The sequence below is a fragment of the Desulfosediminicola flagellatus genome (assembly GCF_005116655.2).
In the GTDB taxonomy this organism is placed as follows: domain Bacteria; phylum Desulfobacterota; class Desulfobulbia; order Desulfobulbales; family Desulfocapsaceae; genus Desulfopila; species Desulfopila flagellata.
Genome location: NZ_CP050698.1, coordinates 6681273 through 6738943 on the forward strand (window position 1 = coordinate 6681273; position 57671 = coordinate 6738943).

General features: G+C 45.1%; 49 protein-coding genes and 1 tRNA gene (2 of these 50 cut by a window edge). 34 read left to right on the forward strand and 16 right to left on the reverse strand.

Annotated features, from left to right (window positions below; translation table 11 throughout):
* From FCL46_RS27615 to FCL46_RS27630, 4 genes are all read left to right on the forward strand, one after another.
* A protein-coding gene (locus FCL46_RS27615) for an ATP-binding cassette domain-containing protein (RefSeq protein WP_136808137.1) crosses the window boundary here: on the forward strand, positions 1-152 show its final stretch. Its footprint begins 487 nt before the window's first position; only the last 152 of its 639 coding nucleotides appear in the window; its start codon lies off the left edge, out of view; it ends in the stop codon at positions 150-152.
* On the forward strand, positions 152-772 hold the full coding sequence (locus tag FCL46_RS27620) for a CDP-alcohol phosphatidyltransferase family protein (RefSeq protein WP_136808136.1): 621 nt from the start codon (positions 152-154) through the stop codon (positions 770-772). The genes FCL46_RS27615 and FCL46_RS27620 overlap by 1 nt, the downstream gene beginning before the upstream one ends.
* A 326-nt stretch (positions 773-1098) precedes the next feature.
* A complete protein-coding gene (locus FCL46_RS27625; RefSeq protein WP_136808135.1) occupies positions 1099-2094 on the forward strand; it encodes a TAXI family TRAP transporter solute-binding subunit in 996 nt (331 codons plus the stop codon).
* 112 nt (positions 2095-2206) lie between these two features.
* On the forward strand, positions 2207-4486 hold the full coding sequence (locus FCL46_RS27630) for an ExeA family protein (RefSeq protein WP_228723300.1): 2280 nt from the start codon (positions 2207-2209) through the stop codon (positions 4484-4486).
* 83 nt (positions 4487-4569) lie between these two features.
* Here FCL46_RS27630 and FCL46_RS27635 read toward each other — a convergent pair whose 3' ends face one another.
* On the reverse strand, positions 4570-5748 hold the full coding sequence (locus FCL46_RS27635; protein WP_136808134.1) for an iron-containing alcohol dehydrogenase: 1179 nt from the start codon (positions 5746-5748) through the stop codon (positions 4570-4572).
* Between the two features lie 62 nt (positions 5749-5810).
* Here FCL46_RS27635 and FCL46_RS27640 point away from each other — a divergent pair, with 62 nt between their 5' ends.
* From FCL46_RS27640 to lipA, 8 genes are all read left to right on the forward strand, one after another.
* A complete protein-coding gene (locus FCL46_RS27640) occupies positions 5811-5963 on the forward strand; it encodes a hypothetical protein (RefSeq protein ID WP_153307125.1) in 153 nt (50 codons plus the stop codon).
* 255 nt (positions 5964-6218) lie between these two features.
* Positions 6219-6665: an Lrp/AsnC family transcriptional regulator gene (locus FCL46_RS27645; protein WP_136808133.1), complete on the forward strand. Its 447-nt coding sequence runs from the start codon at positions 6219-6221 to the stop codon at positions 6663-6665.
* Positions 6666-6729: 64 nt separating this feature from the next.
* Positions 6730-8010, forward strand: coding sequence for an aminomethyl transferase family protein (locus tag FCL46_RS27650; protein WP_136808132.1), 1281 nt, complete (start codon positions 6730-6732; stop codon positions 8008-8010).
* A 26-nt stretch (positions 8011-8036) separates the two neighbouring features.
* Entirely contained in the window at positions 8037-8432 is a 396-nt protein-coding gene (gene gcvH / locus FCL46_RS27655) for a glycine cleavage system protein GcvH (RefSeq protein WP_136808131.1), read from the forward strand.
* A 4-nt stretch (positions 8433-8436) separates the two neighbouring features.
* Positions 8437-9771, forward strand: a complete 1335-nt coding sequence (gene gcvPA / locus FCL46_RS27660; RefSeq protein WP_136808130.1) for an aminomethyl-transferring glycine dehydrogenase subunit GcvPA — start codon at positions 8437-8439, stop codon at positions 9769-9771.
* Positions 9768-11225: an aminomethyl-transferring glycine dehydrogenase subunit GcvPB gene (gene gcvPB / locus FCL46_RS27665; protein ID WP_136808129.1), complete on the forward strand. Its 1458-nt coding sequence runs from the start codon at positions 9768-9770 to the stop codon at positions 11223-11225. Before gcvPA ends, gcvPB begins: the two co-directional genes overlap by 4 nt.
* Before the next feature lie 151 nt (positions 11226-11376).
* A complete protein-coding gene (gene lipB / locus FCL46_RS27670; RefSeq protein ID WP_136808128.1) occupies positions 11377-12048 on the forward strand; it encodes a lipoyl(octanoyl) transferase LipB in 672 nt (223 codons plus the stop codon).
* Between the two features lie 22 nt (positions 12049-12070).
* Complete coding sequence (gene lipA / locus FCL46_RS27675; protein ID WP_136808127.1) at positions 12071-12967, forward strand: lipoyl synthase; 897 nt, start codon at positions 12071-12073, stop codon at positions 12965-12967.
* A gap of 132 nt (positions 12968-13099) precedes the next feature.
* On the opposite strand, the gene FCL46_RS27680 is transcribed toward lipA, so the two are convergent.
* Positions 13100-15676: a DUF3857 domain-containing protein gene (locus tag FCL46_RS27680; protein ID WP_136808126.1), complete on the reverse strand. Its 2577-nt coding sequence runs from the start codon at positions 15674-15676 to the stop codon at positions 13100-13102.
* 503 nt (positions 15677-16179) lie between these two features.
* Here FCL46_RS27680 and FCL46_RS27685 point away from each other — a divergent pair.
* Positions 16180-18678 (forward strand): fatty acid cis/trans isomerase, encoded by a 2499-nt coding sequence (locus tag FCL46_RS27685; protein ID WP_167505907.1) that lies wholly within the window; start codon positions 16180-16182, stop codon positions 18676-18678.
* A 78-nt stretch (positions 18679-18756) separates the two neighbouring features.
* On the opposite strand, the gene FCL46_RS27690 is transcribed toward FCL46_RS27685, so the two are convergent.
* Both FCL46_RS27690 and FCL46_RS27695 read right to left on the reverse strand, forming a co-directional pair.
* Entirely contained in the window at positions 18757-18975 is a 219-nt protein-coding gene (locus FCL46_RS27690; RefSeq protein ID WP_136808124.1) for a hypothetical protein, read from the reverse strand.
* Positions 18972-19367: a bacteriohemerythrin gene (locus tag FCL46_RS27695; RefSeq protein WP_167505906.1), complete on the reverse strand. Its 396-nt coding sequence runs from the start codon at positions 19365-19367 to the stop codon at positions 18972-18974. The genes FCL46_RS27690 and FCL46_RS27695 overlap by 4 nt, the downstream gene beginning before the upstream one ends.
* A gap of 348 nt (positions 19368-19715) precedes the next feature.
* Here FCL46_RS27695 and FCL46_RS27700 point away from each other — a divergent pair, with 348 nt between their 5' ends.
* Positions 19716-20708 carry a VanZ family protein gene (locus FCL46_RS27700; protein WP_136808122.1) on the forward strand — a complete coding sequence of 331 codons (993 nt, stop codon included), beginning with the start codon at positions 19716-19718 and terminating at the stop codon, positions 20706-20708.
* A gap of 6 nt (positions 20709-20714) precedes the next feature.
* On the opposite strand, the gene FCL46_RS27705 is transcribed toward FCL46_RS27700, so the two are convergent.
* From FCL46_RS27705 to FCL46_RS27715, 3 genes are all read right to left on the reverse strand, one after another.
* Positions 20715-20791, reverse strand: a tRNA-Pro gene (locus tag FCL46_RS27705).
* Positions 20792-20948: 157 nt separating this feature from the next.
* Positions 20949-22154 carry an EAL and HDOD domain-containing protein gene (locus tag FCL46_RS27710; protein WP_136808121.1) on the reverse strand — a complete coding sequence of 402 codons (1206 nt, stop codon included), beginning with the start codon at positions 22152-22154 and terminating at the stop codon, positions 20949-20951.
* Between the two features lie 14 nt (positions 22155-22168).
* Complete coding sequence (locus tag FCL46_RS27715) at positions 22169-22528, reverse strand: PilZ domain-containing protein (protein WP_136808120.1); 360 nt, start codon at positions 22526-22528, stop codon at positions 22169-22171.
* A 308-nt stretch (positions 22529-22836) separates the two neighbouring features.
* Between FCL46_RS27715 and FCL46_RS27720 the strand changes: the two genes are divergently transcribed.
* From FCL46_RS27720 to FCL46_RS27745, 6 genes are all read left to right on the forward strand, one after another.
* Positions 22837-23682: an AAA family ATPase gene (locus tag FCL46_RS27720; RefSeq protein WP_136808119.1), complete on the forward strand. Its 846-nt coding sequence runs from the start codon at positions 22837-22839 to the stop codon at positions 23680-23682.
* Between the two features lie 11 nt (positions 23683-23693).
* On the forward strand, positions 23694-24884 hold the full coding sequence (locus FCL46_RS27725) for a vWA domain-containing protein (RefSeq protein ID WP_136808118.1): 1191 nt from the start codon (positions 23694-23696) through the stop codon (positions 24882-24884).
* Positions 24885-25044: 160 nt separating this feature from the next.
* Positions 25045-26223 (forward strand): M20 metallopeptidase family protein, encoded by a 1179-nt coding sequence (locus FCL46_RS27730; RefSeq protein ID WP_167505905.1) that lies wholly within the window; start codon positions 25045-25047, stop codon positions 26221-26223.
* 93 nt (positions 26224-26316) lie between these two features.
* Positions 26317-26712 (forward strand): OsmC family protein, encoded by a 396-nt coding sequence (locus FCL46_RS27735; protein ID WP_136808116.1) that lies wholly within the window; start codon positions 26317-26319, stop codon positions 26710-26712.
* Between the two features lie 103 nt (positions 26713-26815).
* Positions 26816-27706 carry a DMT family transporter gene (locus FCL46_RS27740; RefSeq protein ID WP_136808115.1) on the forward strand — a complete coding sequence of 297 codons (891 nt, stop codon included), beginning with the start codon at positions 26816-26818 and terminating at the stop codon, positions 27704-27706.
* Positions 27706-28686, forward strand: a complete 981-nt coding sequence (locus FCL46_RS27745; protein WP_136808114.1) for a YheT family hydrolase — start codon at positions 27706-27708, stop codon at positions 28684-28686. The genes FCL46_RS27740 and FCL46_RS27745 overlap by 1 nt, the downstream gene beginning before the upstream one ends.
* Positions 28687-28700: 14 nt before the next feature.
* On the opposite strand, the gene FCL46_RS27750 is transcribed toward FCL46_RS27745, so the two are convergent.
* Positions 28701-29333, reverse strand: a complete 633-nt coding sequence (locus FCL46_RS27750) for a PA14 domain-containing protein (RefSeq protein ID WP_136808113.1) — start codon at positions 29331-29333, stop codon at positions 28701-28703.
* 290 nt (positions 29334-29623) lie between these two features.
* Here FCL46_RS27750 and FCL46_RS27755 point away from each other — a divergent pair, with 290 nt between their 5' ends.
* Positions 29624-30934 carry an MFS transporter gene (locus tag FCL46_RS27755; RefSeq protein ID WP_136808112.1) on the forward strand — a complete coding sequence of 437 codons (1311 nt, stop codon included), beginning with the start codon at positions 29624-29626 and terminating at the stop codon, positions 30932-30934.
* Positions 30935-30981: 47 nt separating this feature from the next.
* Positions 30982-31923: an MBL fold metallo-hydrolase gene (locus tag FCL46_RS27760; protein WP_136808111.1), complete on the forward strand. Its 942-nt coding sequence runs from the start codon at positions 30982-30984 to the stop codon at positions 31921-31923.
* A gap of 95 nt (positions 31924-32018) precedes the next feature.
* On the opposite strand, the gene FCL46_RS27765 is transcribed toward FCL46_RS27760, so the two are convergent.
* Together FCL46_RS27765 and FCL46_RS27770 are read right to left on the reverse strand one after the other, a co-directional pair.
* Complete coding sequence (locus FCL46_RS27765; RefSeq protein WP_136808110.1) at positions 32019-32672, reverse strand: YceH family protein; 654 nt, start codon at positions 32670-32672, stop codon at positions 32019-32021.
* Between the two features lie 467 nt (positions 32673-33139).
* Positions 33140-34180 (reverse strand): sulfurtransferase, encoded by a 1041-nt coding sequence (locus FCL46_RS27770; protein WP_136808109.1) that lies wholly within the window; start codon positions 34178-34180, stop codon positions 33140-33142.
* Between the two features lie 471 nt (positions 34181-34651).
* Between FCL46_RS27770 and FCL46_RS27775 the strand changes: the two genes are divergently transcribed.
* Positions 34652-35365 carry a FadR/GntR family transcriptional regulator gene (locus FCL46_RS27775; RefSeq protein WP_136808108.1) on the forward strand — a complete coding sequence of 238 codons (714 nt, stop codon included), beginning with the start codon at positions 34652-34654 and terminating at the stop codon, positions 35363-35365.
* 114 nt (positions 35366-35479) lie between these two features.
* Here FCL46_RS27775 and FCL46_RS27780 read toward each other — a convergent pair whose 3' ends face one another.
* Complete coding sequence (locus tag FCL46_RS27780; protein WP_136808107.1) at positions 35480-35974, reverse strand: NUDIX hydrolase; 495 nt, start codon at positions 35972-35974, stop codon at positions 35480-35482.
* A 263-nt stretch (positions 35975-36237) separates the two neighbouring features.
* Here FCL46_RS27780 and FCL46_RS27785 point away from each other — a divergent pair, with 263 nt between their 5' ends.
* Both FCL46_RS27785 and FCL46_RS27790 read left to right on the forward strand, forming a co-directional pair.
* Positions 36238-36456, forward strand: a complete 219-nt coding sequence (locus FCL46_RS27785; protein WP_136808106.1) for a hypothetical protein — start codon at positions 36238-36240, stop codon at positions 36454-36456.
* 6 nt (positions 36457-36462) lie between these two features.
* Positions 36463-37281: an NRDE family protein gene (locus tag FCL46_RS27790; RefSeq protein ID WP_136808105.1), complete on the forward strand. Its 819-nt coding sequence runs from the start codon at positions 36463-36465 to the stop codon at positions 37279-37281.
* Here FCL46_RS27790 and FCL46_RS27795 read toward each other — a convergent pair.
* The 4 genes from FCL46_RS27795 to FCL46_RS27810 all read right to left on the reverse strand — a co-directional run bounded on the left by FCL46_RS27795 (position 37262) and on the right by FCL46_RS27810 (position 41292).
* Entirely contained in the window at positions 37262-37813 is a 552-nt protein-coding gene (locus FCL46_RS27795) for an NUDIX hydrolase (protein ID WP_136808104.1), read from the reverse strand. The two genes, FCL46_RS27790 and FCL46_RS27795, sit on opposite strands and share 20 nt — an antisense overlap.
* 47 nt (positions 37814-37860) lie before the next feature.
* The gene (locus tag FCL46_RS27800; protein WP_136808103.1) at positions 37861-38523 is read right to left on the reverse strand and encodes an HAD family hydrolase; all 663 of its coding nucleotides are present in this window, start codon (positions 38521-38523) and stop codon (positions 37861-37863) included.
* Between the two features lie 48 nt (positions 38524-38571).
* Positions 38572-39597 (reverse strand): PilZ domain-containing protein, encoded by a 1026-nt coding sequence (locus tag FCL46_RS27805; protein ID WP_167505904.1) that lies wholly within the window; start codon positions 39595-39597, stop codon positions 38572-38574.
* Positions 39598-39993: 396 nt separating this feature from the next.
* Complete coding sequence (locus FCL46_RS27810) at positions 39994-41292, reverse strand: pyridoxal phosphate-dependent aminotransferase (RefSeq protein WP_136808101.1); 1299 nt, start codon at positions 41290-41292, stop codon at positions 39994-39996.
* A 507-nt stretch (positions 41293-41799) separates the two neighbouring features.
* Here FCL46_RS27810 and FCL46_RS27815 point away from each other — a divergent pair.
* The 5 genes from FCL46_RS27815 to FCL46_RS27835 all read left to right on the forward strand — a co-directional run bounded on the left by FCL46_RS27815 (position 41800) and on the right by FCL46_RS27835 (position 50068).
* A complete protein-coding gene (locus FCL46_RS27815; RefSeq protein ID WP_217909535.1) occupies positions 41800-43068 on the forward strand; it encodes an MFS transporter in 1269 nt (422 codons plus the stop codon).
* 169 nt (positions 43069-43237) lie between these two features.
* Complete coding sequence (locus FCL46_RS27820) at positions 43238-46096, forward strand: AMP-binding protein (RefSeq protein WP_136808100.1); 2859 nt, start codon at positions 43238-43240, stop codon at positions 46094-46096.
* A gap of 33 nt (positions 46097-46129) precedes the next feature.
* Positions 46130-46753 (forward strand): O-methyltransferase, encoded by a 624-nt coding sequence (locus FCL46_RS27825; protein WP_136808099.1) that lies wholly within the window; start codon positions 46130-46132, stop codon positions 46751-46753.
* A 442-nt stretch (positions 46754-47195) separates the two neighbouring features.
* Positions 47196-48890 (forward strand): response regulator, encoded by a 1695-nt coding sequence (locus FCL46_RS27830; protein ID WP_136808098.1) that lies wholly within the window; start codon positions 47196-47198, stop codon positions 48888-48890.
* Between the two features lie 221 nt (positions 48891-49111).
* Entirely contained in the window at positions 49112-50068 is a 957-nt protein-coding gene (locus FCL46_RS27835) for a cyclic nucleotide-binding domain-containing protein (protein ID WP_136808097.1), read from the forward strand.
* Positions 50069-50140: 72 nt separating this feature from the next.
* Here the strand turns inward: FCL46_RS27835 and FCL46_RS27840 are convergent, their stop codons facing one another.
* Positions 50141-51037 (reverse strand): DMT family transporter, encoded by an 897-nt coding sequence (locus FCL46_RS27840; protein WP_136808096.1) that lies wholly within the window; start codon positions 51035-51037, stop codon positions 50141-50143.
* A gap of 417 nt (positions 51038-51454) precedes the next feature.
* Between FCL46_RS27840 and FCL46_RS27845 the strand changes: the two genes are divergently transcribed.
* The 4 genes in view from FCL46_RS27845 to FCL46_RS27860 are tightly spaced (at most 55 nt apart) and all read left to right on the forward strand, a layout consistent with a single transcriptional unit that may run on beyond the window.
* The gene (locus tag FCL46_RS27845; RefSeq protein WP_136808095.1) at positions 51455-51928 is read left to right on the forward strand and encodes a hypothetical protein; all 474 of its coding nucleotides are present in this window, start codon (positions 51455-51457) and stop codon (positions 51926-51928) included.
* 55 nt (positions 51929-51983) lie between these two features.
* Positions 51984-56210 (forward strand): acyl-CoA dehydratase activase, encoded by a 4227-nt coding sequence (locus tag FCL46_RS27850; RefSeq protein ID WP_136808094.1) that lies wholly within the window; start codon positions 51984-51986, stop codon positions 56208-56210.
* A 29-nt stretch (positions 56211-56239) separates the two neighbouring features.
* A complete protein-coding gene (locus tag FCL46_RS27855; RefSeq protein ID WP_136808093.1) occupies positions 56240-57097 on the forward strand; it encodes a VanZ family protein in 858 nt (285 codons plus the stop codon).
* On the forward strand, positions 57072-57671 hold the 5' portion of the coding sequence (locus tag FCL46_RS27860; protein WP_136808092.1) for a hypothetical protein. 87 nt of this gene lie beyond the right edge of the window; only the first 600 of its 687 coding nucleotides appear in the window; it begins with the start codon at positions 57072-57074; its stop codon lies beyond the right edge, outside the window. The genes FCL46_RS27855 and FCL46_RS27860 overlap by 26 nt, the downstream gene beginning before the upstream one ends.

Sequence of the window (57671 nt, forward strand, 5' to 3'; positions counted from 1 at the left end):
CAAGTCTTGATAAACCGCTTCGTTCCAGTTTTCGTAATTTTGTCCATGAGCAGATTATGCAACTCAATATTCCAGCACTGCTTGTGACCCATGATGAGGCGGATAGTTGCGGTGGTCGTATTATAGAACTTGAAGGTAGAGGACTCGGATAATGCTGGATCGCTGGACGATACAATGGCTCAGGCCTCCGCTTACATCCTGCGCAAAGTTTCTGAGCAGAAAGGGGGCTGGACCCGATCAGGTGACCATCTGCGGCTTTATTCTCGGTCTTTGTGCCATCCCTGCACTAGCTATGAACTGTTACATTATTGCGCTTATTTTCATTATTCTCAATAGAGTCGCAGATGGCATAGACGGCGCCCTGGCGCGCATCACGCAATCAACAGATGCCGGCGGTTTTTTAGACATTGTTCTTGATTTTATCTTTTACTCAGGTGTGATATTTGGATTTGCCTTAGCTGATATTGAAAGTAATGCCCTGGCCGCAGCCGCACTTATTTTTTCCTTTGTTGGAACAGGTTCAAGCTTTCTTGCTTATGCCATCATGGCTGAGAAACGGCGACTGGTGAGCATCACCTATCCGCATAAAGGTTTTTACTATCTTGGTGGTCTCGCTGAGGGAACTGAGACAGTAACATTTTTTGTTATTATTTGTCTCTGGCCTGTCTCATTCCCAACCCTTGCATGGTGTTTCGCTGCAATCTGTTGTTTGACTACATTGACCAGGATCTGGGGGGGATACCGGACTCTCAGAGATGATGAAAGCACGTAGTTTGTTTTCGACTGTAAACTCGTCTAGAGTTTACAGGTTTGGAATGTAGCCAATCCATCTGTAGTTTTCTTTCCCTTATACTGTAATTCTCATTCTCAATAACTTCTTGATATACAGTATTTTTTTAATTTGCGATGGGCGGGTAACATCTTTTCATGAAAGTCATCTATGCAAAAGGCATTGTTGCCGGTCCATAATTGAGTTAGGATTGTGCTTTGTTCAATCTGTGTTTTGTGCTTCCCTTGGGGGAGCCTGATATGTCTAAAGGGGATGCAGAGCCGTAATCTAATCTCCTGAAATTTTGATATCATCGTAGGGGGAGACTTATGAAAAGGGGCCAACTCTGTGTTGTGGTTGCTGTCGTGATTGCAGGTATGATGTCATTTATTCTGACAGGAATTTCGCAGGCAAAACAAACAAACACTGTGCAGATGGGAATGGTCACGGGAGGCACCAAGGGAACCTATTATCAGTTTGGTTTAAATCTTGAAAAACTCGTGAAACAGAATGGCATTAATCTGAAAGTCAATGAATCCAATGGGTCGGTAGAAAATATCTATGCAGTATTTAAACGACCGAATACCCAGTTGGGGATTGTGCAGTCTGATGTGCTTGCTTTCGTCTCAAAAGTTGAGACTGACCCTGTTCTGAAGAAGATTGCTAAAAAAATCAAGTTAGTATATCCACTGTATGATGAAGAGGTTCATCTACTTGGCCGTAATGATATAACTGATTTTGATGATCTTAAAGGTAAAATCGTTGCCATAGGCAAGGAAGGGAGCGGCAGTTACCTCACCGCTAAACTTCTCTTTGAAGTTTCTGAAATAACCCCCATAGAAATTGTGGCCATTGGTGGAGATCAGGCCCTTGAAAAATTGAAAGCTGGCAAAGTAGACGCTATGTTCTATGTTGCAGGCTACCCTGTAAAATTATTCACCGAGCAGGTTGCAGCTGGAGATGGGCTAGCACTTTTGCCGATTACCAACGACAAGGTAACTGAATTCTACGCTGAGACAGTGATACCTGAGAATACATACGCCTGGCAAGAAACTGAAGTCAATTCGGTTGCCGTGAAATCTGTTCTCGTATCGTATGATTTTCGTATGAGTAATTGTGAAAATGTTGGAAATTTTGCAAAGCTTATGGCTGGAAATATTGAATGGCTGAAAGAGAACGGACATCCCAAATGGGAATCTGTTGATCTTGATTACCCGTTAAAGGGCTGGGAACAGTACGATTGTGTACAGAAATACCAGGTTGGCGGAAAACAACGTTCAAAAGAGTCCAATCCGGTATTTGAGGCCATTAAAGATATGCTCTAATGGTGTATTTCACACCGTGTTCACCATCGCTTTTTGATATAACCGTAGATAGATTGTTACAGACAGATTTGACCGGGTAGGATTTAATCTGTTGTTTGCGGAGCAGAAATTGATGATTGGTGGTTGTGAGGCTCAAGGAGTGTATCGGAATGGAGGGTTCGGTATGTATCTTTCCTATTATAATCTGCAGAAAAAACCATTTCAGATCAGCACAGATCCTGAGTTTCTCTGGTTTGGCGAGAAACATAAGGAAGCACTGGCTACACTGAAATACGGCATACTTGATAATAAGGGGTTTCTGCTGCTTACCGGAGATGTAGGTACCGGCAAGACGACGCTGATTAATGCTCTTGTCAAAAGTCTGGGCGATGAGGTGGTTGTAGCCCGGGTTCCTGACCCCGGAATGGAGAGTATGGATCTCATGAACTTCATCTGCCATTCCTTCAGAATCGGCAAGGAGTTTGTCAGAAAAGATCTGTTCCTTGTCCATTTCAGCCATTTTCTGAATACCGCGTATACCCGGGAAAAGAAATCCCTTCTGATTATTGATGAAGCGCAACGCTTAAGTCAGGAAATGTTGGAAGAGGTGCGGCAACTGTCAAATATTGAGCGCGAAGAAAGTAAGCTCCTGAATATATTTCTCATTGGGCAGAATGAATTTACTGATATGCTTCAGGATGGTCAGAACGAACCCTTGTTGCAACGAATTACGCTTAATTACCATCTACAACCTATGGACCTGCATGAAACAGGTGCATTGATTAAACACAGATTACGCGTTGCTGGTGGAGATCCATCGATATTTAATCCTGAATCAATTCGAGAAATATTTGCTTGTACCAAGGGGATCCCTCGCAGGATAAATGTGTTGTGTGATCACTGCCTGATCTCAGGTTTTGTACGAAATAAGACGGTTATTGATGGTGAAACGGTATTGGTCGCTGCTGAAGAACTGAGACTGCCTCCACTCCAAAAAAATCCACCTACTGTGCTATCGGGACCTGATGATATTTCAGAAGATTCTGAGAATTCAAAATATTACAAGTATCAGGAGCTTCTTAGAGTTCTGGAACCTGAAGAATTGCTTGCAGGTAATGACGGGGAGGAGGAGCCAGTGCCAGTGCCAGTGCCAGCTAACGCTGGTTGGTCCTGGATGGGACGATCTGCTGTGGCTCTAGCTTTTGTCGGAATGATTAGCACGTATATCTACATGTCCACTGGTACTGGAGACCCGGCATATCAGATTAAACAGGTGGCATTACAGTTGATAGGTGTACCGGAAAGTCGAACGAAGATTTTTCCGGCAAAACAAAAAGTGTTTAAAGACACTGTTTCACCAGTAGTCCATGAGAGAGAGCCTCTTGCTGAAATAGAAAACAGCGGGATGAGTGATATGGCAATAGTGCTGCCTGTCACATTTAAGCCGACTGTTCAGGAAAAGGAGCAGGAGCCCCTTTCTGTTCCTGCTGCTGTTGAAGAACATGCGTTGATATCATCGTCGGTTGTAGCTTCTGAATCTGTTGAGAATGCAGAGGATAAAGGTGCTGTAGGTGATAGTGCAGAAGTCTTGCAGGTAAATGACGGACTGGTATTGAATGAGGAATTGCCTGCTTCAAAAACAGAAGACGAGTTGACTCAGGCAGCATCTATAGCTGAAACTGTTGAGATCAATAGTTATGTTGTTAGGAGCGATCCTGATATTACTGAAGAAAAAACGGTAGCAGAGTCTGTCGAAGTTATTGCCGAACATGTCGACAATGTTGTGATTGAAAGTGACAGAAGTGCTGAATATGTAAAAGCCGTAGACAGTTTAGAGCCGGATACTCATTCTATTGCAAAGGCAGATATTGTTGATATAGGTGTTGGAGATGCACAATCTGCAGAGGTTTTGCTGCAAGATGAAGATGTGGTGTCTGCAGAAGTGTATAGAATTATAGAGGGAAATTCTAAAATTATTGATGCAGCTGTAGAGCAAATTTCCGGCTTATCGTCACTTCAAGGTACTGATAGCGTTTCTGTTGCTGAAGTTGCACTTGAAGAAACAGAAATGCCTACGATAACTTCATTTGATGAGCAGGCTGAATCTGATATAAATCAACGAGAAGTGCAAGATTTATTCCTTGAAAAAATCTCCATCGCGACTGATTCCATCGATCGTGATTTTCAGGCTGAGGACAGATCTGAATTACTCGATAAGGCTACAGATTCTAGGGTCTTACATGAACAGGACTCGGGTGTAGTTGTAGAAGCAAAAAAGATGGAGGCAGACGATATTAAAACAGCCCGTGCCGGTCGGGATGAGTCTTCGTCTAAGAATAGGAATCGGCGGGAAAAACCGCTTGATTCCGGTAAGGTTATAGACTGGCTTTTAAAGAAGAAGAATAATAAGTAAAGACTGGATTGATTTAAAGCCAATGCAAGCAATAGAAATCGTGAGGTGTAGCCCCCTGTTCTGCAGGGAGCTACACCTTTTTTCTATTTATAGGCTTTGGTGATGATGGATATCGCATCATCAAGATTCATTGTATACCTGTCGAGAGTGAAGAGGAATCCCATGGTATCGAAGGCATTTTGTGCAAATTTAGGAATATCTTCTTTTTTAATTCCGTAATCGGACATCTTCAGATTATCAACACCGCATTTCTGTTGTAATTCGGCAAGAGCCTCAACAAAAAGATACGGCTGTTTTGCAGGTTCGACTCCATCAAGGGATTTACCCATCGCCTTGGCCATGAGTATCAACCGTTCCGGAGCCTTATCAGCAAAGAACGAGAAGTATGCCTGCGACAGCATGATCAGACCGGCACCATGGGGCAGCTCTGGATAGTAGGCACTGAGTGCGTGTTCCAGTGAATGTTCAGAGGTGCATGATGAGGTTGATTCAACAAAACCCGAGAGTGTGTTTGCGAGGGCTATATTGGTACGTGCTTCCAGGTTGCTGCCGTCTTTAAAGGCTATAGGCAGCCAGTTGTTAATCAGTTCTATGGATTTAAGTGCATAGATATCACTAACAGGGGTGGCAATGTTAGCAATAACACCTTCTGCAGCGTGGAAAAATGCATCGAATCCCTGATATGCTGTAAGCATCGGCGGCACGGTGAGCATGAGTTCCGGGTCGACAATAGAGAGTACAGGGAAGGTTTCAGCGATGCCGAATCCGATTTTTTCGTTTCGTTCTTCATGGGTGATGACCGTCCACGGATCAGCTTCCGTTCCGGTGCCTGCTGTTGTGGTAATCGCGACAATAGGAAGAACTCCTCCTGTTACGGGCTGCCCTTTGCCAGTACCCCCACCGATATAATCCCAATAATCCCCATCGTTTTTTGCCATTACAGCGATAGATTTTGCACTGTCAATGCTGCTGCCGCCGCCGAGGCCGATGATGAAATCGCACTGTTCTTTACGTGCCATTTCAGCGCCTTCCATAACATGCTGGCGAATGGGGTTGGGCAGAATTTTATCAAATACAACGGATTGAACATCTGCTGCGGCAAGTAATTTCTCAACGCGTTCAAGATAACCGTTGGCCTTCATTGATTTGCCGCCGGTAATAACTATCAGAGCCTTCTTCCCAGGAAGATTCTCTGTAGCGAGTTGATCAAGTTTGCCCGGGCCGAAAAGTATTCTGGTAGGAATATGGTAATCGAATTGCATTCTACGCTCCTTAATATAGATGGGTGGGATATCGATTGATTTCTCTGGATAAGGATAGGTCCATGATACTCAAATCACTGATAACAATGGTTCGGATGGTGTTGACTGTCAAGGCGTTCTTGAGTGGTCAGGACAATACTCATAGATTACGAAAAATTCTGGATACAATCTGCGAGTTGCATAGTCGGCTATGTGGTGAAAATGTATGGAAATAAAAGCTGGAGTGAAATAGGTTCACTGCATGACCTACGATGTAGGGGCTTTCCTAACGATTTTAAAGCACAAGGCATGTTTTGAGCAATGCTTGTCTATTTATAGGAAGATATTGATAAAAAATGTAGTACGCATGTGGAGGATGATAAAAAATACGATATAAAATACGAAAAGCGTAGAAAATAGCAGTATGAGTTGACAGTATCTGCAGTTTAACGTAAAGTTTTATGAAGAACATAGAACAGTGGGGGAGTACAATGATTATAGATGAAATCAATCTGGCCATTATTCGTCATTTAAAAGACGGCCGCGTGCCATTTAAGAAGATTGCTGACTCACTAGGTGTTTCTGAAGGTACCGTCCGCACCCGTGTCCGTAAATTGACGGACGAAGGGGTGTTGGATATTGCCGGTCTTGTTGATCCGGAGGCGATACCTGACCTTGGTGTCGTGTTGGTAGGAGTAAAGGTCAAAGATATGGACCTGGTGAAAAAAGGTGAGGAGTTCAGTAAGTTAAAGGGTGTCACATCTGTCTGCGTAGTGACCGGCAGATATGATCTGATTGTTACTATACTGCTTACCAAAGATTTCACCATGTTGCGGTTTTACACTGAAGAAGTTTCCACAATTGAAAATGTTCAATCTGTGGAGAGCTTTGTTGTGTACAAGAGTTTTAATCTGAAGCTGCCAATGCCTCTGTCGTAGCCTGTTGTCGGTTGTATGAATTGCCGCCATGGCATTGAGCACGATTGCAAGTGAGGATACCACCATGGAAGAGCTGAAAAGAACAGCGTTGTACTCCTGGCATGTTGAAAATGGCGCGAATATATCGCCATTCGGTCAATATGAAATGCCGCTCTGGTATACAGAAGGAGTCAAGGCCGAGCATCTCGCGGTAATTAACAATGCCGGAGTTTTTGATACCAGCCATATGGCGACGGTAACGGTGCGTGGCGAAGGCGCAAGAGGGTTGCTGCAGCATTGTTTCAGCAAAGATCTTGAGCATTGTACCGGATTGAAGAAAACACCTCTTTGTATAGGTAGATGTGTTTACGGTGTTTTCTTAAACGATGATGGTACTGTGCTCGACGACGCCATTGTCTATCAGACAGCTGATTCTGCATATATGGTTGTTGTTAATGCCGGAATGGGCGGTGACGTTGCGGCCCGTCTGGCTGAAAATAATGACGGGTTTGGTGCGGAAATTACTGATCTTACTGATCAGGTTGGCAAGATGGATATTCAGGGGCCGGCTGCTGCAAAAGTCTTGAAAAAAATTCTCGCAGAACCTGACAAGGTATTTGAGAAGATGGCGTACTTCTCCTTTAAGGGAGGATTCGGCAATCTTGAAGCTAACGAGCCGGTTACCCTTACTGATGGTACCCCCCTTATGCTGTCCCGTACCGGGTACACCGGTGAGTTCGGCTTTGAGCTTTTTATTGCCAAAGAACATTTCGTTGCTCTTTGGCAGGCAGTTATAGCTGCAGGCAGTGAGTTTGATGTGCTGCCATGTGGGCTTGCCGCTCGCGATTCACTTCGGGCAGGCGCGGTACTGCCACTTTCTCATCAGGATGTCGGTCCTTGGCTTTTTGCCAGAAACCCATGGCCTTTTGCACTTCCATGGAATGACGATCAGTCCGATTTTACCAAAACATTTATAGGCAGAGATGCTGTGGCGGCTGCGGAAACAAGCGCGTATACACTTGCCTTTGCCGGATATAATCCACGAAAAATAGTTGCAGGTGAGGGAACCTTTGTCACCGATGTCGATGGCAATGTAATCGGTAAAATCCTCACCTGTGCAACAGATATGGCTATCGACAGAGTAGATGGCACCATCTTTTCTCTCGCTAGCACTATTGAAGATGGCAGACCCGAGGAATTCAGCCCGAAAGGCTTAAGCTGTGGTTTTGTTCAGATACAGGAGAATCTGGCTCCGGGAACGGAAGTGATTCTCACCGATGGCAAGAGGAAGAAGATCAAGGTTGAGATCAGGACTGATGTGCGGCCGGGAAGAACTGCACGTCGACCAATGAAAGAGATGCTTTAACGGTACGAATACGAGGAGGATTACCAATGAAAGAGTTGAATGAATTGAAGTTGCCGGCAGATATCCGTTACACAGATGATCACGAATGGGCACAGAAGACAGGTGATACTATCAGAATTGGCGTGAGTGATTATGCTCAGGATCAGCTTGGCGATATCGTTTTTGTAGAATTCCCGGAAACAGGCGATTCGTTTGAAAAAGGGGATGAGTTCGGCTCGCTCGAGTCGGTTAAAGCGGTTTCAGAGCTTTACCTGCCGATTGCCGGTGAGGTTGTGGCTATCAACGAAGCCCTTGAAGATGAGCCCGAGCTGATCAATCAGGACCCCTACGCGAACTGGATCGTGGAAATCAAGCCTGCGGACAGCAGCGCTATTGAAGCGCTTATGACCGCTGAACAGTATCTTGAAATGCTCAAGGGATAGAACCATGCGATACTTACCCCACACGCAGGAAGAAATAGCTGAGATGCTGGCTGATGTCGGCAAAAAAAGTCTCGAGGATCTGTTTTGCACAATTCCCGCTGACTGCCGCATGGAGGGTGATATCGACCTGCCGCCTTCAATGACGGAGTGGGAACTGGATGCACACATCGCAGGGCTTGGTGCCCAGATGAAACAGACTCCATGTCATAAGGTGCTGGTTGGTGCCGGAAGTTATAAACACAATATTCCGGTTACCATCGGTGCACTGGCAAGCAGATCTGAATTTCTTACAGCCTACACCCCGTATCAGCCTGAGATGGCGCAGGGTACTCTGCAGGGTATTTATGAGTACCAGACTCTCACCGCCAGGTTGCTGGGGATGGATGTTGCCAACGCTTCCATCTATGATGGTGGTGCATCTCTTGCCGAAGCTTTACTTATGGGACTTCGGATCAAGAAGAAAAAGAAAACGGTTGCTGTATCAAAGGGGATTCATCCGCATCATCGTCAGGTGGTCCGGACGTATCTGCAGGCTACAGAGTTTACAATTATTGAGTTACCGGTTGGTGATGATGGTCGTACAGACCTCAGCAGCCTTGCGGGACAGGATGATCTTGCAGCTGTAGCTCTGCAATCCCCCAATTTCTTCGGCGTAATCGAAGATCTTGAAAAAGCAGCGGATGCCATTCATGGCGTCGATTCTGTTTTTGTCACCTCGTTTACCGAGCCACTTGCCTTTGGATTAATTAAAAATCCGGGTGAATGCGGAGCTGATATTGTCTGCGGCGAAGGCCAGAGTTTTGGTCTTGCTCAGTCGTTTGGCGGCCCGGGTCTCGGTATGTTTGCCTGTAAAGACAAATTTACCCGTAATATGCCGGGCAGACTGGTGGGTGAAACTGTCGATAGAGATGGCAAGCGTGGTTTTGTTCTGACACTTGCCACTCGCGAGCAGCATATCAGGCGTGAAAAAGCGACCTCAAACATCTGCTCAAACCAGGGTGTCTGTGCCATGATGGCCGGTATGTATATGGCCTCTCTTGGTGGAACCGGCCTGCGGGAACTTGCTCAACTTAACTTCAGCAAAGCTGAATATATGAAGAGTGAGCTACGCAAGGCAGGTGCAGAGATTGTCTTTGACAGCCCGACATTCAACGAGTTTTTAGTACGGTTCCCGTCTGATTTTGGACCTGCCTATAAGGCGCTGTTTGAAAGAGGGATCATTGCCGGTCTGAAAGTAGGTAAGTACTACCCGCAATATGATGATTGCTATCTCTTCTGTACCACTGAAACTGTGGCAAAAACAGATATTGATGCGGTTGTTCAGGAGGTGTCGCGATGAAAAATGCAGCTGGAACTTCCGGTTTGATAATGAATGAGCCGCTTCTCTGGGAGAGAGGTAAAAAGGGCCGAAAAGGGATGAGTATCCCGGAACATGACGTCCCAATGGTTCAAGTCGACAGTGCGGTTCAGGGAGCAGGTCCTGATTTTCCTGATTTGAGTGAAGTCGATGTAGTTCGCCATTACACCCGTCTTTCTCAATGGAACTTTGGTGTTGATACAGGTTTGTACCCGCTTGGTTCCTGTACCATGAAATACAATCCAAAGACCAACGAGCGTCAGGCTGCAACACCGGCAATTGCGGGAGCGCATCCGATGCTGGACGACGAATACGCTCAGGGAACGCTCAAAATCATGTATGACCTGCAGCAGTACCTGAAAAATATTACAGGTATGGCGGCAGCGACTCTGCAACCATCAGCAGGTGCCCAGGGCGAATTGACAGGTATGCTGATCTTTGATGCATATCATCGCAGCAAAGGCTCAAAAAGAAATAAGATCCTTATTCCTGATACAGCGCATGGAACAAACCCTGCCAGTGCAGCGCTCTGCGGCTACAAGCCAGTGCCGGTTGCTTCTAATGCTGATGGTGTCCTTGATGTTGAAACAATTAGACAACTGATGGATGAGGAAACCGCTGGAATTATGGTGACCAACCCCAATACACTCGGACTTTTTGAGACGAACATTCGCGAAGTAGCTGAAATTGTTCATGCCAAAGGCGGTTTGGTTTACGGTGACGGCGCTAACATGAATGCCATTATGGGTATTGTGGATCTTTCAAAATGTGGCGTTGATGTTATGCATCTTAACCTGCATAAGACATTTTCTACACCTCATGGCGGTGGTGGTCCCGGTGCCGGACCTGTTTGCGTGACCAAGGAACTTGAAAAATTCCTGCCTATACCACATGTCTTAAAAGATGATGACACCTATCGTCTTGATTGGGATAACCCGGATTCCATCGGTCGTGTTCACGGCTATCATGGTAATTACGGAGTATTGGTGAAGGCGTATAGCTACATCCTCACTATGGGTGCTGATGGTCTGAAAAAAGCGAGCCAGCTTGCTGTGTTGAATGCCAACTACATCAAGGAGAAATTAAAAACTGCACTCTACCTGCCATACGACAAACCATGTATGCATGAGTGTGTGTTCTCTGATGCCAAGCAGCATGAATTGAAGATTACTACCCTCGATATTGCCAAGAGGCTTATTGATTACGGTTTCCATCCGCCAACAGTATATTTCCCGCTGGTTGTTCAGGGGGCGATTATGATTGAGCCCACCGAAACTGAGTGCAAGGAAGATATCGATCAGTTTATTGAGACTATCCTGGTAATTCTCGAAGAAGCAAAAGAGAACCCGGAAATTCTTCACGAAGCTCCGACACGCACGAAGCTCAAACGGCTCGATGAGACGCTTGCGGCACGAAAACCTTGCCTCTGCGGCTGATACTTAAATCTTGCAATTAGGGTAGCAAATATCAGAAAAATAGTACTCATGGAAAGGTGAGCTTCCAAATTGGATATTATGAATGCAACATGTTGTTTTGTAATAATTTAATATTTTTCTGTATTTTGCGTATGCAAGATTTAGGTGATATATGGACGCATCAATCTGCAACCTGGGACTCATGGAGTACCAGGTTGCCTACGATCTACAAACCCGCCTGGTCGACGAGCGACGAACGCTTGAATCAGGAAACGATATTTTCCTGATTGTTGAGCACCCGAGTGTATATACACTCGGCCGTCGCGGCGGGCGTGAATTCCTGATGGTGTCAGAAGAGTTTCTGGCCGAAAAAGAAATTGCTATCGTCCCCATAGAACGTGGTGGGGTAATCACCTATCACGGGCCTGGTCAGCTGGTTATCTATCCTATTGTGCATCTTAAACAGGCGAAAATGTCTGTGGCTGAGTATGTTTCTAAGCTTGAAGAATTGATGATTCGTTTAGCCGCTGATGTTGGTGTAATAGCAGGGCGGGACGAACGAAATCACGGTGTCTGGGTTGGTAATAACAAGATGGGGAGTATCGGTATCGCCATTCGCCACGGTGTAAGCTTTCATGGCTTGGCATTGAATGTTAATCTTTCGCTTGATCCGTTTGGCTGGATAAATCCATGCGGCCTGACCGGTGTACAGATGACATCTCTGTCTGTTGCCGCGGGTGAAGAGATTACTATGGAAAGAGTGTTAAAAAACTTAATCAAACATCTTGAAGATGTTTTTCCATATACATTTACAGAAATATCGCGGGACCAGTTGCCCGCATAACGCGTAAATAGGTGAAGAACTGATGGGTGGGTGCAATCATGGTAATATCAAGGTAGGGAAGCCGCGCTGGCTGAGACGAAGTCTGCCGACCGGACCTGAATATGAAAAAATGCGGCAGCTCCTGAAAAACAATCATCTGACGACAGTGTGCCAGGAGGCTCAGTGTCCGAACCAGTTTGAATGTTATTCAGAAGGCACCGCAACCTTCATGATTCTTGGTGAGCGCTGCACACGTAACTGCCATTTCTGCGCTGTAGAGAATAAACCACTTTCTTTGCCTGATCCTGATGAGCCGGAGCGTGTTGCAGAGGCTGTTGATATCCTGCAGCTTCGCTATGCGGTTATCACTTCTGTGACCAGAGATGATCTTGAAGATGGTGGCGCAAGCCTCTTTGCCGAGACGATTAAGGCGGTAAGAAGGGTACGGCCAAAAACACTTATTGAGGTGCTTATCCCTGATCTGCAAGGCAATTGGGAAGCGTTAAAAACCATAGTTGATGCAGGCCCTGATGTACTCAATCATAATATGGAGACCGTTGCCGATCTCTATCCAAATGTTCGGCCTGAAGCAATATATCAGCGATCTCTTGACCTGATACAAAAAGTCAAAGAGATCAATCCTCAGATGGTAACCAAATCAGGCATTATGGTTGGTCTGGGTGAAACTCGTGAACAACTCGGGAAAGTTTGGGATGATCTGCTGGAATCCGGCTGCGATATTCTTACCCTGGGCCAATACCTGCAACCCTCAAAGAACCATCTAGAGGTTGTACGTTTTGTAGAGCCTGAAGAGTTTGCTGAGTATGAGCAGGATGCGCTCCAACGTGGCTTTGCCGGTGTTGCGGCCGGGCCTTTTGTCCGCAGCTCATATCAGGCGGAAAAGCTGTATAGGAAGGTGCGACGTAAAATCGAAAATTAGAGCATTGTTAATCCTGGTGTATACCTTCAACTCGAAAGTATGAAGTTCTTAATCATACGAAAGATCTTTCTCTTGTTTAACCCGGATTTTTCATCAAATGAGATATCCGGGTTCCCCTCCTCCGCAAATACCCTAAGCTGCACGACCAGAAACAAACGTTGCTTTCACTCTTCGGGATTTCAGGAAATAGCTGACCCAGATAATTGTATAGATGCTCTGGCGGACTATATCGGTGATTGATTCGTCGTTTATTTTTCTGCCATTATTTATGAGCAGTTCAGCCAGAATCGTATCTGCAGTAAGGATTACCAGCCCTGCTATCAGGTAAAGCACAAAAATTCTGGGAAAGGTATTTCGCCGTTTAAAAAAGAGATTGACCAGGAAAAGCGCAACGACAAACAATGCCACGTTGGCGATTATCTCTGAGCTGAGAAGAACCAACATAAGATTTCCAAAACTGTCCTGAATAATAGACCACTGAGTCGCCGAAAATGTTTCAAGAAGGTCTTTGGAATTATAGAGAATGCGAAATGGAGTAATAACGAGTGCGAATCCCGGGAGAATGAGCCAGCCTCCTAACCCCGCAAGTGAGGAATCAATATCTGTCGGGAGCGAATATGGAGGATCATACCTATAGATGAACTTCCATGAGAGTACAATCGAACCGAGTAAAGCAACAACGAAGACAGTAACTGTCAGCCAGTTGATATCAGATATGTCATTCCAGAAATTAGTACCGACTATCGCCGGATCAGGCTTTTGTATCTGATAATCAGCCAGCTCCAGAACTTTATCTATATTTTCGGAATAGCTCTGAATATCTTCAGGCAGAACATGATCTTTAATCGACTCGTAGCTGTATTGTATGATCAGACTGTTCGCTTTAAACGTTACGTTTTTGGTAAAGATAAAGGCTTTATCTTTGATCGTAATGTGTTCATCAGGAAAATCTGCCCCTTCTTCGACCTTGATCCGTGTGGTGTGTGTGAATAGTACCGGATGTGAAACCGAATAGGGCATTGTGCGTTTCAGTGAAGTGACGGCGGAGAGGTGATCATGGATGAGAAAGGGTGAAAATGAAGCATAGACATACTTGCGGTCGTCATATTTTTTCCATATTTTAGGGATTATGTAATCCTCTGTCAGTTCCATCCTGTTTTCGTTTTCTATATCAGTAACTCGCATTTCATCGGCGACCCTGACATCGGGGTAACTTGATGCTGTATAATTCAGATAGGATTTTTGTAATTCGCCAATATTTGATCGTGAGATATCTGATCGAATGGAGTCGGCGTAATAATTAAAATAGTTTGTCGTGATATGGTAGCTTGCTTCGCTACTCTCTTTTTCAGATATATCAAAATCCTCAACTACCGTTTTGCTGTGAACATCGTCTATATAATCCGCCATAGGTGTCAGCTGATGGTTCTGTTCTGAAATAACCAGAGCATAGCCGTAGTCAGGCCTGTAAAGAGTTCGAAGGGTTCCGCGTTGATAATTCAGGGTAGGGTCGAGCCAGTAGTTTTGACCATCCACAGAGACAAGCACAATCACATGATTAAAGGCCTTTGGCGTCGGTAAATTGTCGTTAAGGCGTTTGCCGCTATAGGTGTTAACGAGAGCAATATCGGCATGTGCGCCTGCCATGCGCAGAAGACTGACCAGTAATCTCGACTTATCTTTACAATCTCCGAAACGCTGCCGTATTACCAGGTCAGGATGATTGGGTTTATGAGAACGGATACCAAGCTCGATTCCTAGATAGCGGATGTCATCCTGAACGAATCGCAAAATTGCCAGAATACGCTCTTCAATTGAGGCGGATTCTGTAAGAAGTGTGTCGAGAAGATCCTGCTGGGCTGTTGAGGGTGTGTATTCACCATAAAGCGGTTTAGCCCATTCTATTACTTCCTGCCAGTTTGAGAAATCGCTCAGGTGGATGACCGGGTACGGATTAAACCATCCCGGGAGATTATCGTCTGCAATCAGCGGAGGAATCTGTTCGCTGTGCCAGACATATTCGATATAGTCTGCATGGTCGGTTGTGACTGCGTTAATTTCGGTTCGATGATTTTTTATATCAAGTGGTCGGGAATGCGGCCAGAGAAGGCGATAATGCAGGTGCTCAACAGGAACTCCCCATTGCATCTTGAGACGGGCTGTGAAATGATCTGAAAATACAGGATTCATGCCTTGAATCGAATAGCTGTACTCGACAGTGTCACCAACCCTGATATCTTCCAGAAATATGTTCAGGGTTTTGGCACCGTCATAAATCTGGTTCTCAAGATCTCGTTCGCGCTGGATAACATCCATCCTCGCACGATTAATTCTGTCCAGCCTGCTGCCGTTACGATGAAGAACTATTGAGTGCAGTATTACAGATTCATATGCCGGGTCAAAAGAGATTGTTATCTGTGAAATGTTATCAACACCTGATGTGTTAAGTGATTTGCTGATATAGTGGGCATAATATTCCTGATCATTCTCGGTAACATTCCATTGATTATCTACGAGAATATACGCGACTCCGTTGCTGGCGTTGTTGTGTGGAATGCTTTCCTGTGATGGGGGAGAAATCGGCTTGACCCAGGTCGGCGGTTGGGCGATACGATATTCTGCTGCGACTGTTGTTGAGCCGTTTAAAAATAATCCTACAAGTAAAAGAAGTGTAAGAACTCTAAAGCTTCCGCGGATTATTGTACTCACTCAGTTATCCCCCCGAAAATATAGCTCTCTCGAGCTTCTGCTACGAATTATTGACCAGAAAAAGAAAATGGCACCATTGCCAAGGACTAACCGTAAGGCGTTTATGGAGTTCTGGATGGTGAATGTCCGCTATGTCTGCCAGATAATACGATATATTGCAAATAATTGTTGCAAGTTACATGGATAATTGTTTGAGGGCTTACAGTTGAGGGTGCTCGGTGTAATGAACCTGAATAACGGTTTTCAAACAACAGCTTAATGATTTCAGGTAAAGACAAACTGTAGGCTTGAATAAGGTGTTTGTCGCGCAAGTATCTAAATTATATATGAAAAAAATTGCAAGTTGGGCTTTGTGGGGGTAGGGTTGGCCGGATAAGAAGGTTCCTGACAATATTTCATATAGTTGTGTCTTGTTGAACGTCTGCTGTTTTGCGAGGGTTCAGGTCGTAGACGTATCTGTACCCGTAGAGCAATAGTGCATGTGTAGCTTAAAAGGAGAAGAGATGAACAGAATCATTCTGGCTATAAGTGTCCTTATTACAATATCTTTAGTAGGCTGTGCTTCGCAGGCACCTCCCGAGAAAATCTACGAGTTTACGCCGCCTGACGGGCTGGTAAGCTATGAGCACGATGTTAAGCCGGTGCTCAAAAAACGCTGTGTTGTCTGTCACTCCTGCTACAACTCGCCCTGTCAGCTTAAGATGACATCCTGGGAAGGGATGGACAGAGGAGCGAGCAAGAAAGATATCTATAACGCGCAGCGCTTAAAAACTATGGACCCAACACGATTGTTTGTTGATGCAGAAAATACTGAAGAATGGCGGGAGAAAGGATTTTTCAGTGTAAAGCCGGAAGCGAATGCGAAAATACCGACGGAATATGAAGATTCCATCATGTTTATGCTGCTTGATCATAAACGTAAAAAGCCGGGGCTGATTTCGAAATGCCGGGACGAAGCAACCTTTAATTCTGAAGATGACCTTACCTGTTCCGAAACTACAGCTGAGGTTGATCATTATCTGAGCAAACACCCCAATCGGGGAATGCCTTTTGGTTTTCCTCAACTGAAGAAGAGTGAGTTTGATACCATCGTCGGCTGGTTGAGCCAGGGTGCTTCCGGTCCTGACGAAAAAGAAGAGAAAGCGTTAAAAGAAGTGCCTGAACCTGACCGGATATGGATAGATAAATGGGAGGAGCTACTTAATCTCCAATACGCCAAAAATGAGATGACAGCCCGGTATCTGTATGAACATCTCTACCTTGCTCATTTAACCTTCAAAACAGGTTCCGAAAATTTTTATGAGCTTGTGCGCTCAACAACCGAGCCCGGTGAACCAATAAAGATCATTGCAACGACACGACCATATGATTCTCCCGGTACTCCCCGGTTTTTTTACCGCTTTAGAAAAATACACTCGATCCTTGTTCATAAAACCCATATGGTCTTTCCAATGGATCAACGTCAGTATGACAGAGTGAATGAGCTCTTTATTGAAAAAGATTGGGGGCAAAGAGCGTACACCCAGAGCTATGAAAAGGAGTTGAGCGCTAATCCGTTTGAAGTGTTTGAACAGATCCCTGTTCATTCGCGCTATGAATGGTTGCTTGATAATGCCCGCTACACGCTTATGACCTTTATCAGGGGCCCTGTTTGTAAAGGACAGGTAGCGCTCAACGTGGTTAATGACCAGTTCTGGGTGCTTTTTATGGACCCTGATTACGATGTATCAGTTCAAGATCCTCAATTTCTAATAGACCAGTTTACCAATCTCAGAATGCCGGCAGAAGAAGGAAGCCAGTTTCTGCTCTTCAAATCACTGATGTTCTGGAAAAAGAAGTATAAACGGTGGTCGCATAATTACTATAAGGCACGCCAGAATGCGTATGCTTCAACCTATCCTGAGGGAATTGGGGTTGAGGCTATATGGAAAGGCAACACGTATGGTGATCGGCCATACGATGAGCCGGTACTGACTGTTTTTAGACATTTCGACAGTGCTTCTGTGCATCGAGGTGCACGTGGAAAACTGCCTAAAACAGCCTGGGTGATTGATTATCCAATACTCGAGAGAATCTATTATTCGCTGGTAGCTGGTTTTGATGTGTATGGGGTTGCGGGGCATCAGTTGAGTACGCGGCGCTATATGGATGCCTTGCGAATAGAAGCGGAAAGTTCATTTCTCCAGTTTATGCCAAAGGATAAACGCCAGGAAATAATGAATAGCTGGTATAAGGGCAAATATTGGGGCGAACTGGATTATCAGAAAACAGCGATGCCTGCAAAATTCCCATTTGCCGCTGGTGATCCCAAACGACAATTTCTCGAAGAAGTGGTGGAGAAGCATATTGCTCAGTCTGTCAAAGATATAGCGTTTGATCATAATTACCTGAGAGAAGGCGAGCAGTATCCCAAAATACCCGATAGCTACACGGAGACTCAAGACTATATTGATGGCTTTTTATCTATCGCTTCCAAGCAATCATCGTTTTTAAAGCATGTTAACGATCATAACGCCAATGTTGCCTGGGTGAGAATCCGGAAGACAGATGATACTGATTTGATTGTTTCTATGGTTGCCGATCGCTGGCATGATAATGTTAAAATCATTTATGGAGAGAAGCTTGCTCTTGATCCATCAAAGGATTCTGCTGATTTTATAGAAGGTTTTGTTGGAAGTTATCCGAATTATTTCTTTGATGTTAAAGCTGAAGATCTTCCGGATTTTTTTGACACGCTCCACAATTATGATGGAAGCAAAGTCGCTGTCTGCCGTCTTGAAAAATACGGGATTAATCGAGCTGAAGATAAATTCTGGGACGTGTATGACTGGTTTCAGGGGCAGTTTTCAGCTCCTGGCAAGGAGCCGTCAGATCCAGACAAATATGATGATGGTCAATATGGCATAGTCGATTTGAATAGATACTACTCGTTGGCTATGAAGAAAGATCTCTACGAAGGTGGTACTCAAGAGACATGTGAGCAGAAGTATCGAAAACCCTGAATGCTGGAGTCTAAATGAGTAATCTGATGAAAAGTTGCTTCGAAACAGGAGGAGCAACTTTTTATCAATTTTTCAGAACTATTTGCCAGCCGCTTCAATTCGTTTTTGATTACACTGTTCAAGCGTAATCAATTCTTCCGGTGAGGGGCCTGGCTTTTCTGCCAGGCGTTTCTTGAGCTTGATACAGTCATCTGAAGTGTCTTTTTCTGGTGATAATTCTCCTGTTGAATAGAACGTGAACGCAGCGAAGACAATCCCTGCCACTCCTATCAAAGGATAGACTCGTCTCATCATCATGAGGTGAACGTTCGTTTATCTTCAGTTGCTGTGTGATGCATAAACCATGATTCAATGAGTTTTAGCAGTTCAGAGTTAAGGATGATGTCGCCTGCGAGAATGAGGCGGTACTGGTCATACACTTTCTGGCTGAATTCTTTGTGCATCCGTGCGTGTTGGACTTTTTGGGCGTAGTTCATGATGTCCATCAACTTTTCTTCAGTTGTGAAATGCAGGTTAGTGAAGTCAAGAATTTCCTTGAGAGTTTGTTTCTGGATCTCACTGTTTTTCCAAGGCTCCCCGGTGAGGAGTTGTTGCTCAAGTTTATTGAAAATCCTTACCCACTCGTGATGCTGTTGATCAACTTCCGGTTGGCCGACATTATATGAGTCGTCCCAATGTATCGGTGACATAGTTCTCCTTCGATTCTTACAATATCTCAGAAAATTTATTACCTTCCTCAACATGCATTATATCATGAAAAATATACAATCACGTAGTCTTGTTGCTTGAGTGTCTATTCCACTCTATCTGCGATAGATTACAAATGATCCCGGATGTAGATCTGATACATGTAAACGGTTTTCACTTTCCAGGTGAATGTCAGGGCGTGTCAGAACCTGACTTATGCTGTTCACAGATCTGTAACTGTACGACTTATTATAAAAAGACGTTGCATCAATGTTTTGTCAGGTCTAGAGTTGTGATTGTGTAATTGTACATGTTGAAAATCTGATAAGCTAACCTGGCGAGAGAATCTGGTGAATGAAACAAAAGAAACAGTGGAATTATCTATAGACTGCGACGCGCCAAAAGGGTTGAGATTCGAGTATCGAGCTGTACTTTTATTGATCATTCTTCTCCTTTCAGCACTGTTTTTCATTGGACGGCCGGCTCGCTCTATACGCTCTTTTGTAGAGGCATGGAATCTCGGGCATATCATCTATTTTGCTCTGTTCCCATTACTGCTCCAGCAGATTCCATCAATTGGTGAAATTCGGACAGTCAGAAAGGCGGGAGTATATGTCATTTTTACCATAGTCTACGGCCTGCTTGTTGAGTTGTTACAGCATGGCTTTGGTAGATCTCCTGATTTGGGTGATATGGTGCGCAACATGATTGGAGCCGGTGTTGCTCTGTTTTTCATCCTTCCTGTCAGAAAAACTATCCCCCTTCATATGCTCCGGGCGCTTCAGGTGGCTGTTTTGCTCGCAGTAGTTTACCAGTGTGTCCCGACAATAACTGCCCTTACTGATGAATTTCAGGCTCGTCGGGCCTTCCCTGTTCTTTCGGATTTTCAAACATCGCTTCAGCTGGATCGATGGAGCAGCACGTCTGAAATCAGCATGGAAGGGGAAGAGGGAAATCCCGAAAACATGATATTACATGTCAGGCTGACAACTGCGAAATACACAGGAGCATCACTGAAATATTTTCCAGGTAACTGGCAAGGCTATGATTCCGTGCAGTTTCGAGTTTTTAACCCGTTAACCGAGAGTCTGAGCGTTATTTGCAGAATGCATGATGAGCAGCATGAAAAGGGAACATACCACGCTGCTGATCGATACAATCAGGGATTTGTCCTGAAGAGCGGTTGGAATACTATTACAATAGATTTAAAGGATGTTGTGCATGCACCAGAGAATCGTATAATGGATGTGCGCAAAATGAGGAATATGAACATCTTCGCCATGGACCTGAAACGTCCCCGCGATATGTTTATTGATGATGTCAAATTGCTTAAAGGGCATTAGTGGAAGTGGTCGGGATGAGAGGATTTGAACCTCCGACCCCATCGTCCCGAACGATGTGCTCTACCAGGCTGAGCCACATCCCGACCTTGGGAGATCACCGGAAATATCCGGTCCATTCAGGCTGGCAACATTAGCACGGGATTTTGGATAAATCAAGAGGTTCGTTTTCAGGATAGTTCTATATATTTATTATAGTTGGAGGTTGATTCTGATAGATTGCGGATCTTCCGTGAAAATTGTCTATGACAAGCCGTTGGAGTATTGCAGGGCTTTAAGATACATGTCCGCCACATGGTTTTCATCAACACCTATTTTCGAGAAGTTGCTGGAGAGAAGTCTATCCTTACCGCGCTCGTAGTATTGAACGATATCGAGAAAAATTGCATAAGGTCCCAGCTGACTAGTCAGTGCTGCCTGGACATTCGGCGATAGAGGGAGTTTATCCATTATCTCATTCATTGGGGTATCGAGCATCACATCTATAAACGAGAAAAGACCCATCATAAAAAGCTCAGATGTATCAAAATTGTCAGTTGCTTCTTCGCCCAGCAGTTCGCAGAACTTTGCGCGCACAAGTGCCATTCGGATCAATTCATCCGGCTTGTCGCTGGCCAGTTCTGATATGATTATCAGGATGATGAACCTTCGAAGTTCTTTCTCTCCCAGATAGGCAATTGCATGTTTAACAGTTTTGACTTTTTGCAATCGATAAAAATAGGCTGAATTCAAAAAGCGAAGCAGTTTGTAACTTATTGCCACATCCACTGAGATTATTTTATGTAGCCGTTCAAGTGTGGTTGTTTTCTGGGTCACTTCTGCGAGCAGGTGGACCATGCTTATTTGGGTCGCAGCAAGTTCCTTGATTTTAATATTTTCAGGTTTACTGAAGAAAAAACCCTGGAAATAGGAGAATCCCATCTTGCTTGCCTTGCTGAATTCATCGATTGTTTCGACTTTCTCTGCAAGGAGTTTGACATTAAATCTGCGGAGCTGATAGAGCATCTTGTGTAGTGTATCCACAGGTGTGAGTCTGAAATCGATTTTAATAATATCAGCAAGTTCAATGAGCGGATCCAGGCTTTTATCATAAATGAAATCATCAAGAGCAATCGTGTAACCCTGCTTATGCATAAATCTGCAGGCATCTATAACTTCTGGAGTTGGCATCACATCTTCAAGAACCTCAATAACAACTTTTCTTTTTGCAAAAGATAGGGGGATTTTTTTAACAATCAGGTCTTCTGTAAAATTAATGAAACAGGGTTTGGTGCCTGAGATAATTTCTATCCCTTCGGTGAGGAAGGCGCTGGAAAGCAGGCTGGTGGTCGCACGTTCGCCATTGACACTGGTAAGTGTCGTTTCTTTTGTTCCCCTATAGAGGAGTTCGTAAGCATAAAGCTTTCTATGAATTGTGAAAATAGGCTGGCGTGCAATGTAAAAATCCATATGATTCAAGCTGATTAGTCAGCGTTTTTTTGTGCTTTTCTCAGGCGGTTTTCTTTGGCAAAGAAAATGGTTAGACGTTGTTTTATTTCCTCAGCGAGATTGAGGAAATGTAAGCCAAAGTTATTGTCTTCTACACGGATGACCTTAGCCTGGATCTGAACTGGATTTTCCGGGTCATCAAGTGCTATTGCAAGGAGTAACTTATCATCTGCCATGAACGGGGTTGTTGCACCGCTAATCGCGCATCCATTGGATGAAATATTGACCAGACGGGCCTCACCATTCTCATAGTCTGTCTTGTAGGTGAGTGGTCTGTCATACCCTGAGAAACGAAGGGCACTACGTTTCGATGTGGTTGTCTCTTTAGTAGCCATCAGGCTGTCTGTTATGTGCTGTATAGTATAGGCCTTCGCCAAATGAATAGATAAATACAATATAAAGGATAGGGTATTCACTGATGAATTGCAAATCACATTCAACACTGGAATGCGTGGCAAGCTGAGCCTGAAAGATTATATATCCGGGAATGTTGACTGTGCATCTATGTTATGTCAGGTGTCATGGACGGTGACTATGCGTGAAAGATCTGGTTTTAAAGAATTAATTGTTGACAAATATAGCCATAGCTGATGAGTAGAATGGAGCGCGAGGAGAACAGGGAATCTTTTATATGAGGTGAACGATGGAGCTCAACCGTTTTAGTGGTGCAAAAAATTATGTGTTAGATGAAGAACTGGCAAAGATAGTCAATATTTCAATAGCGCTGGAGATGCCGCTATTGCTCAAAGGGGAGCCGGGAACAGGAAAAACCATGCTGGCTCACGCGATTGCGAAATCACTTGATATGCAGTTGATAATCCTCAATGTGAAATCGAGCATGAAGCTGATTGAGGCGTTGTATCAGTATGACACCCTGACTCGCTTAAATGATAGTCGATTCGGAGATTCAACCCGTAATGTCAGTGATATCAGCGAATATATCAGAATGGGTAAAATCGGCCAGTCATTCACAGCTACATCCCGCTGTGTTCTGCTTATAGATGAAATTGATAAGGCTGAGACAGAATTTCAGGATGATATGCTCGACGTTCTCGACCAGATGCAGTTTGATATCATGGAGACGGATGAAGTGGTCCAGGCGAAGCAGAGACCAGTAGTTATAATTACCTCCAACGCCAAGAAAGATCTGTCTGATCCATTCCTGGGGCGATGTAACTTTCATCATATTGCCTTTCCAGAGCCGAAAATGATGCGTAAGATTTTGGGGGCACATTTCCCCGATCTGCACAGTAAACTTGCTGATAATGCCATTCAGGTATTTTACGACCTGCGCAGAATTGACGGGATTGAAAAAAAACCGGCTACGCGTGAACTCATTAACTGGATTCGAGCCCTGCAGGCTGACCCCGATTTTGCGCATGGTGACAGGCTTCATAAAGAGATTCCTTACCTTGGTGTACTGTTCAAAAAAAGTGGTGATTATGAGCGGTCGTCAAATGTGGTTTTGAAAAAACGCTTCTTCCGCTAAGGGAGGCTAAAGTGTTTATACAATTTTTTTATACTCTGCGGGATGTCGGTATCCCGGTAAGTCCAACAGCATTTTTGCGCTTTCATCAGGCAATGCAGAGCGGGCTGGTAAATTCGATAAATGATTTTTACATAACAGCCAGAACAATTCTGGTTAAGAGTGAAAAGTATTTCGATATGTATGACCGTGTCTTCGCCCACACCTTTGAAGGTGGCGAACTGATTGCGCCGGACGACGAAGAGTTTGATCTGCTGGCTTCAGGTCTGTTGCAGCAATGGCTGAGTAATCCGAAAGAACTTGCCAATGCGCTTGGTGTCGACGAAAAAAAACTGGCGGGAATGGGACCTGATGAACTCCTGGAATATTTCAAAAAACGTCTGCGTGATCAGGATGGCAGGCATGACGGTGGATCAAAGTGGATTGGTACCGAGGGCACCTCTCCGGTTGGGCATTCAGGGTATCATCCCGGCGGATTGCGGGTTGGTGGTGTATCCGGCTCTAAATCGGCCATAAAAGTTGCAGGTGAACGGCGCTACCGTGAATACGCAACTGATGGCCCCCTGACACGGCACACCATAGGAGAGGCGCTTAAACGTCTGCGGAATCTTGTACCGCAGGGAGTAAAAGATCGCCTCAATGTGGATGAGACAATCTATCGCACGGTAAAAAACGGCGGAGAGATTGAGCTTATTTTTGAGCGCGGTATTGTTGATCGGCTTAAGGTCGTGCTGGCAATAGATAATGGTGGCTGGTCAATGGAACCGCATGTGGAAATCGTCCAGACCCTTTTCACATATGCGGCTGCCCAGTTTAAAGATCTGAAAACCTATTATTTTCATAACACTATATACGATACTCTCTGGAAAGATCCGGCCAGAAGAAAACATCCTGTTTCGGTTGACAGCTTAACGCGACTCGATCCTGATACCAGGCTGATTATAGTTGGTGATGCATCTATGGCACCTTATGAGTTGATGTCGGCAGATGGTTCTATTTATGCATTTGAGAGGAGCGGTCAACCAAGTGTAGAACGGTTGAAACTGTTAGCGGATACGTTCAATCATGCGATCTGGCTCAATCCTCTCCCCGAGCGAAACTGGCCTTACACTCAAACTGTTAATGTTATTCGTAATATCTTTTCGATGTATGAACTCTCTTTAGAAGGGTTGGAACAGGGGGTTATGGAGCTTATGCAGAGATAAATTGTAACTATCCAGCAGTACACCACCTGCTCACGATCAAGGCCGTGCAGCTACAGCACGGTTGAGCAGTTGCAGCATGGAGTAGATTCAATTTCATTTACTCTATGCTTAATAGTTACGAAAAAATACGTGATGTTTTATAAGGTAAATGAGCGGAAAAATGGATGATTTGCAAAAGCGTATTGAGGAAATAACTCCTGAAATTCAGGAGTTTAGAAGAGAGTTGCATCAATATCCTGAACCGGCTTTTGAAGAGGAGAAGACTGCGGCCAGAGTAGTTGCACGTTTGCAGAAAATTCCGGGAATTCAGATAATCGAAGGTGTCGCAAAGACTGGTGTGGTGGCAACTATTGGAGCAGATAAAAGCGGGCCATGCGTCGGTCTGAGAGCTGATATGGATTGTCTCCGGATGGTGGAAAAAAACAGCTTTGACCATTGCTCTCAAAATGATGGATTGATGCACGCCTGTGGGCATGATGGTCATACCGCAAGCCTGGTTGGTGCAGCTCTGGTGCTTGGACAAATTCAGGACGAGTTGCAGGGGCCTGTTAAATGTATTTTTCAACCGGCAGAAGAAAATCATGGTGGCGCTAAAGTCATGCTGGATGAAGGCGTGCTTGAAAACCCGAAGGTCGATGCAATTTTTGGTATGCATGGAACAACAGCGCTACCGCTAAACCATATAGGGTTGCGTGACGGAGCGCTGATGGCTGCAAGCAGATATTTTACAATAACTATCCATGGCAGGGGCTGTCATGCCGCTTCGCCTCATCGTGGTATTGATCCTGTATTGATCGGTAGTCAGATTATTTGTTCGTTGCAATCCATTGTCTCAAGAAATGTAGGCCCACAGGATTCTGCGCTTATATCCATCCCGAAATTCACAGGTTCAACTGCACCAAACGTAATCCCTGAAAAGGTGACATTAGAAGGGACATTACGGGCACTGTCTGATACAAATCGTGCAATGCTGGAAAAGCGGTTGCAGGAAATGGTTGAGCACACTGCGGCTGCGTATGGCGGCTCGGCGGAAATTGCCTATTACGGTGGGTATCCATTGCTGGAAAATGATACCGATTCAGCGCGATTTGTTGAAAAGGTTGCTTCGGGTTTTCTGGATGAAAAAGCAATTGATATGAATTTGCCGCCTTCAATGGGTGCCGAGGATTTTGCGTTTTATCTGCAAGAGATACCTGGTGCATTTTTGTGGCTCGGTCTGCAACCTGAAGGTGAGCCTGCACCATCTTTGCATCACCCATGTTTTGATTTTAACGATAATGCTATTCCGGCTGCCATTCGGATGCATTGTGAGATTGCCAGAACGTTCAACCTGAGCTAAGATTCCGGTCCCGCAATGATTTATGTGATATGTTGTCAGCTTGAAGTTCGTTGCGGTTAACCAGCTAGAGATGAAAATTTAGAGAGGAATATAATGTCCAGTGAAATTACAGTTACCTTTCCGGGAAACCTGAAAGTAGAGGCGAATATAGGCGAATTTGTTATCCCGACCGATCAGCCGGAAAAATCGGGTGGAGACGGAAGCGCCCCATCCCCGTTTGTACTGTTTGCAAGCTCTATAGCTACCTGTGCCGGTTATTTTGCCTTGAAGTTCTGCCGTACTCGTGAATTGGATACCACCGGTATGAAACTCAGTATGAAATATGCATGGGATAAAGAGCAGAAGCGCTTTCCAAAGATGACTGTAGAACTCACTCTGCCGGATGGTTTTCCTGAGAAATATCGATCGGCTATTCTCCGTTCTATGGATCAGTGTGTGGTTAAGCAGCATATTCTCAATCCGCCTGAGTTTGATATAGCTATCGTATAATATTTTCCTATTCTTATCTGGAGTCTTTTGGAAGAAGGAGTTCTCCTGAAAGACTACCGAGAAGTGAAGTCTCACCATTATTACTCAGGGCGCGTTTTTAGTTATGCCGTATTTGCTTTTAATTTTAACCACCTTATTCTGGTCTGGAAATTTTGTTATCAGCAGGGGAATGCATGCGGATATTCCTCCATTGACCCTTTCATTCTGGCGGTGGCTGACAGCTTTTCTCATTCTTTCACTTTTTGCGGTAAAGCATCTCTGGAATCAGCGCGAGATAGCTGCAAAACATTATCGGTTTATCTGCATTCAGGGTGTGCTTGGGGTTGCGGGTTTTAATACGCTTATTTATCTGGCTATGCAGACCACTACAGCAATTAATGCGGTGCTTGTTAATTCCTGTATCCCTGTCCTTATAGCAGTCTGTTCGTGGATACTCTATCGGGAGGTGATGACTCCACGCCAGTGCTTTGGGGTTTTTGTCTCGCTATGCGGTGTGCTACTGATTATCGCGCGGGGCGAACTTAACAGTTTATTGGGAGTGAGCTTTAACCGGGGTGATTTGCTGGTGCTTATTGCCGCACTTCTCTGGGCACTGTATTCGGCAAACCTCAAACGCTATCCAAAGGATCTACATCCGATGGCATATCAGTCCGGGATAGTGCTTTCCGGATTAGTCGTGCTGCTACCCTGCTATCTGTTTGAACTCATGAGCGGAAAAGTTATGTCAGTCACTACCGCATCTGTATCCACAATTCTTTATGTGGCAGTTTTTGCATCGATACTTGCCTTTATCTTCTGGTCGAGAGCTGTGCGTGAGGTTGGTGCCAACAAGGCGGGGCCGTTTATTCATCTCATGCCGGTTTTCAGCACCATACTTGCCGTCATTTTTCTTGGTGAGAAGATTCATCCTTACCATGTGCAGGGAATCGCGATGATTTTTATCGGTATCACCATGACCACCTTTCGGGTTGGCAAAAAGCTTGTGAAGGTGTGATGGTACTACTGCCGGAGCCGACATATCGTCCCCCTTTTCCATTTACCAATGGTCATGCGCAGACGCTGTTCCCGACCTTATTCAGGAAGACGCCTCAGACGTGCCCGCATCGGGAACGAATTAGTACTCCGGATGGTGATTTTATAGATATAGACTGGCACAGGGCAGTAGACGGCAAATCGACTCGGCTTGCTGTAGTGAGTCATGGCCTGGAAGGAAATGCCCGAAAAAAGTATCCACTTGGTATGGCGTCTTATCTGACACGACGTGGCTGGGATGTTATCTGCCTGAATTTTCGTGGCTGCTCCGGCGAGCCTAATCGTTTACCGCGCTTTTATCATTCAGGAGTGACCGACGATCTGCACACCGTTGTTACTCATGGACTCGCAACGGGAAGATACACTTTCGCAGCACTCATCGGCTTTAGCATGGGAGGAAATCAAACGTTAAAATATCTTGGTGAAGATCCAGATAAGGTTCCGGCTGAAGTAGGTGCTGCGGTGACGTTTTCGGTGCCCTGTGACCTCGCTGCCTCTTCGAAGAGATTGGAGCGCATGGATAACAGCCTCTATATGCGATACTTCATGAAGGGGCTGAGAGAAAAAGTTATAATTAAGGCGAAGATGTTTCCGGAGCGTATTGACCTGGCCGGTCTTGATGCGATGAAAACATTTATACCTTTTGACGATAAATACACAGCCCCACTACACGGCTTTATTGATGCAGCCGATTATTATAGTTCCTGTTCTTCGACGCAGTTTTTACAAAATATTAAGGTCCCGGCTTTGATGGTGCAGGCAGCAGACGATCCTTTCCTGCCTGAATCGTGTTATCCGGTAGACATTGCGAATGCCAGTAAAACACTTCATCTTGAAATTCCACGATATGGCGGGCATGTCGGGTTTATTCAAGCCGGCAATGGCAACGTTTACTGGTCTGAGGAGCGGGCGGGCAGCTTTCTTCAGGACCTTGTCGGCTGAGCCTGAGAATGGTCCTATTTCTCCGGTTGGTGCGCATATGCACTGGCTGGTACAATGGTCATCTCTGTATTCTGCGGTGTTTCCCAGAACAACTTGAGCGCCGCAGTTCCTTTACGTTGAAAATAATCAATCCGAAGTGGATACCAGCCGGGTTCGTCTATCACAATAGAACCAATTTCTGATAACTGGTCTGAATGCTGTTTAGGATCATTCACGATGAGTGTGTCTCCGAGATAGAGCTGAAAACCATCATTGGAGAGAGCCTGAAATCTGTATTCACCGGTATGGTCAAAGTTAATAGCTCCAATCATACGTATTCCCACACCTTTGTTGGTGCCGCTATCAAAAACCATACCATTGCCAAACTGATGATTGAGCTTCAGGATAGGTTCACCCATTTCCCCCTTCTTGTGTGTTTTCTTAAACCCGGGGAGCTGTCTTAGATCTCTTGCATAGAAATTACGAAAGTAAAAAGGGGTTAAGCCGGGCTGCAATGTCTCTGCATCTTTTGCAGCCAGCGGCCTGGTAGTACTATCTATGCTGCTGGTGGGCGAAGCTTGCTCTTGGCAAAACGCGGGCTGTGACAATAGAAAAAAGGCGACTATCGTCAGCAGGCAACAACCTGTGGCTCGATTGTGTAAAGACATAGGACAGAAGGCTCCTGATGTTGAAGTTGATAGAAGTAGAACATCTGTGAAACATGTGATGCATTCCCTTGAATGCTGCTATTCTTTCTATATCAGCATTCAACTATAATCAGGGTATAACCCATCTTCAAGTAGTCCCGATCTGCGATCCCTCATGTACTGAAATAATTAAAATTGCCGTAATACCGATAATACACTATACAAACACCTTGTGCCTGAAGAGCGAATGACGGCAGCTGTATTATTACTGGTATTGCGGATTATTTAAAACAGATGAAGGAGTCGACAGCATGGTGGATAGCACAAGGTTTAAGACTGTACGATGGTCAATTTTTTCCATCCTCATTCTTACCTATATTCTGGTCTATTTTCATCGTATGGCTCCTGGAGTGGTGTCTGAATACCTGATGGCGGATTTCCAGACCACAGGAACCCGGCTTGGTGCTCTTTCTGCCATCTATTTTTTTGTGTATGCAGCAATGCAATTACCTTCAGGGGTACTGGCTGATACTCTCGGGACCCGAACGGCAATCATCGGTGGTAATATAACAGCAGGGCTCGGTTCTATACTCTTTGGTCTTGCAACGTCGTTTGAGATGGCATGTGCAGGCAGGTTTTTTGTTGGTCTCGGTGTCTCTGTGGTGTTTATCAGTATTATGAAAAATAATGCAGTCTGGTTTCATGCAAGGGTTTTCGGAGTGATGAGCGGCGTAACTCTGCTTATCGGAAATCTTGGGTCTGTTACAGCTGCAGGTCCGTTATCAGCCTTGCTTAACGTTTTTGCCTGGAGATCGATATTTATCGGCATTGGCATATTTTCTCTTCTTCTCGCTGTTGCAGGTTTTTTCATTGTACGTAACCGCCCTGAAGATTGCGGTTTCGAACCGCCGAATCCTCGCTTACGATCTGAAGATAGCCCTTCATTGGATGCCAGTTGGCTGAAAAATCTCTTAAGCGTCATTACCGTATTGCGGGTCTGGCCCGGTTTTTGGGTACAGTTCGGCGCAATCGGTGCACTCTATTCATTCATGGGGCTCTGGGGAGTTCCTTATCTGCGGGATGTACATGCTCTAAGCAGAGCTGATGCTGCTCATTATATGACAGTAATGCTGCTCTCCTTTGCTGTAGGTGCGCTTTTTTTCGGTTGGTTTTCAGATAGAATTCGTCGTCGAAAACCGGTCATGATTGCGGGTATGCTACTCTATTTCTGCAGTTGGCTTATCCTGGTTTTCTCAGACTGGTCTGCAGGGCTGGGCGGCCAGTTGCTCTTTGGTGTGATGGGATTTGCAGGATCGTCGTTTGTAATTACTTTTGCCTGTGCAAAGGAAGTGATTAATCCTGAGCTATCCGGAATGGCAGTGAGTGTTGTGAATACCGGCTGTTTTATAGGAACTGCACTTATGCAGCCGTTATTTGGTTGGATAGCTGATAGTACCTGGGATGGTACCATCGTTGACGGCATCCGAGTGTATAGCAGTGCGGATTACCATAACGGTTTTCTGTTAATGCTGGTGTTTATAGGAGTAGGTCTGGTCGGTTCGTTTCTGGTGCGTGAAACCCGTTGCCGCAATATTACCGTCGACAGTTCTATTAAGGCATGATGCCTGAAATGACAAAAAAGATGTAAATTCATTAAGAGAGCAAGGTTGTGAATGAACTATCTCGGAGTTTTGGTGTACATGTAATTGATACTGGCTATCTGCGGGAAAACTTTGCCGCAAGTCACATGATAGTTGAAAATGGTAAGGCTGCATTTGTCGATGTTGGTACTTCAAATTCCTCTAAGTATCTCGTGCAGGCAGTCCATGCTGCGGGTTTAAAGAATGAGGATGTCCTCTATATTATTCTGACCCATATTCACCTCGATCATGCCGGAGGTGCAGGGCAGCTTATGGAGCTTTTCCCAAATTCCCGGCTGGTTGTACACCCTAAAGGAGCACGCCATATAATCAGCCCTGAAAAGCTGATCGCCGGAGCAAAAGCGGTATATGGTGAAGTAAAATTTTCAGCTCTCTATGGTGATATTATTGGGGTGAATGCAGAGAGGGTAATCGAAGCAAATGATGGTTTTGTGCTCGATTTTGAAGGCCGCGAGCTCCATTTTATAGATACACCCGGTCATGCCCGGCATCATTGCTGCATATGGGACCCGAAGAGTGGAGGTGTTTTCACTGGTGACACTCTTGGACTGGCGTATCCAGAGCTGCAACGTGCTGGAAAACGTCCCTTTCTTGTCTGCACCACAAGCCCGTCGGCTTTTGAGCCGGATGAGATGATTTCATCTATTGACCGAATCATGTCGCTTAGGCCGTCAACATTGTACCTTACCCACTTTGGGCCGATAAAGGTGAACGTTGAATCTATCAGAGTTTTGAAAAATATGGTGCTTACCCATAAAGAGGTGGGCTTGCAGGCTGGCGCAGATCACGCTGCATTGTCACAGGCCATAGACCGTCTATTTGTAGAAGCTTTTAGCGACTATCTTGATGGACACGAAACAGATGTTGATGCTAGAGCATTACTGGCCGGTGACGTTGAGATGAATACACAGGGTGTCATGGTCTGGATAAAACGCCAAGAGGAAAGTTGATAGCGACCTCATGAAAAAAGCTAGTCATGAACTCAGGGAACACTTTTTTATGGTCGTTCCCTAAGTTCATGATATTTTTCTGTTGTATATTTTCTCTATTCAAATTGTGATTTAAACGTTGTGAATTGCTGCTGTAAGTCATGCATCTCTTCGCGCAGTTCTTCCACCTGTTTTTCAAGCTCTGTTATACGGTCAACTGTTGCATTGCCTGGACGTATTATTGTTTGCACAGCTGATGAAGGCGTATCAACAGCAGTTTCAGCAGGAACTTCCCCCATAAGATGCGCATAACGTGATTCTTTGCGACCTGGTTCTTTGGGCAGCATCATCACCAGCTCCATATCCTCAAGGCTTGTAATACTAGTCTTTACTTCATCAAGGTCCTGAAAGGAAAATAGCCGCTCGGTACGACCACGAATTTCTCCTACGGTCTGCGGGCCGCGAAGCAAAAGCACACAAAGTATTGCCTGCTCACGGTTAATAAGCTTCAAGCTGTCGGAAAAAATCTGTTCATATTTAATCGCGCGGCTTACGTTACTCTGTCTTACCAGTTTCATTTCACGTAGTGAGTCAAGTGCCGAGATAACCGTCTCTTCGTCATAGGAGACCACCGGGTTCCTGTTCGATTTCTGGTTGCAGGCATTTGTTAAGGCGTTTAGCGTGAGGGGGTAATAGTCCGGGGTTGCCATCTCTTTTTCCATAAGACACCCGAGAATCCTGGCTTCTGTATCTGTGAGTAGTATATCCATGTAATATCCTGATAGGTATTAAGAGGCCGTCGGAGAATGGCCTTTCTGCGGAGTCTCGCTTCGCTTGCTTACCTGCTACACTCTTCGGAATTTTCAAAAATAATGCTTGAAATATCAAGCGTATGACTGCGCTTGTTTGTGTTGAAATTCCTCAGTTTGAGAAGAAGCAACCATTCTCGGACAGCCTCCTTAGGTAAAAGTAAACGCTGATTACACGTATGAGCTTTTTTAGGAGTCAACTCAGATTTTTACCATGGACCATACCTCTATGACAACTGCATTGAGCAGAATATAACCTGATAGTTGCCTTACAGAGAAACAGGAGTATTGGGTGAATATGTATGAAGTTATACAAATTGGAGGACGATACCTCGGGAGTGTGTCAAGTGGAAGGAAGTGAAAGAGTATGAAACCCAAAACGCTCCGAGGAGGCAGAAGAAGAAAATGACCTCCCCGGAGCAGTGGGCCTATTGAACTGGATTCTTTTTAGCGTCTGGTCCAAGACTCCACTCGTACCAGGAGCTGTCAAAGTTGCTGATGTTTTCCCAGCCCATCATATGGGCAAAATAGAAGGCGAGACTAGACCTCCAGCCGGTACCACAGTAGAAGGCAACATGTTTGTCTGCAGTGATGCCATTCTCTGCCCACATGATTGCAACTTCTGCTGTCGATTTGAATGTTCCATCTGCATTGACATAGTTTTCCATAGACCATGGACCGTCTCCAGCCTTGCCCCAGTGCGCATTTTTTACGCGGCCCTTGGAAGGGATATAGGAGTAAGGTGCAGATATGCCGTCATATTCTTTTTTGGTACGAATATCCGCCAGGATGAAGTCATCACTGTTTGAATTTATGGCGGTCCGGACAAATGGAATATCAACCAGATATTCAGGGTGTAATGGCTTATTGGTGCCGAAACTCTTTACAGGCTTTCGAGCAGTAGCTTCTGTACTTACAGGAAAGCCAGCTTTTTTCCAGCTTTCCAGTCCACCATCAAGCAATCGTACATCATCTACTCCGGCATACATCAAGGTCCATGCAAGGCGGGCAGCGGCTGTGGGATCCTTGGCATAGATGACAACTGAACTGTCGATGGTAATACCCATGTTAGCTAGGGCTGGAAGGAGGAATTGGTCGGGATAGATATTCCACCAGTTAGCTGGCAATGTATCGTCAGAACTCAACCCTTTTGCCAGGTCTTCCTCAGCTGTTGTGCTTCTGCCGAGTTCTTCAGGTTTGGTTGTCGATCGTGCCTTGAATGTGTCATATTCTAATTCGTCAGTGTTTACATGGAAAGAGCCCGGAATATGTCCTTTGTTATAGTAATCTTCGGGTCCACCCCAGCCGACTTCAATAACAAGCTGACTTGACGTGCTGTTTTGCAGTTCCTGTTCCAGAGCCTTAGCGGTTATAAGTCCCTTGCGCACATCGCTCTGCATTGCTGCTGAGAGTGAGAGTGGGAGAATAAATACGGCCAGCATCATGGCTGTAAATAGTGTTTTGTTCATGTCAGGTCTCCTGAGATGGGTAAATAATTATTAATGCCGTGCATCTATGCCATGGAATCACTATGAAGTCCAACTGGAAAAAGCTATGGTAGGGGTGAACTGGATAGGGGAATTAGATGAGTTATGCTATATAGTGCCTGGCCAAATCCGCCAACAGTTCCAATTTCTTCGTTGGCCGCCACTTTTACGACTCCGGTAAGCGAGGTACGAGACTCCGAGATACTTTGTGTATTCATTCGGCTAAAATTATCGCCCGCCTTGAACTTGAAAAAAATAGCAGGTTTTTGTTCAGGCACTAATGAGACGAAGTGTGACTCATGTGGTAGCTGATCGTGTGAGGTTGCCCTGAACTTGTAATTTTCAGTAATTGAAGTAAGGTGGGGGCTTGTTGGAAAAGCACCATTTTCTTCCGAACTTCACCACGGTAACAGCGTGGCGTGTGTCCATAAACCCATAAATAACGTAATTACAATGCCGTTTGCACCAATCAGGAAACAGCAGATCTCGGATCTGGTCTTTGAACAGCTACGCGAAAGTATCTACCGTGGAGAGCTGAAAATAGGTGAAAGACTTCCTTCAGAACGTGAACTCGCCGAAATTATGGGCGTCAGCCGCTCATCTGTACGCAAGGCCATAGCAGAGCTTGTGGGGATGGGGTATGTGGAAAATCGTAAAGGTCAGGGCACATTTGTTAAGCTTCCCGAAGCGAGAGATCCTGCCGATCCGTTTGCCTATGTGATGTCACCAGGACAATCGTCTCTTGATGAATTGATGGAGGTGCGTATCGGGCTTGAATGCCAGGGGGTTGCTCTGGCCGCAGAGCGGGCCAACGAGATGGATATAACTTTTCTTGAAATGGCTTTTTCTGAGATGAATGACTGGCAGCCAGACCGTGATCGGGCGAAAGATGCCGATATGAAGTTTCATATGGGTATTGCTTATGCGACCCATAATTCAGTTCATGTCGATCTGACCAGGCGTTTTTATGACTATATGTTTCATGGAATAAATAAACTGCATTCCCTGTTGTATGAAAAAAACAGGAATCTCGGCATCATTGATCAGCAGCATTTCAAAATTCTAGACGCAATAAAATGCAAAGATGGTGAGAGCGCCAGCCGCTATATGTTACAGCACATCACGTTTCTTCGAGTGTTTTTGAAAGAGACTGCTGAATCTGAGTAATGTGTGGTTATGAGAAGCTTTTCCGGGTACTGGAAATGCTCATGTAGCTGTAAATGCAATCTAAATAGTGCCTGAGCGAAGAAGTTGAGGAAAATTGCGGTTTTCGGTCGTGCACTAAATATCAAGAAAGTTTTTCAGTAACCCATACGTAAATCCCCAAAGGTAGTAATCTTCCAGCGGAAAGGCTGGGAAGTACCGATTGGGAAGCACTTCGGCTTCCACATGCAGTCTCTTATTCTGAAAGTCACGAGTGGTGAGCCAGCAGTAACTCTGTATCTCTTCCTGGTCCAGTTCAAGCTGCGGTCTTTTCTCGAGCTGAAATACGAATGGCTGCACCAGGATTGGGGAGTTTACCCTGCTGCCAGCGAGGCTCGGAGGAAGCTTTGTTAGAACTGATTCTGCTGGAAGAGTAATGCCGGTTTCTTCGTAGGTCTCTCGTTTACAGGTTTCCATCAGATCACTATCGATTTTCTCGCGCCTGCCGCCGGGAAATGAAAAATGACCGGACCACGGGTCACCAGGATTGGTGCTGCGACGCAAGAGTAGGAAGCTGTCTTCAGGCTCAGTGACTCGAATTATGGCTACTGCTGCAGTTGGTGGTGATGGCATAATCAACTCTGGATGTTAATGTTTTCTTAGTATTGGTTATTCTTTAAACCTAACGTTTGTATTGTAAAACGCAAGGACGATAAACCGGTAATATTTTCGTCGACGACTGAATGTTTTTTCCCAGAAGATGAATTTCGTTTTGTTATTGTGTTGTTTTTGCACTGTTTGTCCGGTTAAGATGAACTATTGATTATCACATTGGAGTATAATCTTTTCTGGGTTGAATGAAGGCAAAATTTGCAGTCACAATGAAGGAGAGTTCAATGGGACATAATGTTGCAGTTTTTCAACAGTATCCGTTTACGGTGGGGCAAAAAATCAGAATAGAAGGGAAACGCCGACGCGGGGACTGGGAGGTCGCAGCAATTTCTGAGAAAACTGTAACGCTCCGATGTCCAATTTCACACAAAGAGTTTGAGTGGAATAGGTTCTGCTATCTTGTTAATGAAGAAATTGACGCCGTCTGGCCACAAAAGGATTGATTGCCTATGTGCCTAATTCTCTTTTCTTTTAGACATGCCCCCGGTTACAGGCTGGTGCTTACAGGCAATCGCGATGAATTTCTTGCGAGGCCAACTGCGCCTCTTGCCTACCATTATGACGATGATGGCATCCTTTGTGGTAAAGATCTGCGGAGTGGCGGAACCTGGCTGGCAATAGCAGAAGATGGCCGGATGGGAGCAATTACCAATTTCAGGGATCCAGCCAGGGTGATGCCTGCGGCACCGTCCCGTGGTCAAATCATACTGGATTATTTGCGATCGGCTGAATCTGCAAAGGATTTTCTTTCCTGCCTAAACAGGGAGGCAGCGCAATACAACGGATTCAATCTTTTGCTCGCAGATAATGACAATCTTTTTTCCTATTCTAACATTACGACTAAAATAGAGAAGCTTGAACCGGGAATCTATGGTTTGTCAAACCACCTGCTGGATAGTGACTGGCCAAAAGTTACCAGAGGGAAGAAGCTATTTCAGGAGTGTATTGAAAGTAGATCGCATATTGATATCGAAGCCCTTTTCAAGATGCTTACCGATTCATTCATTCCAGATGACGCTGAGTTGCCTGAGACGGGAGTCGGGCTTACCTGGGAGAGGATTCTCAGCCCGCTTTTCATACACAGCTCTGATTATGGAACCAGATCCTCAGCAGTGGTCAGCATAACTGAAGATGGATTGGTGCGTTTTGACGAGCGTAGTTATACGCATGGAAGAGAAATTACAGAATCAGGGAGGGTCGGTTTTACACTGCAGGTGGATAATTGCCGTAAATTAGCAAAGAGCTCACTTAATTCCTGCGACGTTTAGGATGAGTGGTTAATTGTTCATTTCGAAAGACATAGGCACCGTTCGCCCGATCTGCGAAATATCTCTTAAGAGTCTGTGCGATTACGGTGAAGGCAATGTTATCCCAGGGGATATCTTTTTCAGCAAAAAGGCGCACATCTTTGCTTTCACGCGTTGTCTCAAAGTTTGGTTCGGATAAGCGGCAACGGAACATCATATAGAGTTGGTCTACTCCGATAAGGTCTGCAAGGTAGTACGGTACAAGATCATATACTATCGCTCTGCTCTCTTCCCATGTTTCCCGTCGGGCTCCTTCCAGCGCAGATTCACCATTTTCAAGATAGCCTGCAGGGAGTGTCCACGCATTGCGTCGTGGTTCTATATTACGAAGACAGAGTAATATCTTCCCATGCCATTCAGGGATACATCCCACGACCACGCGGGGGTTCTGATAATGTATTACTCCACAGTTTGTGCAGTAATACCGCTCCCTGTCTTCATTCTCAGGTATGCCTTTGCTTATTTGAGATCCGCAGTTGGAACAGAAATTCATATGTCTGGAACTTTTGGTGTTTTGTGTTTTACGGTGTTCGTATAACGTTAGAACGCATTTGGGCCGGTTATCTCTGAGAGCAGGGTATCATCGGCGAGATCAATGCGTGAGATAATTGTGTCCGCTTTTGTGTAATCTGACCCGGTAAGTTTGTTGTTAGGTATTGCTATCCCGATCATTCCGGCAGCCTTAGCAGCTAAAATCCCGGGTTCTGAATCTTCAAAAACTACACACTCACGTGGGGCAACTCCTAACAACTCAGAGGTATGCAGGTATATTTCGGGGTCGGGCTTTTTACGGATGACATCGTTTCCACCGACAACATGATCGAAATAGTGAGCAAGGTGTAACGTATCAAGAATCGCCTGCAATTCAATTGTATCTGATGATGAGGCAATTGCCAGGAAGTATTGGTTGTGATATCTGGATAAAATTTCACGGACTCCTGGAAGAATCTCAATTCTGGGTATTCGTTGCAGGTAGAGTCGCTGCTTAATCTTCAATAACTCAGATACATTCGTTGAAAGAGCATGCTTATTGATATGGTCTTCGGCGAGTTTTTCGTTGCTTACACCGATGTATGCAGCAAAATCTTCAAAGGAAAATGATTCTACACCATAAAAATGAAGAGTTTCTTTCCACGCTTCGTAATGGAGAATTTCAGAATCAACCAGCGTGCCGTCCATATCGAAAATGAGGGCGCGGATCATATCGATTTTACCAGGGTAGCAGATAACGGTTTAGCTAAAAGCATGTGGTCAGATACCTGTTATTTGAGGGGGAGTCGCTTTTTCATCACCCTTAATACTGCCACTGATCATAGCCTGGATCATCTGCCGTTGCTGCAGACTTCGAAGTTTAAAGCTGATGCCTACCCCGTGGGTGTCCTGGCGAACCACGGTGCCATCGATGGTACAACGTGATTTGAGTTTGGGAGAGGTGAGGGTTAATGTAAGTGTCTGGTCCATATTGAGTTCCTGATCTGTTTCAATATAGGCCCCACCTAGACTGATATCCCGCAAGGAACAGTGTCTTTGTACATTTTTTGCATTATAATCAAGGGCAATCAGGAGATCGTACCGTCTATGCACCCTGCTGTTTTTCATAGTGTGGTTTTTCTCATCATCGAGTTGACCACTTTCCATAATAAGCATCATGAGCGGAATAGAAATTTCGGGCTTTATAGTCTGTGGTGAATAATCGATGTCAATAAAGACATTTTTCCACGACATTATCTGTAAAGCAGCGTCCTTTCCTGTCGAAAGATTTTCCCTGGCAGCGAGTAACTGACCTTTCTGAACCCAGAGGTAGCCAACGTTATCTTTTGAGGTGATTTGCAAAGTACAGGTTTTGCCCTCGAGTTCCATCATCTGTAGAAAAGTTGAAAGATTAATACCACGGAGATGACCACCATAATCGATCTGTAATTCAGTGAACACACGTTTGGTGAGCATGCTAATGTCGTGTGTCTGGTCAAGGTGAATCACAGAGGGGATTCTGCTGATCTTAGCACGCAACAGTGGCTGAGCATTATTGGTCATGACCATGACCTTTATTGAAGGATATTCTCTGCTCAGTCTGGTTACAAGTTCAAACCGGGAAGGTTCTTCGGCTCGTAGCGTTGTGATGACTACACGTATTTGCACGGTTTGCACCATTTCAAGTGCCATTTTGTTGTCTGTAGCCGTGTGAATATCAAGAAAGCCTCCCTGACACTTGAGCAATCCTGTCAGAGTTTGAAGCATGGTCCGGTCACCGTCGACAATGAGTATATTGTTTATCATATCTGTCAGTAATAGGCTTGAATAGCAACTGTAGTTCAGTTCTTCCTGTATTGGAAATTGCCGGTCACATGAATTTATTATGAGGGGTGAGATGTCATTGTATCGCGATATTAGATGGTTATGCAACATAAATAAGAGGGGGCGGGATAGCGTAACGTACCGCTCCCTCATTGTACCGCTCAAACGTATTACAACTACAGGCTAAAGTCCTATGTAGTTTCCACTCGAAAACTGTTCTTTCTATCTAACTCTCGGAGTCTTCGCTTACCTCATTGCTCTTAAAAAATTTTCCTCACAGGTTAGCATAGACTCCAATTTCATGTATATGGCTGTGGTAAAAGCTATCGAGAGTGCCTCGGTGAACATGAAAACTCCTCGTTTCGGGATGAAGCCTCTTTACTTGAGCCAGGCTGTCAATTTCTCAATGGCTATAGTGATACGTGTGCAATAGGTTTGGAGAAACTCATCTGAGAGAGGTTTGCTCATCGATTGATTTTCAAGAGCTCTCAGTGCTCTTTCACCATCAAAGTCGACAAAGGCGAGTCTTGCCTGCAGGTCACGGGGGGTCATGCCAAAAGCACTTCCTGGAAGAATGGCAACACCTGTTTCTTCTAAAATCCTGTTGCAGAGATCTTCACTGGTTGTGATGTTGCGTGAAGCCAGCAAGTCAGTGAACGGAGTGAAGTCAGGGAAGAGGTAAAATCCTCCTTCGGCAGGAGTTACCTTAACACCGGCTTCCTGTAGGTTTCTGCAAATATACTCGCTGAGAGCATGGAGGATTCTGCGTGATTGGGCAAGGTATGTTTCAAGCCATTGACCGCCCTGGAATGCAGTTATAGCAGCATGCTGAATCGGGGCACTGGTTGATGTGAATGTTTCTGATGCGACAGCAGCCATACCTTGCTGAAGCCATTCAAGTTCCTTAGGGAATGCAAAGAGGCCAAGTCTCCATCCTCCTGCACCACACCATTTGCTCAAGCCACCGCTGATAATAGTTCCTTCAGGATAGTATCTGGCAATAGACTTATGGCTGGCGCTAAAATTCAACTCACCATAAATCTCGTCAGAAAGTAGAATAACATGATATTTTCTGGCGGTGGCAGCCAGTTCTTTCAGCATCTCATCCGGGTAGCTTCTGCCTGTCGGGTTGTTGGGATAGTTGAGAATAAGGATGCGCGGTTTCGTGGGGTCTTTTCTGCAGAGTTCCTCAAGGTCATCGGGAGTCAGGAGCCAGCCGCTTTCCTGGCTGGTTTGTACCCAGCGGACCGGCCTGCCGATTATGTGGGCCTGGGGTGCGTAGGAAACCCAGCTTGGGATAGGAATGACAAGATCTCCATAGTAGACCAGTTGCAGGAGGAACATGAGTTCTTTGGAGCCGGGTCCGACAAGTATATTCTCCCATTGATAATGAAGCTGATGCTTATGGTGAAGATAGAGTGCAATTGATTGCCGGAGTTCCTCCAGTCCGTTGACTGATAGATAATCCTTCTGGCCGGCGTTATCGCGAAGTGCCTGAACTACAGGTTCGGGTACCGGAAAAGGTGACTGCCCGAGGCCGAGTTTGTAGACATCTTTTCCCTGCTTGAGAAGCTCCCGGCTTAGCTCGTTGATAGCAAGAGTAGGAGAAAGTGGGAGACCACGTACATTGAGGTTGAGATGTACTTCGTGTTGATACTTCTCAAGTGTGGCATTCATGCAACGCCTCCTGAAGGGAGAAATGTGAGTTTTATGGAATGATAAAAATTATGAAAACTGGGCCATTTGAGCAGAGATTAATTACAACTGATTCTCATGTCGATATACTTATCTCTTTTTCGATTTTTTGATAATTCATTTTTGCATTTTAAAGTATTTACTTGTGGTCGCTGCAAATTGGCGACTGATCACCCGTTCATGTAACTGCGCTATATATGCATGCAGAGCTGGTTGATCAAGCCGCAGCGCTATCTCATTGGACCGTCATGTGTATCAGGTATGTGTGCCTGTAACTCCATCGTCTATTACCGGCCCATCCATAAGATTCTAATAATGCCTGACCTTTTTCAGGGTATTGCGGTAAACTGAAGATACGAGGTTACAATATTTATTATACGCAGAAGAGGAATGTCAGCTGTGTGTCTGTGGTAAAATTCCCGCATACCTCGATTCCGATCGATGCACCGTGATTTCGGGGAGAAACGGGATAATTCTTTTAGGGTGACAATGAAAAACACAGGTAATATGAAAATGTCGGCCACCGAGCGCTCCTGGGTGTTATATGACGTCGGAAACTCCGCATTTGTGCTGATAATGGTTACAGCAATTATGCCTATTTTTTTTAAGGATTATGCTGCAGCCGGAATACCTGCCGCAACTTCAACAGCAAACTGGGGATTTGCAAATTCTGCAGCATCGTTGATACTTGCGATACTGGCACCCGTACTTGGGGCGATGGCCGATTACAAAAAGAAGAAAAAACTTTTTTTCTCAGGTTTCATGGTGCTTGGGCTGTGTTTTACCCTGGCACTTCTTTCGGTCAGCGAAGGACAGTGGTTGCTCTGTCTGGTGTTGTTTGTTCTGGCACGGGTCGGTTGGGCCGGTGCTAATGTTTTTTATGATGCTTTTATTACTGATGTGACTACTCCCGAGAGGCTGGATGCTGTTTCAGCGAGGGGCTATGGCTGGGGCTATATCGGTAGTGTTATCCCTTTTCTGGTTGTTATTTCCCTTATTCTCTTAGCAGGAATGTCGGATGGGTTACCTATTGGTCAAGTGAAAATCGGATTTGCGGTTGTAGCAGTCTGGTGGTTGTTGTTTTCGATCCCCCTTTTAAAAAATGTCCACCAGACACATGGAATCCCTGTCTCTGAGACGCCGGTTCGGGATAGTTTCTCACGCCTTTTCAAAACACTTACGAATATACGCAAGCATAAGCAGGTGTTCCTCTTTCTTGCAGCATATTTCTTTTATATTGACGGAGTTGGTACCATAATTAGTATGTCAACGGCCTATGGTCGAGATCTGGGATTTGGCGTTACTTTGTTGATTGTAGTGCTGCTTTTTATTCAGGTTGTGGCTTTTCCATTTGCTCTGCTCTTTGGACGGCTTGCAAGTCGGTTTTCGACTAAAAGAATGCTCCTTGCAGGAATCGGTGTCTATTGTCTGGCTACCTTAATTGGGTTTTTATTACCTTCCATTAGTGATATCGGCTTGAAAACTGCACTTTTCTGGCTTATCGCTTTTCTTGTGGCATCCTCTATGGGTGGGATTCAAGCGCTGAGCCGCAGTTATTATGCCAGGTTGATTCCTGCAGATAAAAGTGCAGAGTTTTTTGGTTTTTACAATGTGTTTGGTAAATTTGCCGCAATAACCGGCCCGTTTCTCATGGGTGTGGTTGGACATCTTACGGGGCATACACGTTGGGGAGTTCTCAGTCTGCTCTTTCTCTTTATTGCAGGTGCGCTCCTTTTATTGAAAGTTGAAGACCGCTAACCGGTCTGATGGCGTGAGTATGGAAATTTAGTCGTATTTTAGTGAAGAGGTTTGAGTAATGTCGCTGTAATTCTGATTTATATGTGTTGCTTTCTGATGGTGTTGTATAGAGGTGACTACGCAATTCGAGCTGGATCTTTTAAGATTTTGTAAAATTTTCAGGTGAGAAATGGAACGGACACAGAGCGCTGATTTTCTGTTGGAGATTGTCACCGGTTTGATGCAGGAGCTGCATCCCGATGCTTCCCGTTACACTGAGATAACTCTGGACAGCGGATTGGATCACGATCTCGGCCTTGACAGCCTGGCCAGGATGGAACTGCTGAGTCGTCTGGAAAACGAGTATGGTGTGCGACTGTCTGAAAATTCAATGGTTGCAGCTGAGACGGTGCGTGATCTGCTGAGAGCACTTCAGCATGCACATCCGCTTGAGGTTACGGTAGTTAAAGAGCGGAGGGCGGGGAATGACACTGTCGCCAGTCGCCGTAAAATTGGACTTTCGGGTGCCTCAACACTGATTGATGTCCTTGGTGAACATGCTCGACTCCAGCCTGAAGCCGGTCATATTCTTTTTCTAGATGGTGAGGAAGAACTGCCTATAAGTTATGGCATGCTGCAGCGGGAGAGCTTAAAGGTCGCTACCAGGCTTCGTGAAATGAACATTGGATATGGTGATACTGTAGCAATTATGCTTCCCACCTGTCCTGATTATTTTTACAGCTTTTTCGGAGCGCTCTATTGTGGCGCAATTCCAGTTCCATTGTATCCTCCGGCGCGACCTACTCAGATTGAGGAGCATGTTCGAAGGCATCGAAAAATACTTGCTAATGCAGGTGCAAAGATTCTTATAACAGTTTCAGAAGTTCGACCGGTTGCACGGCTTATTATGAGTCAGGTGCCTGAACTTACAACTATCCTTACTCTTAACGAGCTTTATTCAGAGCATATCGAGCAAATTCCGCTCAGTCACCAAGAGCAGGATATCGCATTTTTACAGTATACTTCCGGTAGTACCGGTGATCCTAAAGGGGTCATTCTGACTCATGTAAACCTGCTTGCCAATATTAGGGCAATGGGAAGGGTATGCAAGGTGAGCGCCGATGATGTTTTTGTCAGTTGGCTGCCGCTTTACCATGATATGGGGCTGATTGGTGCATGGTTCGGCAGTCTGTGCCACGGCTGCCGTCTGATAGTAATGTCACCACTCTCCTTTCTGGCTCGACCACAACGTTGGCTTCGCACTATAGAGCGTTTTGGTGGAACGCTCTCAGCATCCCCGAATTTTGGTTATGAAATATGCGCGACCCGACTTACAGACAAGGATATTGATGGCCTGGATCTCAGTTCATGGCGGATGGCATTTAACGGGGCGGAACCTGTTATTCCTGCAACGATGCGACGGTTTGAGAAGCGGTTTAGGTCATATGGTCTAAAAAAAGGGGTACTTGCCCCTGTTTATGGACTGGCGGAATCGTCTGTCGGCCTTGTATTTCCATCACCTGGTACCGGGGTGAAGATTGACCTGATCAGGCGTGAGGAATTCACGAGTTCGGGTAGAGCCCTACCTGCTGGGGAAAATGACCCATCTGTTCTCGAATTTATTTCTTCGGGAAGACCTCTCCCCGGTCATCAAGTAAGAGTGGTAGATGATCAGAACCGTGAAGTGCCGGAAAGAAAAGAGGGACGGCTGCAATTTAGAGGTCCGTCAGCAACGAGCGGCTACTTTAGAAATCAGGATGAAACCCGAAAGCTGTTCTGTGGAGATTGGCTTGAGACTGGCGATTTAGGATATGTTGCAGCAGGAGAATTGTTTCTTACAAGCAGGCAGAAAGATATAATTATCCGTGGCGGAAGAAATATTTACCCTCATGAACTCGAAGACGCAATTGGGGATATTGATGGTATTCGTAAAGGGTGCACGGCGGTCTTTGCCAGTCAGGATAAGGAATCTGCAGAAAAACTGGTGGTGCTTGCTGAATCTCGAAAAAAGAACAAAGAAGATGTGCAGTTTTTTAAAAAACAGATCAACGAAATAGCGGTGCAATTGACAGGCATGGGGCCGGATGAAATAGTTATCAGTCCTCCTGGAACAGTGCTCAAAACCTCAAGCGGGAAGATCCGCCGTTCGGCATGCAGGCAGGTATATGAGTCCGGCCTTATTGGCCGAAAAAAAGCAACGGTACGCTTACAACTGTTGCGCATGGGGCTTGCTTCTGTTCTGCCTACGGTAAAACGGTCAATTAATCAAATCGGCGCGTTTTTTTATGCTGCATATTGCTGGATTATCCTGGGGATCGGCGGAGTAGTTGTCTGGTGCCTTATGATGATAATGCCAGGCGGGAAAAGCTGCTGGAGGATCGCTGGAGCAATGGTGAGGCTACTATGCAGGATGGCTGGGATTACTGTTACTGTGGAGGGGAGAGAGAATTATCCCGATGGTAAGCAGTGTATCCTCGTTAGTAATCATATGAGTTACCTTGATTCTATTATCCTGACGGGTGTGCTGCCTGAATATGTCAATTTTGTGGCCAAAGCTGAGCTGGCCAAAAATATTTTCCTCGCTCCTGCCTTAAAAAAACTCGGTGTATTTCTGGTGGACAGATTCGATGCAGCTCAGGGGAAGGAGGATACTGAGAAAATTGACAGAGGGATTAACAGAGGGATGCGGCCGCTGTTTTTTGCCGAGGGAACCTTGCAGAGGATGCCGGGATTATTGCCATTTCATATGGGGGCATTTGTACTTGCCTGCGATGAGATGTTACCGATAGTACCGATAGTGATCAAGGGCTCGCGCAATGTGTTGCGGGGCGGGTCATGGTTTCCGCGCAGGGGCAGAATTCAGATTACTATTGGTTCACCATGCAACCCTACAGGATCAAACTGGCGTGCAGCAATAGAATTACGTGATGAGATACGCAGGTTTATGCTCAGGTGCCTTGGCGAGCCTGATCTTGCTGGCGAATACACATCACTATTGCAGCTGGATATACAACGGCCCGAGGGGAACACTAAAAATACTATTGAATAAACGGGAAGAGTATCAAGCAGGCTGGGAGCAGTAATGGATGTAAGAAACAGTGATAAAATATTGAGAGCATTTCTAACTTCACCCAGCTACCTCAAGCAGTCTGGATGGTTGTGTTCGATGGAGTGTGGAGAAGTGATTGATGCAAATCGGCAACCTATCCCGTGGTTGACCTATCCCGCTCTTGATTTTTTGCGTGAAAGAGTGTGCCATTCAATGGCTGTTTTTGAATATGGCAGTGGCAACTCGACTCTTTGGTGGAGTGAGAGAGTGTATAAACTTGTCAGCTGTGAACATGATAAGGAGTGGTATGCGAAATTTCGCACGATTGTGCCTGAACAGATCACCTATATCTTCAGACGATGCAAAGGTGGCAGTGAAGATTATGCACGTGAAATTACCCATTATCGAAAGACCTTTGATATTCTGGTTTTAGATGGTCGGGAGAGAGTGAAGTGCGCCATAAACGGTGTGCAATCACTTAGAGATAATGGTGTTATCCTCTGGGATAATGCTGATAGAGAAGAGTATCTGGAAGGGTATGATTACCTTCAGGCAAAGGGGTTTAAGCGCCTTGATTTCTGGGGGCTTGGTCCACTTAGCACCAGAAAATGGTGTACTTCTGTTTTTTACAGATCCAGTAATTGTCTTCGTATCTAGGACTTTGTCCGAGAATAGGCATTTGGGCCAAAATCAAAACATTTTCAAAAAACAAGCGCAGTCATATGTTTGATATTGTGAGCATTGTTTTTTGGTAATAACGAAGAGTTTGGAACAAAGGCCATCCTCCCCAGCTCCTCGTGATTTTTGCAACAATAATTCCCCAAATATCAAATGTATGAATGCGATGCTTCTTCTCGAAATTCTTCGATTTGAGAAAAAATGTTTACCACTGGACAGCGTCCGGGGAGTTGGCTGGATAGAGCATTTTTGCTTCAAATCAGTACATGTTGCGGGTAAGGCTAAACAATTACCTGCCCCCGGGCGCTTGGAAAAGTGCATCTGATACGATAAGCTTACAGGAGATTACTGGGAATGGCCTGAAAATCCAGATATTCGGGTTCCGGGTTCATGTTGTGTAGAATTATCACCGGATACATATATGAGTAAACAAACTCACATCCTGATAGCTGAAGACGAAGAGTTTGTACGTGTGCCTTTGGGAATGTTTCTTGAACGCTCCGGGTACAAGGTCTCTTTTGCTGTTGATGGTGAAGAAGCTCTGGAAAAACTGAAGGAATTGAGCCCGGATGTAGTGCTGTCAGACCTCAATATGCCTAAAGTGAATGGTTTTCAGCTCCTTGAAGAAACCGTAAAGACACGACCACGACTACCGGTAATTGTCATATCAGGAGCAGGAACTCTTGAGGCAGTTTTGCGGGCACTTCGCAGTGGCGCCTGGGACTATCTTGAAAAACCGATAATAGACTATGACCTGCTGTTGCACTGTATAGAATCTGTACTCGAAAAGCGTAAGTTGATGCAGATGGCGGAAAGGTATCAGCAACTTTTTGAACAAACTAAGCGGGCAAGAACAGAGGAGCGTGAAGAGGAACTCAGGATACGAAAGATTATTGAAGAGCAGTTGCTGAAATCAAAACAGGAATGGGAGGAAACAGTCAATTTCCTGCCAGACCCGATAGTTCTGTATACAAGGGATCACCGGATAATCCGCTTAAACGCGGCGATGGCTGAAGCTCTTGGAGTTGATGCTGCTGATGCTGTTGATATGCGGTTGTGTCTGTTTGATAATTGCCAGGGAAGAACTGCTGATTCCTGCCCGCATAATCTCCTTATGGAAACAGAAGAGCCTATAACAAGTGAGTTTTTTAGTCAAAAATCAGGGAAGTACTATGAAGTAAAAGTGTTGCCCTTCTATGAATTATGGGATTCAAGGGTTTCCGGGTCTGTCCTGCATGCAAGGGATATCTCAGAGCGAATCGCTGCACAAAAAAAAGAGACTGAGTTGCAGACGCGTATATTGCAATCGCAAAAGCTTGAGTCTGTAGGGCAGCTAGCTTCCGGGATTGCCCATGAAATAAATACCCCTACCCAATATATAGGTTCAAATGTCGATTTTCTCGAAGAGGCGTTTTCCGATATTTCTACAGCAGTAACAGCTATGCTGAAAGATCCGGCCATTAAAGATAGTGACCTTGGAAAAAAGATCTATTCTCTGCTGGCAGATGCAGATTGGGAATTTCTTGAAGATGAGATTCCGGCTGCAATACAACAAACCCGCGAAGGCATCAGGCAGGTAACCCGGATTGTGCAGGCAATGAAAGATTTTTCTAATCCGGGATCGAAAGAGATGCAGGAAGCAAATCTTAACAGAATAATCGACACAACAGTTACTGTTGCACGAAATGAGTGGAAATACGATGCGGAGCTGAAACTCGATCTGGATCCCGATTTGCCTCCCGTTGTATGTCTGGCAGATGAAATAGGACAGGTGATTCTTACAATGATTGTTAATGCTGCCCACGCAATAGCTGCATTGCATAATAATTCAGAGCAAAAAGAGAAAGGATGTATAGGTATTGTTACAACGCATGATGAGGAAAATGTTGTTGTAAAAATAACAGATACAGGAGTGGGGATTCACCCGGATATTATCGATAAGATCTTCGACCCGTTTTTTACCACCAAGGAGGTGGGGACCGGCACAGGGCAGGGGCTTGCAATAGCTTTTGACGTTGTTCATGATAAGCATGGTGGCTCAATTACAGTTGACTCAAGCCTGGGAGAAGGTACAACGTTCACAATACGCCTGCCAAAATTTCGAAAAACCCTTTGAATTTCCAACCACAGTACACGTTCGTCGAAGTTCTCGCTTGCCTTGCCTATTTCTGAAGTAATGGTGGGGGGCTATGTGCTGAAGCATAGTATCTTTTGGTGAGAAGTATGATTTTGACAATGATCTTAAGCGGCGTAATTGTATCTGTAATGTATCGTTATTGGATTGAGCTGTCGAACTGATAGATAGTGCGGGTTGCATTGAACGATAAATGAGCGGGAATGAATATGGTGCAGGATAGTAAGACAGAAAAAATTTCCAGAGAAATTGAGCGACTGGCCTTAGCTGGTGAGTTCTCTCAGGCCGAACACTGGCATAAAGTTTTGCTGGAGCAACACCCGACTGCATTAAAAGAAATCATACAATCGGCGACATGCATCGAAGAACAGAAAACCCTCAAGCTTGATCCTGACCACATCACTATCTGGGATTCACTCTATAGCCAATTGACTCAGGAAGAAACGAACTGTCTCTTCTATAGCACTCGAAGCGCAAATGTACCATCTGGCAAGATTCTAATTCGTCAGGGAAAAGCGATTGCCAGATTGCTGTTTATAGACAGAGGTCGGCTCGCACTCTTTCACACGCGGGGGAAGGATCGTATTTTTATCGGAGATCTTTCCAGAGGAGATGTGGCTGGTGATGAAACATTCTTTTCACATTCGACCCCGACATTTTCTGCCGGATGTAAGACTGATGTTCAGCTCAGGTATCTTGAAAGATCCATGATGCATACATGGAAGGATGTTTGTCCCGGACTGGAACGTTTCCTTGAGGATTATTGTAGCAAAAACTCAAGAGCTAAACAGTTGATGTCTTCTAAACATATTGAAAAACGACAGTTTCCACGGATAAAGGTTAGTGGAAATTTGCGGGCATATATACGCTTGGAGGATGGAAAACGATCACAGGAAAATATTCGGGGATCTCTTGCTGATATATCCAGAAACGGTGTGAGCTTTGATATGCATAGCTCAAATCCTGAAAATGCCAGGAAGCTACTTGGCAGGATTTTAGAGCTTGATTTTGAAGGGTTAGTAACACCTTCGGGTGCACCGCTTACTATGCCGGGAACGGTAGTAAAGGTGACTGCTTTGCTGCATAATGATTTTAATATCCATATTCAGCTAGCTGAAGTTATTCCCGTGGAAGAATTCACCCTGAATTTTTCAAGGTGATTGCCATGAGACAGAAACAATAACCAGATCATCTATGAGCAACGTGTAAATTTACATGTACCATTGCCACTGTTAATTGCTTTTTTCGTACTGACTGAGAACGACACCTACCATAACAACCATAGCCGCAATACTTTGCGATCCGGAAAGTGTTTCTCCGAGTATCGCCCATCCAAGAATCACGCTAAAGACAGGGATCATGTTAACATAGATTGCAGCTCGGCTTGCAGGAACATGTTTTAAGCCGAAGTTGTACAATCCGTATGCACCGAGAGTGATAACTCCACCGAGATAGAGAATCGCAATAAATGGTACCAACTCGAAACTGTGAGGCATTTCGGTTGTCGGCAGAAAAAGCAGAGGTAGATAAAAGACGCTTCCAAGTACAGCTTGCATGGCTGTAAGGAAAAACGGCGAATATCGACTGGTCAGTTTTTTAAGCGAAATGGTGTAACCAGTGGCACAGACCATCGCAAGGAATTCGTAGAAATTACCTAGAATAGGATTGGGAGCATCAGCTGTCGGGGTTGATTCCGCTGTGAGCCAGCAGACACCAATTACTGCAATTGTAGCACCGAACCATGCACGTTTCTTTACTACTTCCTTGAGAAGAAAACATGCAGCTGCCATAACCAGTATCGGCAGCATTGCTGTTATCAGGCCAGCCTGGGAGGCAGTGGTGTTTTCAATGGCCTTAGCTTCAAAGATAAAGTAGAGGCAGGGTTCACAAAATGCCATGAAGCCGATCAGCTTATAATCACCACGGCGATAGTCTAAGGATTGGGCGAGCCTTTTTCCAACCACCAGAAAGCAGAGGCTGGCAACAAACATACGACCAAAAATAACAACCATCGGGTCATATCCACGAAAGGCAATCTTCAGGGCTATGAATGAACTCGCCCAGAGCACCATTGCGGCAATCAGGGCGATTGAGGGAATATGACCTGAGTATTTTTTTACTGGCTGCATTATGAGCTCCTGATGATCTTCGCGCCTGCCTGTTGAAATTACCGGCATGGAGGAGAGTCGAAACCGACCTTGTAGCATGGAATGGCTTTCTGGAGCAACCTTTGTACGCAATTAGTTTGAAAATGTACATGTTCATAAATCTATTGTGCGTATTTTTCGAAAATGTCTCAATTTGGACCAAAATTCATGTTCTGGGATAACTTCCTGAATAGCCAGATTGGTCTTATTAATCACGTGAGTACGTATTGTTTCATAATATACGTATTGGTCAGATCTGCTGGAATGTGAATGGCTGAGGTTTTGCACTTCTTATATTGCCGAATGTAAATGATAAATGTTGGCAATTTGGAATTGACACGTGTTGCCTCTGGTGATACGTATTCAATATGCAATACGTATTAATTTTGGGGGATAGATATGGCGAAGAAAGTAACAGTGAGTATTCCGGATATGCTGCACGAAAAGATGGAGGAATGGCGTGAGTCGTTCAATCTATCAAAAATGTTTCAGGATGCTGTAACAGAAGCAATCCAGCGCAAAGAAGATTTACAGAAACGCATACGTGAAGATCTAGACTTGAATCAGATCGTTGACCGGCTGCGCCAGGAGAAAATGCAGTCGGAGGGGAATTACTATGACTCCGGCAAAAGTGATGGTGTGGTCTGGGCAAAAACAGCCCACTATGAAGACCTGATGTACGCCCTTGGCTGGTCAGATTTTGATAAGGTTGTTGAAGATGAGGTGTTCGGAGACTATTTCAGCCTCAAGAAGGCGAGGAATGCTCTTATGGCGGTGACCCCTGATGGTATTAACGAGTATTTTCGAGTGTACCTCGAGGGGTGGAAAAATGGCGTTGAACAATTCTGGCAGGAAGTCCAGGACAAACTGTAATGTCTGATAAACAGAACTCAATACTGATTTATTTAGAACGAAACAGGGATAGGTAATGGCTGAAAGAAAACTACTGGGTATTGATGTTGGTTCTGTGGCAGTTGGTGTGGCTGTGGTAACAGATGAGAGAGACGTGTGTAAGACCGCGTATGCTTTTCATAAGGGTGAGGTTGCTGAGACACTGGTTTCGTTGCTCACAGATATTGATATTTCCTCAATTGACCATGTTGTTGCTACAGTTTCGACTCCTTCAGATATCATGGCTGACAATCGGTACAGTGATGAAGTTGCAACCATTGCTGCAGCCAAAGAACTGCATCCTGAGATGCGCCGGTTATTACTCGTAGGTGGTGAAAAATTCAGTCTGGCAAGTTTTACCGCAGACGGAAATTATCTTGGCAGCCGTGCCAACACTTCATGTGCAGCCGGCACAGGCAGCTTTTTGGACCAGCAGGCAACCCGCCTGAACCTGAAAGGTATTCAGGACCTGAGTGAGGTTGCCTGTAATTGTACCGGAAAGTGTCCGCAGATAGCCTCGCGTTGTGCGGTTTTTGCCAAGACGGATCTCATTCATGCCCAGCAGGAAGGGTATGCACTCGATGAAATCAGCGATGGACTTTGCAGAGGTCTTGCGCGAAATATCGTTGATACTCTTTTTGTAGATGGGGATAGTGCCGAGGATATCGTGTTTTGCGGAGGTGTGGCAAAGAATCAGGCGGTGGCCAACCATATTATTGATCTTACTGGTGCCAAACTGATCGTCCCGAATAATGGTCATGTGTATGGGGCCATCGGTGCGTGTTACCTGCTGCTTGACGACATGTCTACCGGAAGTGTTTCTCTGGAATCTCGAGAAATTGCTAATAGCCGGGAATTACTCGCTGTGAGAGATGAGCAGCAAAAGCTGCATTATTATCCCCCGCTTTCCCTCACTCTTTCGGATTATCCAGAGTTTGATAGTATCGAACAGTATCTCTCTACTGTAGAACCCGGGCCTGATGTCGAGGTAGATATATATAAACAGCTTTCTTCCGGGGATCGCATACCTGTATATCTTGGTATTGATATCGGATCAACAAGCACAAAGGCTGTCCTGATGGACCAGCAGCAGGATGTTGTTGCCGGTTTTTATACACGCACAGCGGGTCGTCCTCTTGTAGCGGTACAGGCAATATTTGCGGCCATTGATGAAATTCGCAGGAAAAAAGATGTCGATTTTTCAGTTATTCAATGCGGGACAACGGGCTCAGGCAGGAAGTTTATCGGCAGGATAATCGGCGCAGATGCAATGCTTGATGAGATTACTGCCCATGCACGAGCGGCGTATCAACTGAATCCGGAAGTAGACACAATTATCGAAATCGGCGGGCAGGATGCAAAATTTACCACCCTGCAGAATGGCCGTGTTACCTCTTCAATTATGAACTCGGTCTGTGCTGCAGGTACCGGCTCATTTATTGAAGAGCAGGCTGCTAAGCTCGGTTGTGATGTGCGCGACTATTCAGGACGTGCGGAAAATATCAGGGCACCGATGGTCAGTGATCGTTGTACCGTTTTCATGGAACGGGATATGAACCATTATCTCAGTGAAGGGTATACGGTAAATGAGGTGCTTGCCTCAGCCCTGCATGCTGTTCGTGAGAATTATCTGCTTAAGGTGGCAACAGAGAAACACATTGGCAGTACTGTGTTTTTTCAGGGTGCAACGGCCAGAAACAAGGCATTGGTTGCAGCATTTGAACAGCGTTTGCAGCGACCCATCCTTGTCTCTAAATTCTGCCATCTAACAGGCGCGCTGGGAACAGCCCTCACACTGTTGGATGAATATCAGGGTGCTACAGGTTTTGTCGGCTTTGAACTCTATCGGGAACAGGTACCCATCACCAATGAAGTATGTGATCTTTGTACCAATCATTGCAAAATCAGTGTTGCAGATGTTCGCGGAACAAAAGTCGCCTACGGATTTCTTTGTGGTCGCGATTATGAAACACAGAGTTTCGTTAATGTAGATTCTGGGGCATTTGATCTTGTAAAGAGCAGGAAAAATATCGTTCGGGTCAGGCAGCAAAAAAATGACGGGCCTGTAATTGGGATTCCGGCGGCAGTTCATCTTATTGAAGATCTCCATTTATGGCAGAGCTTTTTTGCGACACTTGGAATTACAGTAATCACCAGTGATAGTTTAAAAGATGGCGTGCAACGTGGCAAAAACATTGCTCAGGCCGAATTTTGTGCACCGATCACTGCCATGTACGGGCATGTGGATTACCTGCTTCAACAGTGCGATTATGTATTTCTGCCCACCTATCTCGAAGAAAAGGCAAAGGATGCCAGAAGGCAGTACTGTTATTATACCCAGTTCTTACCTACACTTGCTGCATTAACAGGAGCGAATGGGGACGATCGGATATTGCGACCGGTTATACGATATCTGTACACCTCATTTCACGCTAAAATGCAGCTTTATAGAATGCTGCAGCAGGTAACCCCTGATCGTTGGAGCTTTCTGGATATTTCCCAGGCCTATGATAAGGCACTGCAGTTCAAAGAAGATTGCGATAGGCAACTCAAGAGCCTTATGGATGAGGTATCAGAAAACGCAGATATTGAGGTTGTCTTTGTCGGGCGGCCATATACCGTGCTATCAAAATCGATGAATGCAGGAATTCCTGGTATTTTTCAAAAGTTGGGAATTAGCGCCTACTATCAGGATATGCTCCGCTACGATCAGGAGGAGGTGGCTGAACTGCAACCGCTTCTTGATGAGTTGCATTGGAAACATTCTGTGCGGATTCTTGAAGCGACTCAGGTGATTGCCAAGAGGAAAAATATCTACCCGGTTTTTCTCACCTCGTTTATGTGTACACCCGATTCTTTCACGATTGAATACTTCAAGACACTGATGAATAAGCATAATAAGCCGTATCTTGTTCTTCAGCTTGATGAGCATGACTCAAGTGTCGGTTACGAGACAAGGATTGAGGCGGCTATTCGATCGTTCCGCAACCATCGTGGACAAACACATCAGTTCCTGCCGGTAGATTATACTCTGGTTAATCCGCGTATTGATAAGGAACTCAACCGAAAAAATGTGATTTTTCCCAACTGGGATCATATCACCTGCTCTCTGCTTGCTGCAACGCTTCGAAGAGAAGGTCATACTGTATATCTGATGGAGGAAACAGATCAGACTATCAGAGAGAGCCTGAAACATAACAGTGGGCAATGTATCCCGTTAAACGCTGTGGCTCAGGGCTATATGCATACCATGGAGAAAAATGGTCTGGAACCAAGGGAGTGTGTACTCTGGTTAAATGAATCGACTCTTGCATGTAATATCAGATTGTACCCGCATCATATTAAGCAGATCATATCAGAACACGGTCTGGAAGAGGCTGGTGTTTATGTTGGTCAACTCTCGCTTTCAGAGATATCTCTCAGAGCAACAATGAACGCATATTTTGCCTATATGCTTGGCGGAATGCTGCGCAAGGTAGTCTGCAGAATTCGTCCTCATGAGGTGCATAAGGGGGAGACAGATCGCATCCTGAAAAAGAGCATTAAGGTTCTTTCTGATGCCTTTGAAGGAAAACTTGAAAAAGAAGATGCTTTAAAAGAAGTTGTCGCTCAATTTGAGTGGATTGAAACTGAAAAATCCGATAAACCGAAAGTGGCGATTTTTGGTGATCTCTATGCCCGGGATAATAGGGTAATGAATCAGGATCTTATCCGGTTTATCGAAGAGAACGGCGGGGAAGCGATAACGACACCCTATAGTGAGTACGCCAAGATGGTTGCGCCAACCTATTTTCGTAAGTGGTTCAACGAAGGAAAGTTTGGAAATGTGCTTACCTATAAAGCTCTGCTTGCAACTATGCGTCACAGGGAAAAAAGCTACGCTAAAATATTTAAACGTATTATCGATGAACCTGATCATGTCTATGACGATGATCCTGCAGAAATCCTTGCTGAGTATGGTATCGTTATCGAGAATACCGGTGAATCTCTGGATAATATTTTAAAGATTCATTACATTAAAAAGTTTTATCCGGATGTGTCGTTATTTGTTCAGACCTGTCCCGCGTTATGTTGTCCTTCGCTTATTACCGAGGCAATGCGTGGCCTTATCGAACAGAAAACCGATGTTCCCATGGTGTCGGTTACCTATGATGGGACTGGCGGTAATAAAAACGACATAATATTACCATATCTCAAATATCCATCTAACAGTCGTAAACACCTGTCTGAGGCAGAGACAGCAAAGCAGGCGAATCTGGACTGATAAATCCACGATAGAGCCGGGAGGATGCGGTGGAGCAGCAGGGTGCGAAGCAGGTCGGCAGGCTGGTTATTGTATCACTGTACGGGCTCTGTTGTTTGCTGGTAGTTATCTTTACAAATAGCTATCCGCTTTGGCGAAGCGTCTCAGATCTACTCGGCAATTGGGCTGACCAATTGCCGCTTGTAGCCATGATTGCAGGTTTGGTCGCTCTTCCTTTGCTGGTTCGAATCCGACTTCCTCAAAAAATACCTGTGAAAATCAAAACAGGCTGGCTGCTTGCGGCCTGCCTGTTCTGCATGATGGCATTTTTTCTGCCTGATCCGAAATTTCCAGTCAAACGAATTCATGTAGCAGAGTACCTGCTACTGGCTTTCCTCGTAAGATATACGCTCAGCTTATCGGTTGGAACAGGCAATCTTTTCTGGTTTACCTGTATAATAACTGCCCTTTTTGGAGTACATGATGAGATGCTTCAGGGGCTGCACCCATTACGAACCTATGGTGTACGTGATATCTGTGTTAATTCGCTTGCAGGAGTTGCCGGTGCCTGTGCAGGTGAGATTTTCAGTAGGCCTTGTCTCGGTGCCCAGGTGCACTGTAAATCTGATCGGTATAATAACGTAAAACATTGGTTGCCGGTTCTTCTGATACTCTCTATTTCGTTAATTATGTTCATTGTTCCCTTGCAGTTCTATAGAAAGAGCGTGATTCCCTTGTGGCTGCTGGCCCCTCTTGCAGGGTGTATAACAGCGGCAATGGTTATGTTTTCTGAGCTGAAGAACGGGGCAGGCGGAAGGGGGCATGGCGTGTTCGTTGTCTATGTGCAAGTTGCAGCCCTCCTCATCTATCCGGTGATAGCTAATGTTTCGAACGTCATTTTTAACTAGCGGTATCGTACTACTATTTTTGTTTTTCATACTCATTGTTTATCGGGAATATCGTCACGATAACATGGTCTGTGTAGTCGTGTTGGCAGTGGCTGGAAATACCAGTGAATTGTCTTTGGAAGATAAGGAATGGATCAAGGTGGCTGTTCAATCTGAGAAAGAAACTATGAGCGTGTCACTGGATCAGCAAATGATAAACGGTCTGAAAAATAGTGGTTACGAAGTAGCCGCTGGCGGGTTTGGGACTCAAGGATCTACTGCAGGCCTGGCTGGCATTTCGACAATGGATAACGAGGTTGACCTGCTCTATTGGCTGGCCGAAAAAAAGGTTGGAAAAAGTCCCTTTTTCCTTCTGTACTCTGTCGATAGTACGGTCATGAAAGACAATCAATCTTTCTTAGAATGGTTTACAGAGTTTGAAGAATTCTTTTATGGGAGTGGGTTGGCAAGAAAGAGTATTCTGTTGATAAGAGATGATTTTAAGGCGCAAAATCTTCCAGGTGAAAACCAGGCCTTAGGGAAAAACAAAATATTTTCGTATGACTACGTAATGTTGCCGGACATCTTGAAAAAG

What these genes read in the sequence shown, in the direction of transcription:
- FCL46_RS27620 (WP_136808136.1), top strand. Translation starts at nt 152, where the DNA reads ATGCTGGATCGCTGGACGATACAATGGCTCAGGCCTCCGCTTACATCC.
- FCL46_RS27625 (WP_136808135.1), top strand. Translation starts at nt 1,099, where the DNA reads ATGAAAAGGGGCCAACTCTGTGTTGTGGTTGCTGTCGTGATTGCAGGT.
- FCL46_RS27630 (WP_228723300.1), top strand. Translation starts at nt 2,207, where the DNA reads ATGATTGGTGGTTGTGAGGCTCAAGGAGTGTATCGGAATGGAGGGTTC.
- FCL46_RS27635 (WP_136808134.1), bottom strand. Translation starts at nt 5,748, where the DNA reads ATGCAATTCGATTACCATATTCCTACCAGAATACTTTTCGGCCCGGGC.
- FCL46_RS27640 (WP_153307125.1), top strand. Translation starts at nt 5,811, where the DNA reads ATGATACTCAAATCACTGATAACAATGGTTCGGATGGTGTTGACTGTC.
- FCL46_RS27645 (WP_136808133.1), top strand. Translation starts at nt 6,219, where the DNA reads ATGATTATAGATGAAATCAATCTGGCCATTATTCGTCATTTAAAAGAC.
- FCL46_RS27650 (WP_136808132.1), top strand. Translation starts at nt 6,730, where the DNA reads ATGGAAGAGCTGAAAAGAACAGCGTTGTACTCCTGGCATGTTGAAAAT.
- gcvH (WP_136808131.1), top strand. Translation starts at nt 8,037, where the DNA reads ATGAAAGAGTTGAATGAATTGAAGTTGCCGGCAGATATCCGTTACACA.
- gcvPA (WP_136808130.1), top strand. Translation starts at nt 8,437, where the DNA reads ATGCGATACTTACCCCACACGCAGGAAGAAATAGCTGAGATGCTGGCT.
- gcvPB (WP_136808129.1), top strand. Translation starts at nt 9,768, where the DNA reads ATGAAAAATGCAGCTGGAACTTCCGGTTTGATAATGAATGAGCCGCTT.
- lipB (WP_136808128.1), top strand. Translation starts at nt 11,377, where the DNA reads ATGGACGCATCAATCTGCAACCTGGGACTCATGGAGTACCAGGTTGCC.
- lipA (WP_136808127.1), top strand. Translation starts at nt 12,071, where the DNA reads ATGGGTGGGTGCAATCATGGTAATATCAAGGTAGGGAAGCCGCGCTGG.
- FCL46_RS27685 (WP_167505907.1), top strand. Translation starts at nt 16,180, where the DNA reads ATGAACAGAATCATTCTGGCTATAAGTGTCCTTATTACAATATCTTTA.
- FCL46_RS27690 (WP_136808124.1), bottom strand. Translation starts at nt 18,975, where the DNA reads ATGATGATGAGACGAGTCTATCCTTTGATAGGAGTGGCAGGGATTGTC.
- FCL46_RS27695 (WP_167505906.1), bottom strand. Translation starts at nt 19,367, where the DNA reads ATGTCACCGATACATTGGGACGACTCATATAATGTCGGCCAACCGGAA.
- FCL46_RS27710 (WP_136808121.1), bottom strand. Translation starts at nt 22,154, where the DNA reads ATGGATTTTTACATTGCACGCCAGCCTATTTTCACAATTCATAGAAAG.
- FCL46_RS27715 (WP_136808120.1), bottom strand. Translation starts at nt 22,528, where the DNA reads ATGGCTACTAAAGAGACAACCACATCGAAACGTAGTGCCCTTCGTTTC.
- FCL46_RS27720 (WP_136808119.1), top strand. Translation starts at nt 22,837, where the DNA reads ATGGAGCTCAACCGTTTTAGTGGTGCAAAAAATTATGTGTTAGATGAA.
- FCL46_RS27730 (WP_167505905.1), top strand. Translation starts at nt 25,045, where the DNA reads ATGGATGATTTGCAAAAGCGTATTGAGGAAATAACTCCTGAAATTCAG.
- FCL46_RS27735 (WP_136808116.1), top strand. Translation starts at nt 26,317, where the DNA reads ATGTCCAGTGAAATTACAGTTACCTTTCCGGGAAACCTGAAAGTAGAG.
- FCL46_RS27740 (WP_136808115.1), top strand. Translation starts at nt 26,816, where the DNA reads ATGCCGTATTTGCTTTTAATTTTAACCACCTTATTCTGGTCTGGAAAT.
- FCL46_RS27745 (WP_136808114.1), top strand. Translation starts at nt 27,706, where the DNA reads ATGGTACTACTGCCGGAGCCGACATATCGTCCCCCTTTTCCATTTACC.
- FCL46_RS27750 (WP_136808113.1), bottom strand. Translation starts at nt 29,333, where the DNA reads ATGTCTTTACACAATCGAGCCACAGGTTGTTGCCTGCTGACGATAGTC.
- FCL46_RS27755 (WP_136808112.1), top strand. Translation starts at nt 29,624, where the DNA reads ATGGTGGATAGCACAAGGTTTAAGACTGTACGATGGTCAATTTTTTCC.
- FCL46_RS27765 (WP_136808110.1), bottom strand. Translation starts at nt 32,672, where the DNA reads ATGGATATACTACTCACAGATACAGAAGCCAGGATTCTCGGGTGTCTT.
- FCL46_RS27770 (WP_136808109.1), bottom strand. Translation starts at nt 34,180, where the DNA reads ATGAACAAAACACTATTTACAGCCATGATGCTGGCCGTATTTATTCTC.
- FCL46_RS27775 (WP_136808108.1), top strand. Translation starts at nt 34,652, where the DNA reads ATGCCGTTTGCACCAATCAGGAAACAGCAGATCTCGGATCTGGTCTTT.
- FCL46_RS27780 (WP_136808107.1), bottom strand. Translation starts at nt 35,974, where the DNA reads ATGCCATCACCACCAACTGCAGCAGTAGCCATAATTCGAGTCACTGAG.
- FCL46_RS27785 (WP_136808106.1), top strand. Translation starts at nt 36,238, where the DNA reads ATGGGACATAATGTTGCAGTTTTTCAACAGTATCCGTTTACGGTGGGG.
- FCL46_RS27790 (WP_136808105.1), top strand. Translation starts at nt 36,463, where the DNA reads ATGTGCCTAATTCTCTTTTCTTTTAGACATGCCCCCGGTTACAGGCTG.
- FCL46_RS27795 (WP_136808104.1), bottom strand. Translation starts at nt 37,813, where the DNA reads ATGAATTTCTGTTCCAACTGCGGATCTCAAATAAGCAAAGGCATACCT.
- FCL46_RS27800 (WP_136808103.1), bottom strand. Translation starts at nt 38,523, where the DNA reads ATGATCCGCGCCCTCATTTTCGATATGGACGGCACGCTGGTTGATTCT.
- FCL46_RS27805 (WP_167505904.1), bottom strand. Translation starts at nt 39,597, where the DNA reads ATGATAAACAATATACTCATTGTCGACGGTGACCGGACCATGCTTCAA.
- FCL46_RS27810 (WP_136808101.1), bottom strand. Translation starts at nt 41,292, where the DNA reads ATGAATGCCACACTTGAGAAGTATCAACACGAAGTACATCTCAACCTC.
- FCL46_RS27815 (WP_217909535.1), top strand. Translation starts at nt 41,800, where the DNA reads ATGAAAAACACAGGTAATATGAAAATGTCGGCCACCGAGCGCTCCTGG.
- FCL46_RS27820 (WP_136808100.1), top strand. Translation starts at nt 43,238, where the DNA reads ATGGAACGGACACAGAGCGCTGATTTTCTGTTGGAGATTGTCACCGGT.
- FCL46_RS27825 (WP_136808099.1), top strand. Translation starts at nt 46,130, where the DNA reads ATGGATGTAAGAAACAGTGATAAAATATTGAGAGCATTTCTAACTTCA.
- FCL46_RS27830 (WP_136808098.1), top strand. Translation starts at nt 47,196, where the DNA reads ATGAGTAAACAAACTCACATCCTGATAGCTGAAGACGAAGAGTTTGTA.
- FCL46_RS27835 (WP_136808097.1), top strand. Translation starts at nt 49,112, where the DNA reads ATGAATATGGTGCAGGATAGTAAGACAGAAAAAATTTCCAGAGAAATT.
- FCL46_RS27840 (WP_136808096.1), bottom strand. Translation starts at nt 51,037, where the DNA reads ATGCAGCCAGTAAAAAAATACTCAGGTCATATTCCCTCAATCGCCCTG.
- FCL46_RS27845 (WP_136808095.1), top strand. Translation starts at nt 51,455, where the DNA reads ATGGCGAAGAAAGTAACAGTGAGTATTCCGGATATGCTGCACGAAAAG.
- FCL46_RS27850 (WP_136808094.1), top strand. Translation starts at nt 51,984, where the DNA reads ATGGCTGAAAGAAAACTACTGGGTATTGATGTTGGTTCTGTGGCAGTT.